Genomic DNA, 57,671 nt, shown 5'->3' on the forward strand with positions numbered 1-57,671 from the left:
TAAACCTGCGGCAACCAAAACGATTGGCATAATCGCCAAACCATCCAAACCATCGGTTAAGTTCACAGCATTGGATGCGCCGTTAATCACCAAATAAGTAAAGACAATAAAGCCGATACCAAGTGGGATAATAGACAACGGAATGCTAATTTCTTTAAAGAATGGAATCAGCAGATCCAACATATTTGAAGTATGTACTGGGTTTGCTTGCTGTGTCGCAATCACATAGAGTGCAATACCAGCACCTAAAGATGCCACAGAAGTCCAAAAGAATTTCTTCTTCGCAGGCAGACCTGCATTGTCTTTATAACGGATTTTAATCCAGTCATCTGCCCAACCCACAGCACCAAAAATCACCATCACCCCAAGTACAATCCATACATAAGGGTTTGAAAGATCGGCCCAAAGTAAGGTTGAAATACCAATAGACAGTAAAATCAACACACCACCCATAGTTGGTGTGCCCATTTTTTTGGCATGATTTTCAGGTGCAAATGAACTGACTGCCTGACCATATTTGAGAGCTTGCAATTTGCGAATCATCACAGGTCCAAGCAACAGACCAATGGCCAATGCCGTTAAGACACTGAGTAGCGAACGAAGCGTTAAATAACGAACAACCTGAAACGAGCTGTGATAACCCGCAAGCTGCTCAAATAACCATAACAGCATTAAAGTTTCTCCATCAATTCAGCCATCAAAGTTTCCATGTGGGTATAACGAGAACCTTTAAACAGGAAACTCATGGACTGAGGCTGATGTGTTTTGACTAGACTAATTAATAACGGTAAAGCCTGTTCTTGAGTAAGAAAGGCCTGTAATTTTTTACCATATTGTGTACTGCGCGCGCCTTCTTGCACAGCAGGTGAAAACTCACCGACAGCAACGACAAATTGAAGACCAGAGTGTGAGACAAGATCACGTCCCAACATGTAGTGCTGCTGTGCAGCAGATGAACCTAACTCACCAATATCCCCAATGACCATCACTTTGATGCCATCTTGCTGCGCAAGTACATCAGCAGCAGCACGCATTGAGGTTGGATTTGCATTGTAAGTATCATCAATAAACAAATAATCTTTATGCTGAATAAAGTTTAGACGGCCTTTGGCACCTGTCGCATGTTCAAGCCCCACAACGATATCATCTAAACTCACACCAATCGATAATGCGAAAGCTGCGGCTGCAGTGGCATTTTGCACATTATGTTCACCAGCAAATGGCAGTTGAACAGGGCGTGCACCTTGTGGCGTATTTAAGATAAAACGTGAAGATTGAGCCTGAAGCTCCGTCTCAGTCGCAAAGACATCCCCACCCTGACCAAAACTCATTACTTGCTCAGTTTGCACCGCTTGACGAATGGCATCTGTAAAATCATCTGCCGCAGGCACAATCGAAGTTCCTGTTTTCGCTATATGTGCATAAATTTCAGACTTGGCACGACAAATGCCATCACGCCCACCAAACTCCCCCATATGAGCAGTACCAATATTTAAAATACCGGCAACCTGAGGCTGTACCAAATTTGAGGTGTAATCAATTTCACCCTTATGACTGGCACCAAGCTCCATCACGGCATACTGATGTTCTGGACGCAACTCAAGTAACATCATCGGTACGCCAAGGTCATTATTTAAATTACCGCGCGTAATTAATGTTGGTGCAAGACGAGAAAGGATACTCCCGAGCATCTCTTTGGTCGTAGTTTTACCACTGCTTCCTGTCAAGGCAATCACTTTTAAAGCTGGGTTTTGGGCACGACGAAATGCACCCAAATGTCCAAGCGCCAAACGTGTATCTGCAACCACCAACTGACAAATATCCACATCGACCGGATGACTCACAATGGCAATTTCACAACCCTTTTCAGCCACTTGAGCAAGGAAGTCATGCGCATCAAAGCGTTCACCTTTCAGGGCAAGAAAAGCGTCACCTTGCTCTGCATGACGTGAGTCGGTCAAAATTCGTTTTACAGAACCTGTCGGCGCTTGATTGTTATGCCAGTGACCTTGTGTCGCTTGAACCAACTGTTCGGCAGTCCATGGTTCTAACGGAACCGTACTGGTCGTTGAAGTATGCATATCTGTTTCCTATTGCGCTGGATAAGCCGAGTCAGTGTTGTGATGCTGGGAATCAATCGCTGATTTCACTTCCACCACATCATCAAACCAATGTCGAACACCATCAATTTCTTGATAGTTTTCATGGCCTTTACCAGCAATCACCACAATATCACCCGCTTGCGCATGGTTGACTGCGAATTTAATCGCTTCACGGCGGTCATGGATTTCATGGACAGTTTTTCCAGTAAAATCAATACCAGCCTTCATATCTGCAAAAATTTGTTCTGGGTTTTCAGTACGTGGATTATCCGAGGTAATCAACGCAATATCTGCATGGTTTAATGCCGCTTGTGTCATCAATGGACGCTTACCACGGTCACGATCACCACCACAGCCAAACACCGCCCATAGCTGTTGCGATACATGACGTTTTAAAGTCTGTAGCACTTGAACTAAAGCATCTGGTGTATGTGCATAATCCACCACAAACAGGCGTTCATCATCACGGATCACTTGCATACGACCCGGTGCACCTTTTAACTTGGGCGCAGTTGCGATCAAGGCAGATAAGTCAAAACCCGCTTGCTCCGCTGAAATTAAGCTCGCCACAATATTTTCAATATTGAAGTGTCCCAATAATGGACTTTGCACCACAAATTCAGCTTGAGCAGTACGCAATTTAAATTGTGCGCCCGTTAAGCTGTATTGAATATCCGTCACTTGATAATCCGCAGCCTGACGCGTTGAATAAGTCAAAATTTTAGGCTGAGCCGGGTTTTGGCGTGCGGCATTCAGCATCACTTCTGCATGTTCATCATCGAGATTGATGACTGCAACTTTGAGCGATGGAAACTGAAACAAACGTGATTTCGCTTCAGCATAGGCTTCAAGGGTTTTATGATAATCCAAATGGTCACGACTTAAATTGCTATAAGCGGCAATTTCAATTGCACAGCCATTTAATCGACCTTGTTCTAAGCCATGCGAACTTGCCTCAATGGCAGCAAACTCTGCACCCTCAAGCGCATAGGCATGCAATGCATTTTGCATATGTAACGCATCTAAAGTGGTGTGAGAAGAGGCTTCTAAATTCGGTAAAATTCCGTTACCAGTGGTTCCCATCACTGCACATTTTTTGCCTTGCAACATGAGTAATTCAGCGATTAAACGAGAGATCGTGGTTTTACCATTGGTACCCGTCACTGCCAAAATTCGTGCAGCTTGAACCGGTTGAGTCGTCTGTAAATATTGCTTTTGCCACTGCCCCATCAATTGACGCACATCCGCAATCACAACACTTTGATCCAAGCCCAAATCAGTTTCTGAAATGACAGCCAACGCGCCATTCTCTAACGCTGTACGTGCAAATTGTGCTGTTTTTTCAGGTTGCGAAAACGAAGTCAGGGCAATAAATATTTGCCCTGCTGTAACTTTGCGACTATCCAGATTGAAGCCCTGAAAGGATTGCGACATCCATTCAGCGGGCTGTTCAACGGTGTATAGATCTTGAAACGTAATTTTCATTCATCACCTATTACTGGATCTTAGGAGTGTCTAAAGGTTTATCTAATGGTACGTTCATTAAACGTAAAGACTCTTGCATTACACGAGCGAAAACTGGTGCAGCCACCAGACCACCGTAATACTGACCTGTCGGGTTTTCCACTACAACAATCATGGCCAAACGTGGATCACTCACTGGTGCAACACCGGCAAAGAGTGCTCGATATTCTGAAGTCGAATAGCCTTTACGGTCTGCACGTAATTTATGTGCTGTACCAGTTTTACCCGCCACGCGATAACCCGGAATATTGGCTTGACGTGCCGTACCACCCGGCAAGGTCACTGCTTCCATCATTAAAAGTACTTGATCAGCAATTTTAGGGTCAACCATCTGCTCACCTTTCGGCTTTTCCTCAAGCTTGTACAAGCTCAGTGGCATTTTGACGCCCTTATTGGCAATCATGGCATAAGCATCAGCCAGTTGGAGTACTGTAGCGTTCAAACCATAACCATAAGCCATGGTCGCTACTTCAGACACATTCCATTTACTCTTCGGCAAAATCAGACCAGCACTTTCACCGGGGAATTTCACCGCTGAACGTTGACCAAAGCCAAGACGTTGATAGAACGTTGGTAATGTTTCATAAGGGAGAGATAAAGCGATTTTTGCCACACCGACGTTAGACGATTTTTGAATAATGCCGCCCAAAGTCAGAGGGCCGTAGTTATGCGTATCTCGGATAGTATGATTCCCTACACGCATAGAACCCGGTGTAGTATTTACCACCGTATTTGCCGTGTATTTACCGCTTTCCAATGCCATTGCCACGGTCATTGGCTTCATGGTTGAACCTGGCTCAAAGGAGTCAATCGCACCACGGTTACGCATGGCATCTTTATTTAAGACACCTTTTTTATCATTCGGGTTGTACGACGGCCAAGAGGTCATCGCTAAAATTTCACCCGTTTTGACATCGACAGCAATCGCTGTGGCAGAACGTGCGTTATTGGCTACGCCAGCTGCAGTCAACTCACGATACATAATGTATTGCAAACGTGAATCAATACTCAGCGTGATATTTTCACCCGACTCAACCTCTTTCACGATCTCAGGGTCTTTAACGCGGTTGCCTTTTTTATCTCGGACAATTTGCTGCGCACCATCTACGCCTGCAAGACGTTCATTCAATTGCATCTCTAAACCTTCGATGCCCATACCCTCACTATTGGTTAAACCAATAATTTGTGAGTTTGGCTGAGGCTGTGGATAGTAGCGCTTATAGTTTTTCTCGGTATATACCCCCTGAAAGTCACGTTTCATGATCAATTCAGCTTGTTGTGGTGGCACTTCTTTCTTTAAAACTAAATAACGTGAACGTGGACGCTCATTCATTTTGCGTCTCAGTTCAGCACGATCCATCCCTACAGCATCAGCGAGTTCATCTAAATTCAGATTTTTATCTGGTAATTGACGTTTTAACTTACGGTTGTTTGGATCTTTAGCCAATTCCACCGTAATTTCTTCAAAGAGTTTTTTATTGTCAAAATAATCACGTGGATCGATCACGATTTTCATGATCGGAGTACTAATGGCTAAAGGAACGCCGTGACGGTCATAGATTACACCGCGCATGGCTTTTAAGGTTTCAGTTCTTAAAATTTTGGCATTGGCTTTATTTTGTAAAAAGTCTTTATTGATGATTTGTACATAAAAAGCCCGCCCGACCAATGCAATAAAGCACAGTAAAACCACCGCCCACATCAAGTGATAGCGCCACATCTCCACCGAAATGGCTGTACGACCAGTAACAGACTGCTGTTTTTTACGCGGAGTTTGTTTGTTTCTCTTTTCAACCATGTGACCGGCAGCCTATTTTTTCTGTTCTGGAGTTTGTGGCAATGAAATAACAACGGTTTGTGCAATAGGAGGCGAATACATCCGTAATTGGGTAACTGCACGTGTCCCAATTTGGGCTGTTGCACCAAAAGTTTGTTGTTCGATCAGCAAACGTCCCCATTCTGCGTTGAGGTCATCCCTTTCACGCATATAGGTACTCAATTGACGATAATCTTGTCGATATTCAAAGACTTGAAACACCACCATAATCGCACTCACAAAAACCAAGAGCAATAAAATGCCGTATGTAATGATTTTCTTTGACTGCGATTGATCAGAGTTTTTTTCGATTGCTTCGGTTTTCATTCTTTGCCTTTTAAGCTAAACGCTCTGCCACACGAAGCCAAGCACTACGAGATCGTGGATTGGCTTTAACTTCTTCTTCACTTGCTTTAATTCGTGACACTTTTTTTAAGCGGCGGGTATCTTCGCGTTTTTGTGGTAAACCCCAGCCTGTGTCTTCTGCAAGTGTAGATTCTTTTTGAATAAATTGTTTAATTAAACGATCCTCTAAAGAGTGGAAACTGATCACTGCCAGAGTGCCTTCAGGTTTCAGCATCTCCACCGCTTGAGGTAAGAAGATATCAATATCGTCGAGTTCTTTGTTAATAGCAATACGAATTGCTTGGAAAGTTCGTGTCGCTGCATGTTTATTTTTTTCCCATTTCGGGTGGGCAACTTTCACGATTTCAGCCAATTGAGCTGTGGTTTCAATATACCCTGCCGCTTTAATCGCTTTAGCAATACGGCGGCTATAACGCTCTTCACCATATTTAAAAATAATATTGGCCAAATCTTCTTCTTCAATATCAACCAACCACTCTGCGGCTGTTGGACCTTGTGAATTGTCCATACGCATATCGAGTGGGCCATCTTTCATAAAGCTAAAGCCACGCTCTGCTTGGTCTAGCTGCGGAGATGACACCCCTAAATCCGCCATAATACCGTCGACCAAATCGATACCACGACTACGCAGTTCCTCTTTTAAATCGGCAAAACTAGCGTGAATGATTTTAAAACGCGCATCTTCTTGTTCTAATTCTGCTGCAACAGCCAACGCTTGCGGGTCTTTATCAAAGGCATAAACACGTGCGTTTTCATCTAATTTAGACAGTAATAAACGCGTATGACCACCACGCCCAAATGTGCCATCTACGAAAATTCCTGTATTGCGATCTGCCAGTAAAGCATCAACAGTTTCATGAAGTAATACAGAAATATGCGACATAAGGGTTCGTTCAACACAGCTAAAAATGTAACTGCACATTATTACCTTGTTTTAGCAAAGCTCCAAACGTCTTTTTGTACAGAAATATTACTTTCCATAGAGAAAACCGTTTTTATTTTTTGGCATCCATTAAAAAACCTCCCGAAGGAGGTCTTTGTACATCGCAAATCATAGATTTCGATGTATTAACGCTTGTTATTGTAGATCTGATCGAAGATCGCACCATTCACAAAATGTGTTTGTTGTGCTTTTGCCCAGCCACCAAAGACTTCATCAATAGTAAAAGTTTTTAAAGGTGGGAACTGAGTTTTATATTTTGCTAAAACTGCTGCATTACGTGGACGATAGAAATGACGAGCAGCCATCTCTTGACCTAATGGAGAATAAAGATAATTGATATAGCCTTGAGCTAACCATTTATTACCATTTTTTTCGACAGTTTTGTCCACGATCGCCACTGAAGGCTCAGTCAAAATCGACATCGATGGATACACGATATCAAATTTATTTTTACCCAAAGTTTTTTGAGTAACTAAAGCTTCGTTTTCCCAAGTCAATAACACATCACCAATACCACGTTCTGCAAATGTAGTCATCGATGCACGTGCCGCAGAGTCCATCACTTTTACGTTATGGTACATTTTACCCACGAAATCTTTGGCTTTCGCTTCATTACCACCCGGCTGTTTCAAAGCATAACCCCAAGCTGACAAGTAAACCCAACGTGGGAGACCGCCTGTTTTCGGGTTCGGGGTAATAATTTGTACGCCCGGTTTGGTTAAATCAGACCAATCTTTAATATGTTTCGGGTTGCCCTTACGCACCATGAAGACAATCGTTGACGTATATGGCGCTGAGTTATGTGGAAACTCTTTTTGCCAGCCCGGCTGAATCTGTCCAGACTTCACAATTTCTTCGATGTCATTGGCCAATGCCAAAGTCACGACATCACCTTTTAAACCGTCAACCACAGAACGGGCTTGTTTACCTGAACCACCGTGTGATTGTTTAAATGCGACCGTTTTACCCGTACGCTCTTTCCAATATGCGCCAAATGACTTATTAAATTCGTCATAAAATTCACGCGTTGCATCATAAGAAACGTTTAAAAATTCACGATCAGCGGCCTGAGCAGACGCTGAGAAAGCAACACCTGTGGCAAGCAACGCAGCACTGAGCCACGCCTTAAATTGAGTTTTCATAACAGCCAGCATAAAGTTATATTCAATACTGCTAAATATATGAAATAAAGTCATAAATCGCAATTGCAGCAAGTTTAGACCCTTTGCTGGATACAGCTAACGCAGCGAATTTAATTGTTTGTTTTTCATATTAAAATACACAAATACAATCTACTTATTCCCTATATATAGATTTTTATGCATTACATATGCGAAAAACGGATAATCCAGATTATCCGTTTTTACAACGCCCATTATGGTGGATCGTTTTACTCTTTATTCTTTTCACTATAAATTTGATCGAAAATCGCACCATTCACAAAATGTGTTTTTTGCGCTTTAGCCCAACCGCCAAACACTTTATCAATGGTAAAAGTTTGAACTTTCGGGAATTGAGCAGCGTACTTTGCAGTGGCTTTTGCATCGCGAGGGCGGAAGAAATATTTGCCTGCTAGCTCTTGGCCCTTAGGTGAATATAGATAGTTCAAATAACCCTTCGCCAAATTTCGATTACCATTTTTATCGACGGTTTTATCCACTACTGCCACTGAAGGTTCGGCTAAAATCGAAATAGACGGATAAATAATGTCATATTTATCTTTGCCTAGGCCCTGAGTCGCCAACAGTGCCTCATTTTCCCAAGACAGTAAGACATCTCCAATGCCACGCTCAGCAAAGGTCGTGAGTGAACCACGCGCGCCTGAATCTAAAACTTTGACATTGCTATAGAGTTTTTTTACCAATTCTTTGGCTTTGGCCTCATTTCCACCCGGCTGTTTTAATGCATATCCCCAAGCTGATAAATAGATCCAACGCGGTGCGCCGCCTGTTTTTGGATTTGGTGTAATAATTTCAACGCCCGGTTTGGTCAGGTCATTCCAATCTTTAATTTTTTTCGGGTTACCTTTGCGCACCAAAAATACGATGGTTGAGGTATACGGTGCAGAATTATGTGGAAATTGTTTTTGCCAGTTTTTATTGATTTGCCCAGTCGCCACAATTTCATCAATATCATTGGCCAATGCCAAAGTGACTACATCCGCTTGTAAACCCGTTGCTACTGCACGAGCTTGTTTGCCAGAACCACCATGTGATTGTTTAAAATTAATCTCTTGTCCTGTACGTTTTTTCCAATATTGTCCAAATTCTTGGTTATATTCCTGATAAAACTCACGTGTTGGATCATATGAGACATTTAAGAAATCTTTTGCGGCATATACCTGTACTGCTACCCCACCCAATAAAGCGAAAATACCCGACGCTATTATTTTTTTCATCTGCTCAAACTCAAATTGATCTTGAGAGCACTATATAAATCAAAAATAACTTTAACAATCAGCTATCTATAATATAAATTCAAATCTATTTCTGTTTTAAAGATATCTAAAAATAACGTATTTAAAGCTTTAATTCTGCTAATACAGCAACAATCAGAAGCGATCTCCATGCTATCTTCATAGTTGTTTGCTAAAACATCCGAAAATCTGGAGAAAACAGTCTATTTAGGTAATCCTAGTACAGACTTTTTTAGTTTTTTTGTAAAAATTGTGACGTAGTTCTACTTTTTAATTACGAAAGATGGTTAAATCGTAGTCTAAATATTAAAACTATTTTGCAAATAAAAAGTTCCATCACCAAAACTAGGGGGAGATTTGGACATGAAATTTTCATACGCATTATGCCTAGGCTTAAGTTTAAGCGTGACTGCACAGACTGGTTTTTGTGCTGCAACCAGCACCGCATCGAATAATAAACTTACGATGCCTGCTGAACGTACCTCATTGATCGAAAAAGCGATTAATCAGCAAAAATCTGAAGGTAAAGGCCGTACAGACGATAATTTAAAAGTACTTACGTCTATTAAAGCTGCACCGACTCAAAGTTTCTTTGCATCACAAAACCAAAGTTTTTCTCGTTTTGTTCAAGCCATTTTTTCTGGTAGCAACTCATAACGACATCAGCATACTGATGCTGTCCAAGCTATTGTTTTAGACGAGTTCCCCTACTGTCGTCTAAAAAATACTAAAAAAAGCCTGATCATTCAATGTTGAATTAAGCATTAAGTGATCAGGCTTTTTCGTTATAATAGATCCCAATTTACATTCTGATTAAAAGCTGATTATGACTGTTCGTACTCGTATCGCACCTTCTCCTACTGGTTTCCCGCATGTTGGGACTGCTTATATTGCATTGTTTAACTTATGTTTTGCGAAGCAACATGGCGGTGAATTTATTCTTCGCATTGAAGATACAGACCAACTGCGCTCTACGCCAGAATCTGAAAAAATGATTTTAGATTCATTGCGTTGGTTAGGTTTGAACTGGTCAGAAGGTCCAGATGTGGGTGGTCCTCATGCACCATACCGCCAATCTGAGCGTATGGACATTTATAAACAATATGCTTTGGAACTGGTTGAAAAAGGCCATGCATTCTACTGCTTTGCAACAGCAGAAGAACTCGATCAAATGCGTGCGGAACAACAAGCACGTGGTGAATCACCGCGTTATGACGGTCGTGGCTTAAAACACACTGCAGAAGAAGTGGCACAGCGTTTGGCCGCTGGTGAACCGCATGTCATTCGTATGAAAGTACCTGAAGAAGGGATTTGTAAATTTAACGACTTACTACGTGGTGAAGTCGAAATTCCTTGGGCGCAAGTCGATATGCAAATTCTTCTGAAAACCGATGGTTTACCGACGTATCACTTGGCAAATGTGGTTGATGACCATTTAATGGAAATCACTCACGTGATTCGTGGTGAAGAATGGATTCCATCTGCGCCTAAACACCAATTATTGTACAAATATTTTGGTTGGGACATGCCGGTGCTTTGCCACATGCCGCTGTTACGTAACCCAGATAAATCAAAACTGTCTAAACGTAAAAACCCAACATCAATTAACTACTACAAAGACATCGGCGTTTTACCAGAAGCATTATTGAACTACTTAGGCCGTATGGGCTGGTCAATGCCAGATGAAAGTGAAAAATTCACTTTGGCTGAGATGATTGAACACTTTGACATTCAACGTGTATCACTTGGTGGTCCGATCTTTGATGTTGAAAAGCTGAACTGGTTAAATGGTCAATGGATTAAAGGTTTAACACCGAGTCAATTGCTCGACACCCTACTGGCTTGGAAATCTGATCGTAACACTTTGGAAGAAATTGCGGCTGCGATTCAACCGCGTATTAATTTATTGTCTGAAGCAGTGAATTGGGCAGGTTTTTATTTCAACCAATTCCCAACACTCAGCAAAGAACAGTTTGAAAGCAAAAAATTGACTGAAGAACAAGTTCGTCAAAGCCTTCAATTTGCCATTTGGCGTCTAGAAAGCATGTTCACTTGGAACAATGACACTGTCAGCCAAACGCTTATGGATTTGGCGAACCAAATGGATATTAAACTTCGTGACTTCATGCCAACCTTCTTTATTGCTATTGCAGGTTCAACATCTTCGACACCGGTTATGCAATCGATGGTAACCATTGGTCCTGATTTAACCTTTGCTCGCTTACGTCATGCGCTTGAAATTGTGGGCGGTCCGAGTAAAAAAGAAACAAAAGCATGGGAAAAACTCAATGAAAGCCTAAAACTGCCGAAAAATGATGCAGTTGATGAAGCTTAATTGATTTTTTAGTTGACGGATGGGCGTTATCCCCCTAATATAGCGCCCATACCGAGAGATGGTGTCAACCAACTCTAAGTTGCCTCAAATTGTCCCTATCGTCTAGAGGCCTAGGACATCGCCCTTTCACGGCGGTAACCGGGGTTCGAATCCCCGTAGGGACGCCATATTCAAGGTGATGCAAATCATCTTATAAAAAACCCAAGCATTATGACTTGGGTTTTTTATTGCCTAAATTTTATCTGATTTAAATTTACGGTATTTTTGCTTTCTGCGTCATTCTGATTAAAATAAACCATAGATTAAAATTATGGAGTTGCAATGCAATACCGTTGCCCTAAATGTCAAAGCCCTAAAATTATGCCTCTTGCGCAAGCAGGCCAGCCTGTTGCTCGTCCTGTCGTGCCTAAAAGCCTGATTATCCTCATCCCTGCGGTATTTATTCTTTTACTGTTGGTGATTATCAGCATCGCAATGTGGATTTTTGGTGACGGTGCAGGTACTACATTACAAACTGCGACTGTTGTTGTATTTATTGCCTGCTTGATTGCTGGCTTCATGTTCTATCGCGACCTGCCAGATTTTAAAATCTCAATGCAAGGTTTTATGCAATCACAGAAAAAATGGAAATGCCGCGAATGTAATCATGAGTGGGAAATCTAAACAGGCCATTTAAATCACATCAGCACTAGTGCTGATGTGGTTCATCATGAGAATGCGCGTGATCATCTTGAAGGTGCTCATGTGCATGATCAGACTTTTGGGTGTGTTGGTGTACCACACATTCATCCTCTTCGATCTGCAAAGTCATCTCCGTGATTCCGTGTTCATGTTGCAACATTTCAATCGCCTCAAAATACAAGGCATTACGATCGGCTTCAGGTGCAAAGAGATGAACCGTCAAATGCACATTCTTTGACGTAATTGCCCAGACCTTTAACTGGTGAATACTCTCCACCCCTTTGAGTGCCAATAAATCATTGCGTAATTTTTCAATGTCAATTTCTTCAGGCACACCTTCCAATAAAATATTGATACTTTGTTTGAGTAAAATCCAAGTCCTTGGTAAGACCCAAAAGCCAATGAGCACCGCAATAAGCGTATCGACCCACATCCAGCCGGTAAAATAAATAATCGCTGCGCCAATAATCACACCGACCGAACCTAAGGCATCACTTAACACCTCTAGATACGCCCCTTTCACATTCAAGCTTTCTTGTGAACTGGAAAATAAAATACGCATCGAGATTAAGTTAATGATTAGACCGATGACGGCCACAATCATCATGCCCATACTTTGAATTTCCGGCGGCGTTGAAAAGCGCTGATAGGCCTCATACAAAATATAAATCGCAACCACAAATAGCATCAAGGCATTAAACAAGGCTGCCAAAATTTCAAAACGCTGATAGCCAAAGGTACGTTTGTTATCAGCAGGAAGCTTGCCAATTTTGATCGCGACCAATGCTATGGCAAGGGCTGCAGCATCGGTGAACATATGTGCCGCATCTGACAATAGCGCCAAACTTTGCGTCATAAATCCAGCAATGACTTCAATAATCAAAAACGTCGTGGTCAGTGCTAAGGCAAAACTTAATTTTTTGACATTCCCTTCTGTGACAACGGCATGGCTGTGGTCATGCCCATGATGCTCACTCATTATTTTCTGACCTTATAAATTATATGTTCTTCAGTCTTGAGCTTAACAGGTGCAGTAAACGTAATAAAATTACATCATTCAACCTTCAGTATTACGTTTTACCTTCAAACTTTAAAACTGCTTTTTCAGCATCTACTTTCAATTTATTAAAAATAATTTTTCGCGATCTACATGACTGAAATTACTTATAAATATTTTTTTAATACCTATTCACATATCATGACAAGCATGCTAATTTTCATCTTAAGTGTGATCTGTTTAAAACAATTAAATCATTCATCGCAGCGCACGAATGACTGCAATTAATATTTTTATTAATCAAGTGGTTATATTTAGCAACAAGGAGTTTAACAATGATGATACAAGCTCTGAAAAAAATCTATGCACTGTTGTCACAACAGATGAATCCAAAGTTGCAAGGAATGCACCTTTCGATTACAGAAGCCGAGGGTGATTACGCCCAAGGGACTTATTTTGAAATTCTTGCGGCTCAACACCATCAAGACTTTCTCAGTCACCATACTATGGATTCAGCAGACCAATCCCCTACTGACTATCGCAATGCCATGTGGAATTTCTTAAGTGCCGCATTAAAAGGTCATAAAGATGCCCAATATCGCTTAGGTCTCGGTTATTTACATGGAGAACTCGGCTTAGACCGCAATTATGAACTTGCAGAGCTTTGGCTCAGTAAAGCGGCTGCACAAGGCCATGAACAAGCAGACTACGTCTTACATCATGCCTATGAAGACATTGTTGTATAGTCATTGCTTCTCACGCAATAAAAAACCAGCCCGCAGGCTGGTTTTTTATTTTAAAACTGGAACTTAGTTACCAATTTTGCGGTATTTTTGACGCTTTGCAACAAGGTCATCACCATCACGTTTACGACGGTATTCTTCAAATTCATGGTAGTTACCCGTGAAGAATTCAGGGGTTTCACCTTCAAATGACAAGATGTGCGTTGCAATACGGTCGAGGAACCAACGGTCATGCGAGATCACCATGACAGTACCTGGGAATACCAGAATAGCATCTTCAAGCGCACGTAAAGTTTCAATATCCAAGTCGTTTGACGGTTCATCGAGTAAGATGACGTTTGCACCCATTTGCAGGATTTTCGCAAGTTGTAAACGGTTACGTTCACCACCTGACAATTGACCTACACGTTTTTGCTGATCTTGACCTTTGAAGTTAAAGCGACCGATATACGCACGAGATGCGATTTCGTATTCACCAATTTTCAAGATATCTAAACCGCCAGAAACTTCTTCCCAAACAGTTTTGTTGTCATCTAAGGTGTCACGAATCTGACCAACATAAGCCACTTTAACAGACTCACCCAGTGTAACTGTACCTGTATCTGGTTGTTGTTCGCCTGTCATCATACGGAATAATGTGGTTTTACCCGCACCGTTTTCGCCCACGATACCTACAATTGCAGCAGGTGGTACAACGAATGATAAATCTTTATAAAGCGTGCGATCACCAAATGACTTGCTGATACCTTCAACTTCTACAACTTTGTTACCTAGACGTGGACCAGGTGGAATATAGATTTCAGACGTTTCGTTACGCTGTTGGAATTCGCGTGAGTTAAGCTCTTCAAAACGCTCCATACGCGCTTTGTTTTTCTTTTGCTGACCTTTAGCATTTGAACGAACCCATTCAAGTTCTTTTTTCAATGCTTTAGCAAAAGATTCTTCTTGCTTCTGTTCTTGCTCTAAACGGGCATTTTTCTGCTCTAACCAAGAAGAGTAGTTGCCTTGGTATGGAATACCCATGCCGCGGTCAAGCTCAAGAATCCACTCTGCCACGTTATCCAAGAAGTAACGGTCATGGGTAATCGCAACGATCGTACCTGGGAAGTCTTTCAAGAAACGTTCCAACCATGATACTGATGAAGCATCCAAATGGTTCGTTGGCTCATCTAGAAGCAACATGTCTGGTTTAGACAATAACAAACGGCAAAGTGCAACACGACGGCGCTCACCACCAGACAACTTAGATACATCTGCATCCCAAGCTGGAAGGTTCAACGCTGCAGCAGCCTGATCCATTTGGTTCACAATATTATGTGCATCCCATGAATGGATAATGGCTTCTAACTTCTCTTGTTCTTTTGCAAGTGCATCAAAGTCAGCATCTTCTGCTGCATATTCTGCAAACACTTCATCAAGACGCGCCAAAGCATCTAACGGCTCACGTAAACCGTCTTCAACGTTACCACGAACGTCTTTGCTTTCATCCAATGGCGGCTCTTGTTCAAGGTAACCAATTTTGATACCCGGTTGAGCACGTGCTTCACCTGAGAAATCTTTATCTACGCCCGCCATAATACGAAGCAAGGTAGATTTACCTGCACCGTTTAGACCAAGCACACCAATTTTTGCGCCTGGGAAAAATGATAAAGAGATGTCTTTCAGGATTTCGCGCTTAGGCGGAACCATCTTCGACACACGGTTCATCGTGTAAATATATTGGGCCACTTAGGACTCCTCAATAGTCAAAACATATACGGAACAACACAAAGTTGCCCCTGCTCAATTGAGCGAAAAAATAATCGGCTATTATACGCATAAAGTCGTGAAAAAATAAGGTTTCGCACACGCCTTCAATGCATTGTTACAAGTTTAATGGCGAACAAAATTTAAACATGCGTTTTTAAGCATAATTTCGCTCATCTTTAGCTGAAAATTTTTCAATAATATGAATAATTATGATATTAGTTTTATAAATAAAGCACTTTTATTCATATATATAAGTGATAGACTGTTTAAAAAATTAGCTCACTTAGATGATGTAATCATGACCTATAAAGACGAAACTTTAGCAATTCACGCGGGGTATACCCCGGAGCCAACCACCAAAGCGGTTGCGGTGCCGATTTATCAAACCACCTCATATTCCTTTGATAACACACAGCATGGTGCTGATTTATTTGACTTAAAAGTTCAGGGTAATATTTATACCCGCATTATGAATCCAACCACGGCGGTACTTGAACAGCGTGTTGCAGCACTCGAAGGCGGTATAGGCGCACTGGCGTTGGCATCAGGTATGGCGGCCATTACATATGCGATTCAAACCATTGCTGAAGCAGGCGACAATATCGCTTCAGTTTCGACCCTGTACGGCGGCACATATAACCTGTTTGCCCACACTCTGCCGAAACAAGGCATTGAAGTTCGCTTCTTTGATTATCAGAACCCTGAAGCGCTGCGTAGCCTCATCGATGACAAAACCAAGCTGGTCTTTGTCGAATCTATTGGTAACCCATTGGGCAATATTATTGACCTCGAAGCAATTTCGAAAATTGCGCATGAATATGGCATACCTGTGGTGGTGGACAATACTGTGGCCACCCCTGTCCTGCAAAAATCTTTTGAATTTGGTGCCGACATTGTGGTGCATTCACTCACAAAATATATTGGCGGTCATGGTAATTCGATAGGCGGCATCATCGTCGACAGCGGCAAGTTCCCATGGGGCAAATACCCTGAACGCTTTAAATCACTCAACACCCCTGATCCAAGCTACCACGGGGTGAATTATGTCGAAGCTTTAGGTGAAGCCGCCTACATTGCCCGTGCGCGCGTGGTACCACTACGTAATACAGGCGCTGCGATCAGCCCACACAATGTGTTTTTGATCTTACAAGGTTTGGAAACCTTAAGCCTGCGCATGGAACGTCATACCGAAAATGCGCAAAAAGTGGCTGAATATTTACAAGCGCATCCAAAAGTAAAATGGGTCAACTACGCTGGCTTAAAAGACCATCCACAGCATGCTTTGGCGCAAAAATATGTCAAAGGAAAACCGTCGGCAATTCTTTCCTTTGGGGTTCAAGACGGCCTTGCAGGTGGCACACGTTTCATCGATGCCTTGCAGTTGTTTACTCGCCTGGTGAATATTGGTGATGCCAAAAGTTTAGCCTGCCATCCCGCGACCACGACACATCGTCAGCTCAATGAAGATGAACTCAAAGCCGCCGGTGTCAGCATTGATATGGTTCGTTTATCGATTGGGATCGAACATGCAGATGACTTGATTGCCGACTTAGATCAAGCCTTAGCTGCTGTTTAAACCACAAGTGCACAATCCACAGGTCTTATTTTTAAGGCCTGTTTTTATTTCCATTTCATTTAAATAACCACTCCCACATAATCCGCCTTCCAAATTTGGGCATCTATGGCCCTGCTTCTATATTTATTTACAATTTTATTTATCTTGAAAATCGACTTTTTTTGCGTTGCAACGATGTTGCTAAAAGCACTTCTCTTTCACATATTTATGTGTTAAAAATTGAGTAAATAGGGATTTTAATTTAGAGTAAAAACTCTAAATATTATTTTATTATCAATTACTTATCATATGGCTTTTTTTAAATAAAACGCTATCATACCGCTGACTTAAAACAGCCCTGCAAATAACGTTGTCGGGCCGATAAATGAATACAATAAAACTGATTTAACAGGGAACCTCATCGTGAATTCAAGACTTGAGAAACGTTTCGTTGACCGTGTCAACGGTAAGACTATTTTAATCACCGGTGCATCGAGTGGTATCGGTTTAACCACAGCGCATCGCCTTGCCAACGCTGGCGCACATGTTCTACTGGTTGCACGTACCAAAGAAACCCTCGATGCCGTAAAAGCTGAAATTGAAGCCAATGGCGGTAAAGCTGATGTTTTCCCATGTGACCTCAATGACATGGACTCCATTGATGCTGTGGCACAACAAATCCTCGCTTCCGTCGATCATATCGATATCTTAATTAATAACGCTGGCCGTTCTATTCGTCGTGCCGTACATGAATCAACCGATCGTTTCCATGATTTTGAACGTACTATGCAGTTGAACTATTTTGGCGCGGTACGTTTGGTGATGAACCTGTTGCCTAAAATGATGATTCGTCGTGAAGGTCATATCATCAACATCAGTTCGATTGGTGTATTGGCCAATGCAACGCGCTTCTCTGCATATGTTGCGTCTAAAGCCGCATTAGATGCTTTTAGCCGTTGCCTGAGCGCTGAAGTTCACTCGCATAATATTGCCATCACGTCGGTCTACATGCCATTGGTGCGCACGCCAATGATCGCCCCAACCAAAATATATAAATACGTTCCAACCCTTTCTCCAGAACAAGCAACTGACTTGATTGCCTATGCCATCGTGAAACGTCCGAAGAAAGTGGCGACCAATTTGGGCCGTCTGGCTTCAATCACCTACTCCATTGCACCTGACATTAATAACAAACTCATGTCGATTGGTTATAACTTGTTCCCAAGCTCTTCAGCGTCTATTGGTAAGCAAGAAAAACTCAATTGGGTACAAAAGGCATATGCTCGCCTATTCCCAGGTGAACACTGGTAAGACTTGACTCACCTCTAAAAAAGCCCTTATGAGGGCTTTTTTATTGGGTTTTATACGACAACTTTGCTACATTGGGCTGAGATAAAATCAACTTTTATAACAATGAAAACTCAAAACATTGCCATCATCGGTGCAGGTACGGCAGGATTAGCTGCTGCAGCAATGCTTGCTGCTCAAGGCCATCAGATCTGCTTATATGAAAAAGTCTCACAACTTGAACCTGTGGGCGCAGGATTATTATTACAACCCGCCGGGCTGGCGGTTTTCGAACATTTAGGCATTTTGGAACACGCCTTAAGCCTAGGTGCTGTGGTAACCGGTCTTGAAGGTCAACTGGCTGGCGGCGACTTGCTGATAAACAGTCAATATCGACAAGCCGATGAACGTTCATATGGACTCGGCATTCACCGTGCCACACTCTGTCATGTCCTTGCATCCAAAGTCCGAGAATATCCTCAACACGTTGAGTGGTGCATGGCGCATGAGGTACATGAACTTCAAGAATCCTGTGACGGTATCAACGTGATTGGGCAGTCCGCAGATCAATCCTTTCAACGTCAGTTTGATCTCGTGCTGATCGCCAATGGCGCACGCAGCCATTTACGCCCTAAAGCATGGGAAAAGCTCAACCAAGCCTATCCTTGGGGGGCAAAGTGGATCATCGTGCCTGAATGCGAAGTGCTGAATCCACAGATCTTGCATCAGTTCTATGACTGCTCCAACATCATGATGGGTGTAATGCCTACGGGAGCAATTCCAACGCAGCCTGAACAGCGTCTTTCGAGCATTTTCTGGAGTCTACCTACAGCAGATTTAGAAGGATTCTTAAAAACCAAAAGCGCACAGCAGCAATGGTTGCTTGAAGTTTCGAAACGCTGGCCGAGTGTTGCAGAATGGTTAGCGCATGTGATTCCACATCCAGATGATCCGCAGCAATGGCTGTCTGCCAACTATCGTGATGTGGTGCTGAGCAAACTCGGTGAAGGTCGTATCGGTATCTTAGGAGATGCGGCTCATGCCATGAGTCCACAACTTGGACAAGGTGCCAATATGGCGCTGCTCGATGCATGGGCCATCAGTCATGCCCTGCTCCAATATCAACAGGATTCCTCACTGCAAAACCTCTGGCAGCAGTATCATCAACTGCGGTTGCCGTCCGTGCGGTTTTACCAATTTTTTAGCCGCCTACTGACACCGTTTTATCAATCACATCATCGCTGGACAGCACCGCTGCGTGATATTTCATTTCGTGCCATGTATCAGCTGCCGTTTTTCCGCAAAGAAATGGCCATCACGATTTCTGGCTTAAAAACAGGTGCATTTGGACAAATGAATTATGCCGACATTGCCCGTAAGCCTGCAGATGATTCTGCTGCTGAACTGCGCAATTTAAAATTTGATTAAGAATTAACTCCCCATCATTCTCTTGATGGCTTACACTATGGTGCTGCTCAAATGCTGCAGCATTTTATTTTTTGATTTTTGAATTGGTGAAATCCTCATGAACAACCTGCAATGGCTCGATGAAGTAAAATTTAACGAACAAGGCTTAGTGCCTGCTATTGCACAGCATCATCAAAGCGGACGCGTTTTGATGGTGGCATGGATGAACCGTGAAGCGTTGGCGCAAACTGCAGAAAAAAATCAAGCGGTGTACTTTTCACGTTCACGCAATAAGTTATGGCATAAAGGTGAAGAATCTGGCCATTTCCAAACTGTGCATGAAATCCGTTTGGACTGTGATGCTGACGTGATTGTGCTGCAGATTGAACAGCATGGCGGCATTGCCTGCCATACCGGCCGTGAGTCATGCTTCTACCGCAAGCTTACTGCCAATGGCTGGGAAATTGTCGATGCGCAATTAAAAGATCCTGCTGCAATTTATGGCGCAAAATCAGCAAATCCACATACCCTTGCGATGAATGCATCCAATGCACAATCTGAGCAAGTCGAAGTACTCGACTACTTAGGTAAAATGATGGCTGAACGCAAACAAGCCGATCCTGAGTCCTCTTATGTGGCAAAGCTTTACCATAAAGGCCTCAACAAAATTTTAGAAAAAATCGGTGAAGAAAGTGTTGAAACCATCATTGCCGCTAAAGATTTCAAAATTGAAGCCAATGAAGACAACAAAAACGATTTGATTTACGAAGTAGCAGACCTTTGGTTCCATACCATTGTGATGTTGGGTTATTTCGATATTGATCCTCAATTGGTACTTAACGAACTCGCTCGTCGTCAAGGCCTTTCCGGTTTGGTTGAAAAAGCCAACCGTCAGCACTAAGACGCAACCGTGCCAGATCTTAAAAAACCGACCGCGACCTATGAGCAGGCCACCGCCATAGATAACGCACGTCTTGGTAAATCATTTAAAGTGATTGCCTATGCTGGCACAGGTAAAACAACCACACTGCAAATGATCAGTGATGCCATGCCTCAGCGGCGTGGCATGTACTTGGCCTTTAACAAAGCCATTGCCACCGAAGCACAGAATCGTTTTCATCAAAATGTCGACTGTCGAACCTTCCACTCATTGGCTTATCGTAGTGTTCCACGTGGAGTGACTGACAAACTGCGTCTACCACGTTTAAGTCCGAGCTTTATTGCCAAAGAATATCGACTAGAACCGATCACCTTACGTCGTATGATGGGCGGTCGTTATGAAAAATATGTACTCATGCCTTCGCGTTTGGCAAGTCTGGTGGCAAACGCTGTCAGTTATTTCTGTTCGACCAGTTCACAGTACCCTGCCCCACGACATCTACAAGCACCGAGTTGGCTGCATCCGGACGATATCGAAAGCTTACAAAAGCATTTGTATCCTGCCATTGAACGTCGTTGGTTAGAGTCGATTGATCCGAACCATGCAGCAGGGATTGGACACGATATTTATTTAAAACTTTGGGCTTTGTCTGAACCGAATATTCCTGCGGATTATGTGCTGTTCGATGAAGCTCAAGATGCTGACCCGCTAATGCTAGGGATTTTACTGAAACAGCGGAATACTCAAGTCATCTATGTAGGCGATGCGCATCAACAAATTTATGCATGGCGTGGCGCAGTCAATGCCATGCAGCAACTCCCTTTACCTGAATCCCGTTTAACCACGTCTTTCCGTTTTGGTGAAGAAATTGCCTTGAACGCCAATGCTCTACTGGGCGCATTGAACGAAACCGTGCCTTTAATGGGTAATCCGCAGCTCAACTCTAAAGTGGTCAATAAACCACATACCAAGATGCGCGATGCCATTTTATGTCGTACCAATGCACGTGCGATGGAACTGTTATTGGCGGGTTTGGTTAAGGGCGAAAAAGTTAGCCTACAAGCAGATCATGCGCGACTCAATCGTTTTGTCGATGCAGCAACCATGCTCAAGCAAGGCAAACGCGTAGTCGATGTCCCAGAGCTTGCATGGTTTAACTCATGGCATGATGTGCATGAATATTGTGAAACCAATGACGGCAGCGATATTAAACCGCTAGTGAAGTTGGTCGATGACCACGGTACTGACCCACTGAAAAAGGCGCTGGCGAAAATCACCCCAATTGATCAAGCCGACTACATCATCTCGACCGCCCATAAAGCCAAAGGTTTAGAATGGGATCGGGTACATATTGAAGATGACTACCAATTTAAGCTCAACGATAAAGATTATAAAATTAGTGACGAAGAGTTACGGTTACTTTACGTGGCTTGCACACGTGCTAAAGTAAGTTTAAATATCCATCATATTTATGACTTGATGCAGCACTTAAAACGTCAAATGCCCAAATCTTTGGCACAAGCGGTCAGCTAGTATGGTGAAAAAGGTGAATAAACAATAAATCAGTAAAAGGTGCACCATGAAAATACAATCTATTCAACTCAAGCACACCCTTCATTTTACTGATATCACCCTCAATTTTAATTATCACGATCTACCGATTACCTTAATTTTGGGTGATCAAAGCTCCGGAAAAACCTCCCTACTGCGCTTTAGTTATCAGGCCCTCACTTGGTTTGCTGCACGCTATAAAGATTTACGCACCGCAGGCGTGGTAATGCTCGATCAAGACATCATGTTAAATCGCTTGCAATCGAAACTTGATATTCAAGTCAGTTTTCCCGAAGACATTGGCTCATTTCAGCTTTCAAGTGATCAACAAGACCAAGACCCACAATGTTGTTCATGGCAATTGTACAAAACCTTAAACACTCAAGGCGTCGGCCTCAGTAAGGCCGAAACACAGCAATTAGAATCGATGGTTGCGCTGTATCAAAAAGCCCTCAAAGCCGATCCGTTACAAGGGTTGCCACTCATTGCCTATTACCCTGCTGAACGTTTCGTCAACGATGTGAATATTCTCAATAAAAACAATCCTGCTATTTTTCAGCCTTCGCATGCTTATGAAATATCGGCCATTCCCTTTACCACGTTTATTCGTTTTTTTGAGTGGTTTCGTGAAATATCCGACATCGAAAATGCGCAAAGTGCCGAATTAATTCAAAATTTATTACATCCTAAAACCCAAGCCGATATACCCAACGCATCAGACACGCCAATTTTTAGGCAAAAACTAGCACAAGCTCAGGCCGATTTACACACACCATCTCTCAGATCATTAAAACAAGCTTTACAGACCGTGTTGCCCGATGTGAGCAATATTTATCTGCAATATCACCCCAAATTACAGTTAATGGTCTGCTATCAAGGCAAAGACATGTTATTTCAACAGCTGTCGAATAGTGTGCGCAACCTTGTGGCCTTAATTGGTGATATTGTACGTCGCCTCTGTCTACTCAATCCTCATAGCTTATATCCTTGCCAAGAAGGTGACGGTATTTTATTGATCGACGCCATAGACCACCAACTCGATCAAAACATGACTCAAGTGATTTTGACCCGTTTAAATCAAGCGTTTCCACGACTCCAAATCATTGCCAGCGGCAACCGTCCCGAACTGCTGGAACAGGCTTCTCGCTTTCAGTGCTTAAAACTACAGAATAAAAAGCTCAGTGAGATTCAGCCTGAAAAACTACAAGAAACCTATGATCAAATTTATCAGCAGTTGCAACTCGGATCTAAACCATCGCTTCCACCTAAAACTGAAGAGACTGAATTAAATGAGCCGCTGAACCATCCGGATACCATCCAGCACATGTTGCAATTAATTCAGACACAACTGACCGAGCAACAGCAACAAGAATTGGTTAGGGCTTTATCACAGCGAGGTGATCAGGACGTTACAATCCAACCACTGAGTTAAAAATACTGAGGCTGATTGGCTGAGTATAATACACCGACTCGATGTTTAAATATTCAGCAACAAGGCCGCGATAAATGTCGAGTCAGTTGCGTCAGGCGTATAATGTGTAAGTGGTTCATAAAAAAGATTGATGTTGTTTTACGCATGTAATATGATCGGTTTTATTTGCAATTTTCATAGTAACATCGGAAATTGCTATCGCTTCACGAGTTGCGCAACACAGCTTGTTTTTAATTTTTTTGACACACATGGCTTTCAAGATTGAATTTTTGGACTGCTCTTTGCTGTCCTGTAATCCTTGAAAGATGAAATACACCTAGGTTTCACCGCCTAATCATGACAATGGATACGAGTGTGCTACCGATTATTATATTGTTACCGTTAATACTAGGCACAACACTTGTCTCGTGGTTGAAGCAATTCTCTCGCGGGGTAACAGCTTTAGGGGCGATTGGCGTCAGCCTCAGCAGTTTAGTTTTATTATTGAGTCAGGCTCAAGATGTCTTTAATGGCAAAACCATCATTCAAACTTGGCCGTGGCTCACTCAAGTTGGCATTGATTTCAGTTTTCGTCTCGATGCATTGGGCTTATTGTTTTCCCTGCTCATTACCGGGATCGGCACCTTAATTTATATCTATGCCTACTATTATTTAAGTCCAAAGAATTCGCTCAGTAAACTGTATGTTTTATTGATGCTATTCATGGCTGCCATGCTCGGCATTTCATTGTCCAATAATTTAATTTTATTGCTTATTTTCTGGGAACTTACCAGCATTTCATCTTTCCTTTTGGTTGGTTATTGGAGCAATTACGACGCAGCTCAGCGTGGCTCTCGAATGGCTTTGACCATTACAGGCATGGGTGGTCTATGTATGTTGGGTGGTTTTGTTCTGTTGGCGCAAATCACGGGCACCTATCAGATTGATCAAATCCTAACGATGAGTAGTCAAATTCAGCAGCACTCGCTTTTTGTACCCACACTGCTATTAATATTAATGGGGGCTTTTACTAAAAGTGCGCAGTTCCCTTTCCATTTTTGGTTGCCAAATGCTATGGCGGCACCGACCCCCGTCTCGGCCTATTTACACTCTGCCACGATGGTGAAAGCCGGAATTTTCCTGCTTGCACGCTTATTACCGATTTTTGCAGGCGCTAAGTTGTATCACAACTTGGTCACCTTTATTGGCTTATTTACCTTATGTATGGCGGCCTTTTTTGCCATTTTCAAAGAAGATTTAAAAGGGCTGTTGGCCTATTCCACCATCAGCCATTTAGGTCTGATTGTTTGCTTACTCGGGATCGGTTCTCCCCTTGCAGTTGCGGCTGCCATTTTCCATATCATTAATCATGCGACCTTCAAAGCAGCCCTATTTATGATCGCAGGGATTATTGACCACGAATCAGGCACACGTGATTTACGAAAACTCTCTGGTTTATGGCAATTACTTCCGTTTACCGCAACGCTGACCATGATCACTGCGGCCTCTATGGCAGGTGTCCCATTAACCAATGGTTTCCTTTCTAAAGAGATGTTCTTTACTGAACTGTTAGCCAACCTGACTGGGCCAGTGATGATCGTGTCAGCCATCATTGCCACCTTTGCCGGTATCTTTGCTGTCGCGTATTCGGTACGTTTGGTTCATGGGGTATTTTTTGATGGTCCACTAGGGAAAGATGTTCCCAATAAAGAAGCGCATGAACCACCGTTTGGCATGCGCGCACCAGCAACCTTACTGGCTGCTTTATGTATTTTAGTTGGACTCTTCCCTGCGTTATTGGTTGAGCATATTGTCAATAGTACCGCGCGTGCGAGTATTCAAAATACTGCGTTTGAAGGTACACATTTAGCGATTTGGCATGGTTTAAATGCACCCCTTTTGATGAGTGTAATAGCACTATTGGGTGGTTTAGTTTTCTATTTCGCATTGGCAAAGGGCGGCAAATTACGCCGTATCGATTTGGATCCTCTTTTGGGCCGTTTGCAAGGCAAAATCCTGTTCGACTTATTTTTAAAGCATCTTTTACTCAGCTCAAGAAAGTTCCGTCGCTTTACTGAAAATGGCAAATTACAAAGCTATTTATTGTGGATTTTAATCTTTAGTGTAGCCATCGTCATTGTTCCATTTTGGCTGCAAGGTATCGGCACAGGCAGCCGTGAACTGATACATGCACCAATCATCGCAATCGTTCTGTGGCTATTATTATTCTCTGCATGTTGGATGATGCTTTGGTTCCACCATGAACGGATTAAAGCCGTCCTCATCAGTGGTGCAGTCGGTCTGGTTGTGACTATGGTGTTTATCTGTTTCTCCGCTCCAGATTTGGCGCTCACGCAGATTACTGTTGACGTGGTGACCACCGTGCTCTTACTCATGAGCTTATCATTATTACCACAGCTCACCCCTTATGAGTCGAGTGTGTCTCGTCGTTGGCGAGATGCAATAATTGCGATTATTGCAGGTTTAGGGATCGCATGGATTTCATGGCTGATCATGACCCGCGATCATAATTCCATCTCATGGTTCTTTATGCAGCAATCAATCCCACTTGGTGGTGGTACCAATGTGGTCAACGTGATCTTGGTCGACTTCCGTGGCTTCGATACCTTTGGTGAAATTACCGTACTGGGAATTGCCGCAATTGGTACGCTGTGCATGATGGATGGTATGCGTGCTCATGGTACCACCATTACGCAAGGTCTGACCTATCGTTTTAATCCGTCACCACTGATGTTCCGTATTACATCATCATGGATTTTGCCTTTAGCACTCGTCATCAGCTTATATATTTTCCTACGGGGTCATAATTTACCAGGCGGTGGCTTTATTGCAGGCTTAATTACCTCTTTAGCCTTAGTGATTCAATATATTGCGCTCGGCCAAGACCGTGCTGAACAACTGATTGGTGCAAAATCAGGTCGCTTATATGAAGTTTGGATTGGTATTGGTTTAACCATTGCGGGGCTGACAGGTATCGCGGCTTGGCTATGGGGGCGTCCATTCCTGACCAGTGCTCATATCTATGTATCGCCACCCATTTTAGGTGAAATGCACCTTGCCTCCGCTGCCCTCTTCGACACAGGTGTCTACATCACCGTGGTGGGCGCGACGATGTTAATGATTTCCGTCTTAGGCGACTCGCGTCACTCGAGTATGTCTGGTCCAGTTCCAAGAGGCGAATAAGATGATTAGTTTAGAATTTTTACTCGCTTCAGCCATTGGCTTACTGACTGCAACAGGGGTCTACCTGATTTTGCGGGCACGTACCTTTCCTGTCGTACTGGGTTTAGCCATGATTGGCTATGCCGTGAACTTATTTTTATTTGTCATGGGGCGTATTCATGTCAACGCACCTGCCGTGTTAACTGAAACCACCAAAGCGACCGATCCTTTACCACAAGCCTTGGTCCTGACCGCCATTGTGATTGGCTTTGCGACCACTGCCTTTATCGTACAATTGGCTCTGCGTAGCCGCTATGAAACTGGAACAGATCATGTGGACTCCAAAGAAGAAATACCGCAAATTGACCCGCGGGAGGATGAGCCATAATGCATGATTTCATCCAATTTTGGACTACGCATAGCCCGATTTTCAGTATTTTAATTCCTGCAATTACTGCATTTATTTTAGTCCTGTTGGGCAACCCCGGCTCTGGCTCGCTGGCACATGACTGGCGACAACCTTGGCGTCGTGGAATCAGCTATGTTTCTGGCATCCTTGGGCTGATCACATCTATCAGTTATTTGATGATCGCCAGCTCTGGCCAAGTCTTGGTTTATAACCTGAGTGAATGGGCCGCACCGTTTGGTATTGTCTTAGTTCTAGATCGACTCTCAGCATTCATGTTGGTGCTGACTTATGGTCTTGCTGTGCCAGTGATGTGGTTTGCCAGCAAAGAATGGGATGAGCGTGGTCGTTATTTCCATGCCATGTGCCATTTCTTACTAATGGGTTTATGTGGTGCATTCCTGACAGGCGATTTATTTAACCTATTTGTGTTCTTTGAAATCCTGTTGATGGCATCATATGTTTTGCTCTTACATGGTCAAGGCAAAGCACGTTTTCAGCTTGGTATTCATTACGTCACCATTAACCTATTTGCCTCTGCCCTCTTCCTGATTGGACTCGGGATGATTTACGGCAGTGTAGGTAGCTTAAATATGGCTGATGTTGCACGACTTATGCCTTTGCTTGAAGCGGATCAACATCGTATCGCAGTGGCTGGTGCATTGTTACTGTTTACCGTCTTTGGCATCAAAGCTGCAATGCTGCCTGTAGGGTTCTGGTTACCGAAGACCTATGCTGTGGCAACCACGCCTGTCGCAGCCTTATTCACTATCATGACCAAGGTCGGCATCTATGCCATTCTCCGTGTCAATGGTACTGTTTTTGACGATGGGATTAGCCGTGAAATCTTACAACAGTGGCTGTTACCAATTGGCTTAGTAACCTCGCTCTATGGTGCTTATGGCGCAATCGGAACGGATCGCTTACGTCGTTTTGTCGGTTTTATGATTTTGTCTTCTATCGGGACAATATTGGTTGCAATTTCATTCTTTAATACGGATGCATGGGCTGCGGGGCTTTATTACCTGATTCACAGTACCATCATTGGTGCAGCATTTTATATTCTCTCAGGTTGGATTACCTCACAACGCGGCGAATTTAAAGATCATTTTAAAATTGCACCTCGCATGAAACAACATAATACCGTTGCTGTCTGCTATTTCATCATTGCGTTGATGATGGCTGGTCTACCGCCATTTAGCGGATTTTTGGGTAAAGTATTTCTCTTGCAAGCCACGGCAAACTCACCTTACCAAATCATGATTATTTTGATTGTATTGTTGGTGAGTTTACTCAGTATTATCGCATTCACCCGAGTTGGTTTTGTACTTTTCTGGCGTTCATCTCGCCCAGAAGATGATATTGATACTGAAGAATATCAGCGTTATCAGGCTTTGCCGAATAAGGCACCGCTTCGTAATGACAAAACTATTTATTTGCTGTTAACAGCGCTTGTGGGATATATGGTTTTTGCTGCGCCGATCTATGACTACACCTACAAAACTGCGCAGCAAATTCAAGACAATCCATTATATGAATCCTTGCTGCTGAAAAAGGATGAAGAAGGTAAAATCATCAGTGTTCAACCTTATGACCCTGAAAATTTACCTGAAACCAAATATGGTGGTGAATCAGCCGATCCAAATGCACACCTCATTCCTGCATTGATCGCGCCTGAAACTCTACATGGCGAGCATATTTCTGAGTATAAGCAACGCCAAATTCAGGGACAGCAGCAAGAAGAAAAACTGCCTGAAGAAACCCAACTAAAACCGATGGAGGCACCTTAACATGGCGAAAACATCTGTATTAAATCGCTGGTTTCCACATCCATTAGTTTCAGTCATGGTTGGTCTGAGCTGGGTTATGTTGGCGCACAGTCTAGATGCGGCCACACTCTGCATGGCCTTGTTTTTAGCCATTGTTATTCCACGATTGGTTCGCCCTTTTATTGACCGAACGCCGAATATCAACTGGCTGGCAGCATGTAAATTATTCTTTGTGGTGCTGTGGGATATTATTGTCAGTAATATCCATGTTGCAAAATTAGTCCTTGGGCCAACACATAAACTGCACCCGAAATGGTTCCGTGTTCCTCTCGATACACAGCATGAGGAAGTCAATTCTTTACTTGCGATGATCATCACCACCACGCCTGGTACGGTGTCTGCGGGGATTGACCAAGACCGTGGTGATATTTTGGTCCATGCGCTGAGCACGGATGATCCCGAAGCGGAAATTCAAACCATTAAAGAGCGCTATGAACGCCCTCTCATCCTCATTTTTGGCGCTGATACAGGAGAATCTGCATGACAATTTTACCGTATGCGCTTGGCATCTGTTTAGTTGCTGTGACGATCTCGATGTTATTGTGTCTCATTCGCTTGGTGATGGGACCCTCAATCGTAGACCGGCTACTTGCTTTAGATACCTTATTCTTAAATGCCACCTGTTTAATTGTCATTTTAGGTATTTATTGGGCAAGTACATCGATGTTTGAAGGGGCTTTATTGGTTGCCATGCTTGGGTTTGTGTCTACAGCCGCTTTAGCACGCTATTTCACCACTGGCCACGTCATCGACTAGGAGTACATTAATATGCAATTAGTCATGGAAATTTTGGTCTCGATTTTTTTGGTGATTGGCGCTTTTTTCATGTTGGTCGGGGGTATTGGTATGGTTCGCCTACCCGACTTATTTATGCGTCTACACGCACCGACTAAATCAAGCACCTTAGGTTTAGGAAGTTTTCTAATTGCTGCAATTATTTATGCAGCATTTCAAGGGCGTTTTGGATTTGCAGAAATCCTGATCACGCTTTTTGCTTTTATCACTGCACCGGTTTCTGCAAACCTCATGGCACAAGCCGCATTACATTTACGACTGCGCTCGATGAGTGGTGATGCACCAGAAGCGCTTAATCGCCCTCTTCCTTGGCAGCGAACTCGCCGCCGTGCATTTCACTCTAAAGTCCATTCAAAACCGGAAGATCTGGATTAAATCCAGATCTAGTTTTGATTATGCCTTCGAGCTAAAAAAATCTTTGATTCGCATCCACATTTTTTCAAATACGCTGCTTTGAGCCATATATTGCAAACGCTTTTGGTTATATGGCGTCGTCTTTAATCCATATTTTTCTGCTAAATCAATCAGTATATTTGTTTCATAACTACTTTGAAAATGATCAGACCAATTAGGCTGATATTGACTCATCTCAAGATTCGCCAATTCATAAAACAGCTGTGCCATCACGGCATCCTGTCTTGAAACAAAATTTTTCCGCTCATTAATCTGTAAACTGGCCTGCTCTCGTATGGCATCGTATTCCGCTGTTGTGAGTTTTCGTTGATTCTTCCAGTGCGCATCAGGTACATAACCTATTCCATAATGTACATTCAACAATGGATATTCATGAAAATATTTTGCTGTCGCACGTTTTTCTTTGGCTGTTAAAATATTCAGATGAATCCATTCACTGCCAAGATGTATCGATGGATCACGCTTCATGCCTTCAGCAATCCATTTTTTGGCCTGTGGAATATTGCCAATCAACTCATATGCAGTACCTAAATTCACTGCAGTCTTTGGTAAACCTGGATGCTCTTTTTCAATTGCACGCAAAACCTTAATGGCTAAATCGTAACGGCCTGCGTAGATCTGATGTACGGCATAATCATTTTCTGCCTGATAGTCTATTGGGCTAGGATGCCTTGAGACAAAGTTATTCAATTTTTCATCATGATCTTCTTCGTGTTGATTTTCTTTTTCTGAATCAGATGTATAAAAATCTTCTACATAGGTATTTAAACATGCCCAACTTGGCATAGTGATGAGTAATATGCTGCTCAATAGCATGATTTTTTTATTATATTGTGTGTATAGACTGGACTATCCAATGTCATTTTCAAGCTTAGTTTTATCATCTAGTTATAATTCTGTGTGTTATTGGGGATTTTTAAAGAATGACCATTCAAACATAAAAAAGCCACCCGAAGGTGGCTTTTTTCATTCAGCGAACTGAATTATTCATCATCTTTTTTTGCTTCGTCAGTAGGAGGTAAGTCCTTGACCGCTTCCGCAATTAGACCAAACATATAGTTGCCATAAGCATTTGTTTTGTCGTAATGGAAACGCAAACGTGGCGTAATACGTGTTTTGATACGATGGCTTAGTTCATGACGCAAGAAACCAGATGCTTTATTCAAGACATCTAAAGTCTCTTTATTTGCGGCTTCACTTTGCTCATCGCCTAGCTCACGACCCATTACAGTCACATAAACTTCGGCATATCCTAAGTCTGGGCTCACCTTCACGGCAGAGATGGTCACTAGACCACCTAAGCGTGGATCTTTCAGCTCCTGACGGATCAGTTCTGACAACTCACGTTGTACTGTATCCGCCATACGCTTCAGACGTTGACTACCCGCCATTAAAGACTCCGTTTAATTAATTGAACATCGTACACTTCAATCTTATCTTGTGCTTTGATGTCTTTATAGCCTTTCACCGCAAGACCACATTCCATACCGGCACGAACTTCTTCAACCACATCTTTGTAGCGACGAAGAGATTCAAGCTCACCTTGGAATACCACCACGTCATCACGTAATACGCGAATCGGTTTATTACGGTGTAATGTACCTTCAAGTACCATACAACCTGCAGCAGCACCGAATTTACTTGAGTGGAACACTTCACGTACTTCAGCAACACCCAGAATTGTTTCACGGTGTTCAGGCGCCAATTTACCGCTCATCGCATCTTTCACATCATCAATTAATTGATAGATGATTGAGTAGTAACGAATGTCGATACCATCAGCATCAGCTTTTTGACGTGCAGTATTATCAGCACGTACGTTAAAGCCGAGAAGAACCGCTTCTGATGATTCAGCAAGTGTTACGTCAGACTCAGTGATCGCACCAACACCTGAACCAATAATACGTACTTTCACTTCATCAGTTGCAAGTTCAGCAAGTGCAACGTGTAATGCTTCCAAAGTACCACGTACGTCTGTTTTCAATACCACGTTGACAATAGGCACATCTTTCTTGCCCATAGACGCCATGATATTTTCAAGACGCATCGCAGATTGACGCTCAAGACGTTTTTGACGTTCACGATCCATACGTGCATCAGCAACTTCACGTGCTTTCTTCTCGTCATTTACAACAAGAACTTCGTCACCCGCCATTGGCGCTTCAGGAAGACCCAAGATTTCCACAGGAATCGAAGGACCAGCAGATTTAATACGTTGACCATTTTCATCTGTCATTGCACGTACACGACCGTATGACGAACCTGCAAGAACAAGGTCACCCACTTTCAATGTACCGTTTTGAACAAGAATCGATGTTACCGCACCACGCCCTTTGTCTACACGTGCTTCAATTACAACACCTTGTGCCGCACCCTCTTCAGATGCTTTAAGCTCAAGAAGTTCGGCTTGAATTGAGATCAAGTCAAGAAGTTCGTCGATACCTGCACCGCTGTGCGCAGAAACCATTGCCACTGGAACGTCACCGCCCCATTGCTCAGGTACGATTTCTTTCGTCGTCAACTCATTCAATACGCGATCTGGATCAGCAGACTCTTTATCCATTTTGTTGATAGCAACAATAATTGGCGTACCTGCTGCACGTGCATGGTCAATCGCTTCCGCAGTTTGTGGCATAACACCATCATCTGCTGCAACAACCAACACTACGATATCTGTAGATTTCGCACCACGTGAACGCATTGCAGTAAATGCTGCGTGTCCCGGTGTATCTAAGAAAGTAATAATACCTTTTTCAGTTTTCACATGGTAAGCACCAATATGCTGTGTGATACCACCTGCTTCACCTGCAGCCACTTTAGAGCGACGAATACGGTCAAGAAGTGATGTTTTACCATGGTCAACGTGACCCATAATTGTCACAACTGGCGGACGAGTGGTTTGGACACCACGCGCTTCTTCAGCTGCTTCAAGTAAGTTGTCTTCTGCTTGTGTATCCGAAACAAGTACTGGATTGTGACCCATTTCTTCAACAACAAGTGCTGCAATTTCTTGATCAATCGCTTGGTTTTGAGTAACCAATTCGCCCATTTTCATGAGTGATTTGATAACTTCGCGAACTTTAACCGCCATTTTCGCAGCCAAGTCAGCAACAACAATTGTTTCACCAATTTCAACATCATAAACTTGTTTTTTAACTGGTTTTTCAAAGCCATGCTTGTTCGCTTGACTTGTTTTTAAACCACGTTTATGTGAGTTATCACGGAAAGATTGCTCTTCGCCACGACGACCACCTTTTTTAGGTGAACGTGAATTGTTGGTATTGGTACCACGTTTAATTTCACGGTCTTCTTTCGCAAATGAATCTTCATATGCCTGACCTACAAGGCCGGCAGCAAGCGGAGAATCATCTACAACACGAATGGTCGCAGTAGTGTCTTCGTTAGAATACTTAGACGCCATTTGACGCATTTGCTCAAGCGTACGTTGTTGCGCTTCTTCAGCGGCTTTACGACGCGCCGCTTCTTCTACAGCTTTCAATTGTGCTGCTTGAGCTTCACGTGCTTTTTTCTGTTCTAGAGTTTCAACAGGTTTTGTAATTGGCTTGTTGTTTGACTTACGTTTTACAACAACCGCAGCTTTCGGTGTTTCTTGCTTCGCATGTTCTTGCTTCGCAGCAGCACGCATTGCTTCTAAAGCTTGTTTCGCTTTAGATACTGGTTGTTGCTTCGGTTCTTCAGCTTTCGCTTCAACCTTAGGTTCCTGTTTACGTGCTTGTTGGTCAGCTTGTGCTTTCGCTAATGCTTCAGCTTTAATTTGCTCAGGATCCGGTTTAACAAATGTATGTTTCTTACGAACTTCTACATTAATCGTTTTTGCCTTGCCCGATGTACTCGCCACTTTAGCAGTACTGGTAGTTTTACGTTTCAACGTGATTTGTCCTGCATTGCCCGCATCCTGACCATGAACTTTTTTCAAATGGTTAACGAGGGCATTTTGTTGTTCAGTGGAGATAATATCGTCAGGTTTAGTTTGTGGTAAACCCGCATCACGAACCTGTTCCAGTAGCTTCTCAACTGGACGACCCACGCTGAGAGCTAACTCCTTAATCGACTTGTCCGTCATATATTACCTCCTAGTTAAACCATGATTCGCGCGCTTTCATAATAAGTTGACCTGCTTTTTCAGCACCTAAACCTTCGATATCAGAGATATCGTCAGTGGCTTGATCTGCAAGATCATCTACAGTTACCACACCGCGAGCGGCAAGCGCATATGCGATTTCTTTAGTCACGCCTTCCATTGCAGCAAGCTCTTCGCTTGGCTCTTGGATGTTTTCTTGTTGCTTCAATGCATCAGCCAATGCAATTTCTTTTGCACGACCTTGCAGCATTTCAACAGTTTCAGCATCAAGTTCGATCTCATCGAATGTTTCCGCAGGAACATACGCGATTTCTTCTAATGATGTGAAACCCATTTCAACTAACGCCATCGCTAAGTCTTCATCAATATCTAGACGTGTAACAAACATATCTAAATATTGTTGCGCTTCGTTTTGTTGGCGTGCGTGATATTCTTCTTCAAGCATCATATTGAGCTTGTAACCAGTCAATTCAGATGCTAAGCGTACGTTTTGACCTTGAGAGCCAATTGCACGTGCTAACTGATCACTCGTTGCAAAAATAATATCTGCAGTACGTTCTTCTTCATCAATCACGATACCTGATACATCAGCAGGCTCTAGAGCACTTGCAATGTACTGTGCCGCATCATCAGACCAAACGACTACATCAATACGCTCACCATTTAACTCTGATTGAACTGCTTGGATACGTGTACCACGCATACCAATACATGCACCTACAGGATCAATACGGTGATCGTTTGTTTTCACAGCGATTTTAGCACGAACGCCAGGTTGGCGTGCAGCAGCCTTAATCTCAATGATTTCTTCAGCAATTTCAGGAATTTCTTTCTTCATCAATGCAATAAGCATTTCTGGTTTAGAACGAGAAAGTAATAACTGAGCACCACGACCTTCACGGTTTACGTTAAACAAAATCGCGTTTACACGTTGTTTAGGACGTAGAATTTCTTTAGCGATCATTTCTTCACGCGCAAGATATGCTTCTGCATTGTCACCTAAATCAATGATAAAGCCATCTTTGGTTTGTTTTTTCACTTCACCGTAGATGAGTTCACCAACTTTAGATTCGTAAGCATCTGCAATTAGCGCACGCTCTGCTTCACGAATTTTTTGAACAATCACTTGTTTCGCAATTTGTGCCGCAATACGACCGAAATCAATCGATTCAACTTCAAGTTCACGGATATCCCCAATTGCCCATTTTGCAGGATCTACATCAGAGATCGCATCTTGGCATGCTGGCATTTCGTGATCTTCGTCGGCAACCACTTCCCATTGACGGAAAGTACGGTAATCACCAGTACGACGGTCGATTTCTACACGTAGACGAGCTTCTTCCGAGTGAGTTCCCTCGTAGAATTTCTTCTTAGTCGCTGCAACTAAAGCTTGTTCAAGCGCTTCAAAAATTGCATCACGACTTACACCTTTTTCGTTACTAACCGTTTCTACTACGGTAAGAATTTCACGAGCCATAAGTCACCTATTCGTTCAGATTCTTATTTATTAAATTAATCTTGGAAAACCAGATTTGCTTTATCAATATTGTGGCTGTCAATATCCAACACTTGTTGCTTTTCAACTTCAACCTGAATCATTTCGCTTTCAAGGTCTACGCTTACAAGTTTGGCTTGGAATTTACGACGATTATCCACAGCACTGATCAAACGCAAAGCGACTTGCTGACCAATGTATGCCGTCATTTGTTCCAATTTAAAGAACTGACGATCCCAACCTGGAGATGACACTTCCAATGCATATTCGCCTGAAATTGGATCATGTACATCCAACATCGCACCCACTTGCTGAGTGACACGAACACAGTCCTGCACGCCGATACCACGGCCTTGCTCAACTTCGCCATCTTCATTGATGACAGGTTCTGCATTTTCATCAACTTCACGGTCGATATAAATACGTAACAGTGAACGCTTACCTTGAGGTTGGAAATCAATCCCCCAAAGTTCTACATCACATGCTTGCACCGCTGGGGCAATTAAGTCCTGAAGTGCTTGAGTTTTATTTGATAGCTTCATTTACTCTCGTCAAATTTGTGCGATTCGATGGTCGAAATGACCACTACAGACCAATGCAAAACTATAGTAGTAGTGAAACATGACGGTTTGACCAAAATACTGTCGACACTACACGATAGCCAATAAAAAAGGGCGTAAATCGCCCCATTATTACACAGAAAACCATAGTCCACTGTGCAAAAAGGCCCACCTAGTTGTGAGCCTCTTTTAGAAACTTGGTAGCGGGAGCTGGATTTGAACCAACGACCTTCGGGTTATGAGCCCGACGAGCTACCAGACTGCTCCATCCCGCATCAACATGCAAAAATTATATACAATTTCTTGGTCATTTTCAATCTAAAACAACCTGAAGAATTGCCCTACTGAGTTGCATCTCAGAGGATTGGTAGCGGGAGCTGGATTTGAACCAACGACCTTCGGGTTATGAGCCCGACGAGCTACCAGACTGCTCCATCCCGCATCAACATCACAATGACTTTCAGATAAGCTGCTTATATAGATTGTGTGCTATATAAGATTGGTAGCGGGGGCTGGATTTGAACCAACGACCTTCGGGTTATGAGCCCGACGAGCTACCAGACTGCTCCACCCCGCATCAATATGCAAATAGTTTTCTCAGCTTTAAAAGCTGTCCATTTAAAAGTTTGCATCTTAAAAATAGAATTGATTGGTAGCGGGAGCTGGATTTGAACCAACGACCTTCGGGTTATGAGCCCGACGAGCTACCAGACTGCTCCATCCCGCATCAACAGAGTTTTGCTGCATACACCAACTTATGTTCTGGATTATAAGTTGGTGCGGAAGGGGGGACTTGAACCCCCACGCCCGAAAGCACTACCACCTCAAGGTAGCGTGTCTACCAATTCCACCACCACCGCAGCTGTGACGCATTCTAGTCGCAACACGTCAAAAAAGAAAGCGCTAAATAAATTATTCAGCGCTTTTTGGTGCAGTTGGCGAAGTTTCAGCCGATTTTGCAGGCGCAGTCGGTACTGAAGAAATCGCATTCAGACTATAAGCATCTGTCGTTTGTTTCTTTGCAAACACAGCAAGTGTCAAGCTCGTAACAAAGAACAAAGCCGTTAAAATCGCAGTCAAACGGGTCATAAAGTTACCCGAACCAGATGCACCAAATACAGTTGCAGCACCGCCGCCACCAAAAGATGCACCCGCATCTGCGCCTTTACCATGCTGAACTAAAATCAACACGATCATTAAAATCGCTAAGATAATATGTACCACCAGCACAAACGTATGCATGCTGAACTCCTAATTATTTTGTATTTGCAAATGCTCGAGCAATTTTATAAAACGACTCTGCATTTAATGATGCACCACCGACCAGCGCACCATTGATATCTGGACAGGCTGCCAACTCTACTGCATTTTCTGGTTTTACACTACCACCATAAAGAATTGCAGTATGAAGTCCCATCGGGGTGATTTGGCTTAAACCTTCACGAATTTTAGCATGCATCGCTTGCGCATCTTCAGGTGACGCTGTTTTACCTGTGCCAATGGCCCAAATTGGCTCATAAGCCACCACAATTTGTTTCCACTGCTCTGCTTGTACGACAGCAGCAATATCACATATTTGTTGTAACACAACCTGTTCTGCTTGGCCGCTTTCACGTTGTTCTAAGCTTTCACCCACGCAATAAATCACAGTCAAACCTGCGTTTAATGCATTTTTTACTTTTTCATTAATGATATGCGGTTGATCAGCAAAAATTTCACGGCGTTCTGAATGACCAATCAGTACAAATTCAATACCATAATCTTTTAATAGCTCAGCACTAAGCTCACCCGTGTATGCACCTGTACCTGCGACGCGAGAAACGTCTTGTGCAACAGTCATGATGTAACGGCTTGCTTGTGCTAATTCATTTTGCACCGAGGTCAGAGCAATAGCTGTTGGTGCAACCCCAATATGGCATGCCGCTTCAGCAATATTTTGTTCATTTAATAATTGCTTAAAATTCTTAAGAAGTGCGCCAGCATCGGCTTGCAATGGGTTCATTTTCCAGTTACCCACTACCCAAGGCGTAATCGTCGAACCCGACATATTTATCCCACATGACAAAGATGAAATCGGGCACATTCTACACGTAATTCATAATTTTGAAGATAAATTTCAACACATTTGCATCTTCGAACCACACCAGTCATTCCAAGATCTTCACTTTTCTGTAAAAAAATTAAGCAGATTTAAGGACTGGTTCATGCTTTTTACCAATTCTTAGCTAGTGACAACACTTTAAGATATGGTATTTTTGTGCAACAAAAGTATAATTTTGCTATACCAATTATAAACAGACTGAAGCATAGGCAAGTAAAAGCATGACAGCAGTTCAAGGTTCTTCAAGATTTACGGGGTTTATTCGTCGCTTAGTTGACGAAGGGCATCTGTCTGCCGAAAAAATGCAAGCAGCGCTGCAAAATTCAAAAAAGGCTCATCAAGATATCGTGCCGCATTTGATTCAGGAATATCACCTTTCAGCACGCCTGATCGCAGAAACCATCTCGATAGAGTTCGGTGAACCGGTTTTTGATATTTCAACTTATGATACGTCTTTAATTATACGTGATGAATTTGAAGATAAACTCATTACTAAGCATCGTATTTTGCCTATTTTTAAACATGGCAATTTATTATTCGTTGCGATCAGTAATCCCACCAATATTGAAGCAGTGGATGCCATTCGATTTGGTAGTAAGCTGAATACTGAAACAATTATTGTTGAACATGACAAACTTGAAAAGTTAATTGAACAGAACTTCGCTGAAGAAAGTACTTTCGACTTTGACGATGACTTTGATCTTGATTTAGATAATGAAACACCCGATCCATCTCAAGAAGATGAAGATGAGGCAACGGGTGATGAAGCTCCGATTGTTAAATACATCAATAAACTACTAGTCGACGCAATTCGCATGGGTGCATCTGACTTACATTTCGAACCCTATGAAAAGTCTTACCGCGTCCGCTACCGTGTCGATGGCGTGTTAAGAACAATTACTAATCCGCCCTTGCAGCTCGCTACAAGACTTGCTTCACGTTTAAAAGTCATGTCACAAATGGACATCTCGGAAAAACGTATACCTCAAGACGGTCGTATCAAGTTAAAGCTGTCAAAGAACAAAGCTATCGACTTCCGTGTGAACTCTTTACCGACATTGTTTGGTGAAAAACTTGTTCTACGTATCCTTGATCCATCTAGTGCGATGCTAGGGATTGATGCGTTGGGTTATGAACCTGATCAAAAAGAACTGTTCATGCAGGCTTTAGAAAAACCACAAGGCATGCTGCTCATTACCGGTCCAACGGGTTCCGGTAAAACCGTATCTCTATATACAGGTTTAAATATTCTCAACCGTGAAGATACCAATATTTCAACGGCCGAAGACCCTGTGGAAATTAACTTAGAAGGGATCAATCAGGTAAACGTAAATAATAAAGTCGGCCTCACCTTCTCTGCAGCCTTAAAATCATTCTTACGTCAAGACCCTGATATTGTGATGGTCGGTGAGATTCGAGATTTAGAAACGGCTGAAATTGCAATTAAAGCGGCTCAAACAGGTCACATGGTAATGTCTACACTGCATACCAATAGTGCACCTGAAACACTGACACGCTTACGCAATATGGGCGTGCCTTCATTTAACATCGCGACATCCGTGAACCTTGTCATTGCGCAGCGACTTGCACGTCGCCTATGTTCACAATGTAAAGAAACAGTAGACGTACCAAAACAAAGTCTATTGGAGCTTGGTTTTACTGAAGACGATTTAAATACACCAGAATTTCAAATATACCAACCTGTGGGTTGTGCCGAATGCCGTGAAGGCTATAAAGGCCGTGTCGGTATATATGAAGTCATGAAAGTGACACCTGAAATTTCAAGAATTATTATGGAAGATGGCAATGCCTTACAAATTGCCGAAGCTTCAAATCAAGCAGGTTTTAACAATTTACGCCGTTCAGGCTTAATTAAGGTCATGCAGGGGGTGACTTCACTTCAAGAAGTCAATCGTGTGACCAGTGAGTAAGTGAATTAGTATTTAAAAATAAGGATAAATTCATGGCTGTAAAAAAAGCGCAGATGATGCCAACCTTCAGTTATGAAGGCGTGGATCGCAAAGGGGCGAAAATCAAAGGGGAAATGCCTTCGCGTAATATGGCTTTAGCCAAAGTCACTTTACGTAAGCAAGGCATCACCATTAAAACCATTCGAGAAAAACGCAAAAATATTCTCGAAGGCTTGATGAAAAAGAAAGTATCCACTTTGGATATCACGGTATTCACGCGCCAACTTGCAACCATGATGAAAGCCGGTGTACCGCTCGTTCAGGGTTTTGAAATCGTGGCGGAAGGCCTAGAAAACCCAGCCATGCGTGAAGTGGTTTTGGGGATTAAAGGTGAAGTTGAAGGCGGCAATACCTTTGCAGGTGCACTGCGTAAATATCCGCAGTATTTCGACAACCTATTTTGCTCTTTGGTTGAATCAGGCGAACAATCGGGTGCACTTGAAACCATGCTGGATCGTGTTGCCATTTATAAAGAAAAAAGTGAATTGCTTAAGCAAAAAATCAAAAAGGCCATGAAATACCCAGCCACAGTTATTGTGGTCGCGATAATTGTGACCATTATTTTGATGGTGAAAGTTGTACCCGTATTTGAAGGCCTTTTCAGTTCATTTGGTGCAGAACTGCCAGCTTTTACTAAGATGGTTGTCAATATGTCAAATTGGACTAAAGATTATTGGTTTATCATGCTCGTGGTTATTGCAATATTAATTGGTGGGTTTCTAGAAGCAAAAAAACGTAGCAAAGCTTTCCGAGACTTCTTAGACAAAGCTGCACTAAAAGCACCAATTTTTGGTGATTTGGTTTATAAAGCGATTATTGCCCGCTATAGCCGTACCTTGGCAACCACCTTTGCCGCAGGTGTACCTTTAATCGATGCACTAGAATCGACTGCAGGTGCAACCAACAACGTGGTCTATGAAACAGCGGTCATGAAAATTCGTGAAGATGTCGCGACTGGTCAGCAATTGCAATTTGCCATGCGTGTTACCGATAAATTTCCACCTATGGCAGTCCAAATGGTCGCTATTGGTGAAGAGTCTGGTGCTTTAGATGCCATGCTAGATAAAGTGGCGACACATTATGAGAATGAAGTAGATAATGCTGTAGATGGTTTAACCTCTATGATGGAACCCTTAATTATGGCTATTCTCGGGATTTTAGTAGGGGGTCTTGTTGTCGCAATGTACCTTCCAATCTTCCAAATGGGTTCAGTGGTTGGTTAAAACCAAGAAAAGGAAATATTTTGTTTACTGATTATTTTAGCTACTTAATCAACAACCCAACTGCGATGTATATCGCAGTTGGGATTTTTAGTCTTTGCATCGGTAGTTTTTTGAATGTGGTGATTTACCGCACGCCGAAGATGATGGAACAAGAATGGCGCACAGATTGCCAACTATTTTTGCATCCAGACCAACCGATTATTGATGAAACCAAGATTACCCTGAGTACCCCTGCTTCAACCTGTCCAAAATGTAAAACGCCCATTCGTTGGTATCAAAACATTCCTGTCATCAGTTGGATTGTGTTACGTGGAAAATGTGGAAGTTGCCAAAACCCGATCAGTAGCCGTTATCCACTGATCGAGCTACTCACCATGGTCTGTGCGCTGATTGTTGTTGCAGTTTTTGGTCCAACCATCCAGATGCTGTTTGGTTTGGTGCTGACTTATGTCTTGATTGCCTTAACATTTATTGACTTTGACACCCAACTTTTACCTGACCGTTATACCCTTCCTTTGGCTGCACTCGGACTTGGCGTGAATAGCTATGCCATTTATACCTCTGCAACCTCAGCCATTTGGGGATATATCATCGGCTTCTTATGCCTATGGATCGTTTACTATTTATTTAAAATTATCACTGGCAAAGAAGGCATGGGCTATGGTGACTTTAAGCTTTTAGCTGCCTTGGGTGCATGGATGGGCCCTTTCCTGCTTCCACTGATTGTATTACTCTCTTCACTAGTGGGTGCAATCATTGGGATTATTTTGCTCAAAGTTCGTAAAGATAACCAACCTTTTGCATTTGGTCCCTATATTGCCATCGCCGGATGGATCGCCTTTTTATGGGGTGATCAAATTATGAAAATTTATTTGGGTCAGTAAGGTCGTTGTATGACATTTGTCTTGGGTTTAACAGGTGGTATTGGTAGCGGTAAATCTGCTGCAAGCAATTGGTTTGAACTCCAAGGCATTCAAGTCGTTGATGCTGATCTCGTTGCACGTGAGATAGTCGAACCTGGTCAACCCGCACTGAATCAAATTCAGCAACATTTTGGTGATTGGGTTTTACAGGAAAATGGTGAGTTAAATCGGCGCGCTTTACGTGAACATATCTTTAAAGATCCTACAGCACGTCAAGCACTTGAAGCCATTACCCATCCTGCAATACGCCAGTCCATTATCCAACAATTAAACGAAGCCACTAGCCCCTATGTCATCTTGGTTTCACCACTATTATTTGAAACCAATCAACATGAATTGACCAATCACACCTTGCTGATTGATGCCACAGAACAATTGCAAATTCAGCGTGCATCACAGCGCGATGGTCAAAATATCGAGCAAATCCAAAAAATTATTCAAGTTCAAATGTCACGTCAGGAAAAGCAAAAAATCGCCGATGATATCGTGCTGAATGATGGTCATTTAGATCATCTTTATGCGCAGCTTCGGCCCTTGCATCTCAAGTACTTAGCGCACGCTGAAAAAAACTAAATAAAAAAGCAGTCTTACTCAGACTGCTTTTTTTGTTGTTCGAGTTGCTGCTCTAGACTGTCCTTTCGCCCCAACCATTTCCACGGTTGAATCGCTCCAATCCCCATCCCGACCAATCCGCACACGATTGCAAAACTTAAAGGTTCATTTAGCAGCGGCACCGCTAAAATCGCAGCAATAAAAGGTGCCAAAGTTACGATGCTTCCGGCTTTAAATGCACCCAAGCGCTTGATCGCCTCTACATACGTTAAAGTCGCAATAATCACCACAAAAATACCGTGAAAGATGACTTGCCCAATGAGCTGCAGCGGCTCAGGATCGGACCAATGTTTAGGGAAAAATAGTAGGTAAATTGGCACAAATACCACGGCAGACCAAATCGCAACCCCCGCCATGGCATGCCAAGCAGAGAGCTTCCATTGTTTAAGCAATACCGTAAATATCCCCCACCAAATGGCACTGATAAAAAACAGCAAATCACCGAGACCAAACGCTACACCGGTTTCCACATACATCAAATAGCTCATTAAGCTAATGGCAGAGACCATAATCACTACACTGATCCAGGTATGCTTATCGAGTGGCTGCTTGAAGATCAGAAACGCGGCTATGGCCGTACATAAGGGAATACAACCATTGAGGAAGATTGCAGCATGGGCCGCAGGAGCATAATGAAATGCGCTATAGGCCGTTAAGCAATAGGTCACCCCACCGAGCATAGCGAGGATAAAAGGCTCTTTCTTCCATAAAAAAGCCGTATCTTTTTTATAAATCAAAATTGGCATTAAGATGCAAAATGCCAAAGCGAACCGGAGTGCTGTGATATCCCAAGCACTGATTCCCCAATTAGCACTTAAACGCGCCGTTAAGGTGAATCCTCCCCAAATACACATGGTAATGAACACATATAAATAACCTTGCTTTTGAGGAGACATCATCACTGCTATTTCAATTCATTATTACGTTGACGACATGCTTCATACAATGCCATACCTGTCGCGACACTGACATTTAGGCTTTGCAAATTTCCAGCCATTGGAATGTAAACAGTTTGATCACATTGCGCCTGAGTAATGGGACGCAAACCTGTATCTTCAGCACCCATCACCACACATACACCCGTACCTGTGAAGTCAAAATTTTGTATCGGCAAAGCTTTTTCATCTAGCATGGTGCCGACCACACGTACATTAAAGTCTTCTTTGATTTGAGCCAAGGTACGTGCCAAGTTCGTCACCTGAATAAACTTCACTTTTTCAGCACCACCTGCAGCCACTTTACGGGCTGTTGGGGTAAGTGTCGCTGAACGATCACGCGGTGCAATCACCGCTTCAACACCCATGGCTGCCGCTGTACGAATGCATGCACCAAGGTTATGTGGATCTGTAATATGATCTAATGCCAATAGCAACGCATTTGGATTGGCTTGTAATAAAGCCTCTAAATCTTTTTCGTTCAAAACTGGATGGGGGCGTACAGCAGCAACCACACCCTGATGGAACGGTTGTCCCGCAAGTTTTTCCAAACTATCACGACTAGCTTTTTGAATGCTGACACCAAACGGTTCTGCAAGCTCAAAAATACGTTTTAAACGCTGATCATCACGTCCTTTTAACGCAAATAAAGTTAAAACGCGTTCTGGCTCAAGTTCCAGTAATGACTCCACTGAATGAACGCCATAATAATATTCCGGTTTCGCCATGAACGACCTCTAAATTGCAAACTTCGATAAACTTTTGAACAGGGTATGATATCCCTAGAGCACAGCATAGGCTGCCAAAAACAAAAATCCTGCAAAGCAAGCTTTACAGGATTTATGCTATGACACATAGTTTAACCGATTTGAGGTTAAAAAACTTTGCCTAAATTGATTGAATCATTAGCCTTCTAAGTGGCACACATAATCCAACACTTCGTCTGTTTCAATTTTAAATCGGCTATTACCTGGCACGTAGAATGATTGACCCGCACGGAATAATTCGCTTTCTTCGCTATCTGCAATTTGAACACGACATTCTCCTGAAATAATTTCCATACGTTCAGGTACATGAGTTTCAAAAGTCAGCGCTTGTTCAGTTGGAAGCAACACACCCAGTGTTTTCTTTGTTCCATCTTCAAATTGCACAGTATGGCTGATGCATAGACCGCCAAAATAAACATTTGATTTTTTGATGACTGATACATGATCAAACTGTGCTGACATGCGTTTTCTCCAGATAAAGCATATTTATAATATTTTGATCGATGTAGTTTAATTGTGCTGCAAAAACTAATCAATCTGTGTTGAAAACTGTGCGATAGATAATTACAAAAATCTGAGTACCGGATGTGCCCCAATTTCATCCCACCACCTCAACATTTAGAGTCTAAAACAAGCTGTGCTGTTGTACAAAATACTTTTTTGTTTCATCCACTAAAGTCCTAGTTAGGGTTGATCGAAACGCTGCAAAATCATTTCAATAAAATATCAGCGTGGTGAATCATATTGGTAGATTTGAGTGACCAAATCATGACGTTTTATGGCAATAACACGCTAGATTAAATACAAGAATACATACACTAACGTGTTTTGTGAGGACTTGGCAGGATGTTGGATGGTTTCAGGTCAAGTTATGCAAGATCACCTACTCTTTGCATCACAACACTACGTGCATACAGCGGATACGAAACTAATTTCTTGTTAAACTGAAATTTAAGATAGAATTACGAGGTTTTTCGTCATCTTAAAATAAAACTTGTCTTGTGACCAAAACAAAACTTAATTATCTTTAACTAGAACTTTTCGCAGCTCGGATGCGTTTATGCTGACACATTTAACTCTGATCAATTTTGCATTAGCCGACCATTTAGCCATCGACATTGAACAAGGCTTTAATGTCCTGACGGGTGAAACGGGTGCAGGTAAATCTTTACTGCTAGACGCATTATCAGCTTGCTTAGGTGAACGTACAGACACCAACTATGTGCGCTATGGATCAGACAAAGCCGATGTAACAGCGACCTTTAGCTATCAAGAGCACAGTCCTGAAGCGCTTTGGCTCAAAGAACACGAATTGGATGATGAGTCTGGCGAAATCCATTTACGTCGCGTAATTTTTGCAACAGGTCGTAGTAAGGCATGGATAAATGGACGTCCGAGCAGCTTGTCCGAGTTAAAAGAAATTGGCCGCTTATTGGTACAACTTTATAGCCAACACAGCCAACAACAACTCTTAGAACCACCCTATCCAAAGCATTGGTTGGATCGTTATTATAATTTTTATCAGCCTGCTCAAGCCGTGCGTGATGCCTATAGCAAGTGGCAAAAGGACATTCGACAGCACCAAGCAGCTCTCGATGCCCAAGCCACACGTAAGCAACGGATAGAAACGCTTGAACTTCAATTAGAAGAACTTGAAGACCTTGTGCAAACGGAATACAAGGAAATCGAGCAAGAATTTGACCGTCTCAGTCATCATGAACATATCATGCAAGACTGTAGCTATGGTCTAAATGCCCTCGATGATGCCGAGCAAAATATCAATCAAGAAATGGGCGCGATCATTCGTCGAATTGAATCGCATGCAGGACGTAGTGAACAACTTTCTGAAATTTATACGTCGCTACTGAACGCTCAAAGTGAAATTGAAGATGCCACCGCAAATTTACGTCAGTTTATTGATCGTCAAAGTTTTGATCCTGAACGTATGGACGAATTAAATACCAAACTGGAAGTTTTTCATCGCTTAGCGCGTAAATATCGTACTCAGCCTGAAGATTTAAAACAAGAATACGAAGCGTGGCAACTTGAGTTAGAGCAACTGCATCAGCTGGAAGATCCTGAAACCTTAGCTGAACAAGTGGAAGTGTCTCATCAAGACTTTTTAGCCAAAGCACAGCATTTGGATGATATTCGTCGTGAAGCGTCTACCCCATTGGCGAAGCAGTTGACTGAACAAGTGAAGCAGCTCGCGCTCCCAGAGGCTCATTTTGAATTTAAATTTGAGCCTCTAGAACAAGCTTCAAGTGAAGGTTTAAGCTTTATTCAACTTCTGTTCACCGCAAACAAAGGGATTCCTGCTCAGCCTTTAGCACGCGTGGCATCGGGGGGTGAATTGTCACGTATTGCATTAGTCATGCAAGTGATGAATGCTGAAAAAACCGAATCCGAAGTGTTAGTCTTTGATGAAATTGATGTCGGGATCAGTGGCGGAACGGCAGAAATTGTCGGACGTTTGTTGGCTGATTTGGCACAGCATGTTCAAATTTTATGTATTACTCACCAAGCCCAAGTCGCTGCTCAATCTGACCAACATCTCCTGGTGAAAAAACGTCAAACGGATCCTGCAAGCAGTACCATTATCGAATTAGAAGAAGATGATCGGATTCAAGAGCTGGCTCGAATGACTGGTGGTGTGGAGATTAGTCAAACGACCTTACAACACGCAAAACAGTTGCGACAATTAAAATTTCAACATAGTTAATTTTTGATGCTTTCAAAAAAGCCTGTGTATTCAAAGTACACAGGCTTTTTTCTTAAATACACTATTTGAAAATCCCCTGATACACAAAGCCTTTTGAGCCCAAGCTATAGCGTAAATATTTATACTGCGGCTGATGTTGTTGATTGAGTAACATAACATCCACGTGTTTCGGACTGATTTTGAGATATTCATTACCGCTACGACGATCGGTTTCATAATGGCAGTCATAATCTACCGAGATTTGATCTAGTTTCTTTTGCTTAGTTTGAAATACATAAGATTTAAGTAACTGTTTTGGTCCAACTTCAACAGCTCTTAGATGATGTAGTCCACTGCAATTATCACCTTTATAATAACTCTTCACCAAATATACGGTTTTATTTTGGATGTTGACCGGCAAAATTTGATTGATATAGCCTGAGTCAAATTGATCTAAATGTTGCGTTTTTCCCGTTGCATATTGCACATAGCTGCTCCACTCCCCCATCGTGCCTCCGCCAGACACATCAAAACTATAAAATTTAAGTTTTTTATCTGGTGAATATTGCACATGAACAAAACCTTGCTTTTCGAGTTGCGTAAATCCGTAGTGAAAACTGCTCGGATCTGCCGCAATGACATCCACAATTTCACGTTCTATCGCTTCATTGACCTCATAAAAATTTAAGTTTTTATATTTTTTAATCACCTGAGATTCATGTTTTTGTAAGTCAGCGCTTCCTGCAAAGCCTGAAATAGGTAGGCTTGCACAGAGTGCCATCCCTATTATTTTTGAATAATGTGTCATTGTTTTACCCTCAGTTTATCCTGCTATTTTAAGCAATCTCAGTCATCCATCACGTATATCTTCTCCTCACTTTTGTACTGCTGTTGTTCAAATTACCAATCATCTCTTCACAATTCACCACATTGCAGACCTGCCTGCACGATGACGATTTTGATCATGCCCCTCACCGGTCGAGCATGACAAATATTGAATTTGCAGAAAAACTCATTGTTGAAAACTTGTGAGTCTAGTATGTTGATAAATACAACGTTATTCGAATGCAATTCACCCCAAAAATTAAACTTACCCCAATAAGGAGAAGCCATTAGGTGACTAAACAATACCTCACACACCGCTGCCTGATTGCTCCACCCGAAATGAACGATGAATTCTTTGCCAATACGGTGATTTATTTGGCTCGACATGATGAAGATGGCGCTCAAGGCATCATTATTAATCGTCCATCAGGTTTACAGATCAAAGAACTCTTGAATGATTTGGAAATTGAGGCAGATAATGTGCATCCTCATGAAGTGTTGCAAGGTGGACCTTTGCGCCCAGAGGCAGGTTTTGTTCTTCATACCGGTCAACCGACATGGCATTCGTCTATTGCTGTAGGTGAAAATGTTTGTATTACCACCTCTAAAGATATTTTAGATGCGATCGCACACAATGAAGGTGTGGGTCGCTATCAGGTGGCCCTAGGCTATGCCAGTTGGGGTAAAAGCCAATTAGAAGAAGAAATTGCTCGGGGTGATTGGCTCATTTGTGACTCAGACATGGATTTAATATTTAACTTACCTTATGACGACCGCTGGGACGCTGCCTATAAAAAAATGGGGGTAGACCGCATGTGGTTATCATCTGAGATTGGACATGCCTGATTTACCACAATATCAAATGATTATGGCTTTTGACTTTGGCACACAAAAAACAGGAATGGCTGTGGGACAAGCCCTGATTGAAAGTGCAAATCCCCTGCCACTCTTTCCCATGAAAGATGGCATTCCCAATTGGGATAATCTACTCAAGATTGTGAAACAGTATCAGCCGGATTTGTTCATCGTGGGTCTACCGCTCAATATGGATGATAGCGAATCTGAACTCTCCACACGTGCGCGTAAATTTGCACGACGCCTTCGCCACCAAACCAATATTGAAACCTTGATGGTCGATGAACGCTTAACGACACGTGAAGCGCGTGATGAATTAGATCATTATCAAGCCCAAGGCCGTGCGAAGAATCTTTCTGCCGACAGCCTTGCTGCAGCATTGTTTATTGAAAGTTGGTATCGAAATCCAGTTGGACTAAAACCTTAAGCGCTTTCAACAAATAGGCAAATAAAAAAGCATCCAAAAGAGGATGCTTTTTTATGCGCAAGATTGATCACTCAATGCTGCGCAAATGAAATGATTGGGGATAACTTAGTTTTTATCCACAATATGAATCGTGGTGGTTCGACCCGCGACAAAAGCCAACTGATCATGCGGCACTTCATCCAGTACAATTTTCACTGGTACACGCTGTGCCAAACGAACCCAACTAAAGGTTGGATTGACATTGGCCAGTAAACTATCAGTCGATGTACGTTCACGGTCTTCAATCCCTGTTGCAACGCCTTGTACATGGCCTTTATAAACTTCAGAACTTCCCATCAGTTGGACTGTTGCAGGTGCGCCAACATAGATTTTATCCAGTTTGGTTTCTTCAAAATATCCCACAACATACAATTGTTGACGGTCAATTAAGGCCGCTACGGCTTGGCCAACTTTGACGTAATTCCCTGCTTTGAGTTCAAAGTTAGACAATGTTCCATCAGTCGGTGCAACTACTTCCGAACGGTTTAAATTCAATTCAGCCAAATGCAAACTGCTATTCGCCGCTTCAATTAGGGCTTTTTGCTGCACCACACTGGCTTTGGCTTGCTCAATCGCTGCCTGAGTTTGCTCATGCTCTGCATGGGATTGATCACGTACTGCAAACATTTGATCTTGTTCTTGCTTTGAAATCGCACCGTCCATCAAACTTGCATAACGATTTGCATTTTTATCTGCAAGATTAATATTGGCTTGTGACTTCACTAGATTGGCTTTGGCTTCAGCAAGCTGCGCTTCAGCCCCTGCCAGTCCTGCGTTGGCTTTCGCCAGGTCAGATTTGGCTTGCTCAACATCCAAAGCTTGACGTGCCACATCTATACGAAACAGCACTTGGCCTTTTTTCACTTGTTGGTTGTCTTGAACTAAAACGTCTGTGACCAAACCTGAAACATCCGATGACACTTGAATCACATCACCACGTACCCGTCCATCACGCGTCCATGGTTCCGAATTGTAATATTCCCAAATATGTTTCAGCGCAAGTAATGCGCCACATAGCACGATTATCAACAATACAGGCCGAACATATTTTCGGACATTCAAATTGGTCATACGATTACCTCAATCATTTCATTTTTTAGGGGCTTAGAACTGGCAGAAAATAAAGATTTCATGCACCAGCCAAAGCAACATCACAAATACACCCAAATAAAAAATATTGGGCATCGGCACCCAATCTGGCGTCATCCATCGGTCAAGCAAACGCATGATGACCCGTAATAACAGATAGGCCAATACCGCTTGAATCAATAGAATGGGCACATAGACGCCATATACATTTAGCTCACCCATGTTGTGCCTCGACCTGTAAATGATTTGGAGTCTGCTGTGTTAGAACATGACAAAAACTGCTTTGAATATTGTTCAGTAAATACTGAATTCGATGCATAACATCGTCGTTTTCAATACCCTGAACGGCCTGATTCAATCGTTGAATTCGCTCTACAATTTGCTGTTTCAAGCTCATATACACATTCTTTTGCCCTTGTTCCATGGCCCGAAAATAGTCATCTAAATCCTGTTGTAACTCTTCGAGTTCGCTGACCAATGCATCATTCGGATCGAGTTTATTCATGAGTTCTTGTAAGCGGGTCAAATCAATCACCGCACTGGCTTCCACCAAAGCCCACTCGATCTGTTGTTTCAAATTTCCTGATTGCACCATTTTGCTGTTTAGGATGCCAATTCGGTCCAACATACTGCGTAAATGCACCCGAAACGGTAAGCCGTACGGCAGATATAAAGCCTGACGCAGTGCCTTATAATGCTGAGAAAGGATGCGTTGGGCCGTCATATCTGGTGACATTGCACGCACTAAATGAATAATAAACACCGAAATAATGGGTCCCAAAACCGTCCCAATCGATGCATCAAAGAAAAACACCTGATCGAGGCTAAAGCGGTTTTGAATATTCAGTCCCATAATCGCCCCCATCAGTAATGGCAAGCTAATTCCAATTAAAGGTGGATGTAAAAACAGCATCAGACAGAACATCACAAACGGTGCTAACACCACGATCAACTGCCAAAAGGCGGTCACATGCGGGAAAATGCCATAGGCGTAGATAAACACCATGAAAGCCGCATACATATTGGCTCGAATAAACATTTTCAATGCAGGAACAGGGTTATCCATTGCCGTTAAAATACAGGCACTGATCGCAGCCATTTCAGCCATCATAAATCCAGCTTTCCAACCACTAACGATCCAAAAACCCGTAGAAATTAAAATAATCAGACACGCAGACACTCCGCCACGAATAGCAACCCCCGCATCACGGTGCAAAGTCGGATAATGACTATTGCTCAAGGCGGTCAGTGTGGTTGGTAAAGTGGAGTCGCCTTGCTGTACCCGCTGCCAAAGCAAGCGAATCGCACGGATATTCTGAATAAAATGCCGAATATCCATTTTTAGACTACCCAAAATCACCTGCTGTGATGGCAATGCCTGTGTCTGAATGTGTTGAAAATCTTGCTCAAATTGTTCAGGTAATTGATTAAGTTCACTTTCCTCAATCTGATGTTGATCTAATAAAAACGCGGCAATATGTTCATGGGCTTGCTTGAGTGCCGTCCGATAATGTGTGTCTAAACCGTCTAATTGTTTCATCCGCTCAGACATGGCCACCAGGTTACTGACCAACAAACTCAACTGATGCAAGATTTCCTGCAACGGACGTGTCATGCCTTTTAAGGTTGATTTTTCATAAGACAAATGCACCGCCATGACATGTATATCCGCGATATCTCGTGCAATATTGCCGAGATTTTTTGAATAATTTTCTAGTTCGGCAGGCTCTAATAAAATCTGATCAAAAATTTCTTTGGTATCGGCAAAGGTTTTGCTCACCCGTGTTTCGACTGCAGGACCAATATGCATTGGAAATAATGTCGTAGTCACGATGGCACTACAGACCACACCCACCGTAATTTCGAGAAAACGCCCCAAGGCCATATCGAAGATCGAAGCGGTATCAATAAAATACACGACGTTAAAACAGATAATGACCGTGGTATAACCCGCCAACATGGAAACATAACTACGAGGCGTACGGTCTAGCAGTGACAAATACAAGCAAAACCCAACCCAAACAGCCAAAAACACTGTAAACAGTACTGGCATATGGATGAGATGTGGCAGTGCCACCACCGACACGGCCGCCCCTAAGAATGTTCCTAATACACGATACAAACTTTTTGAAGACATCATCCCTGAATATGGATTCGCGATCACGAAAACGGTGCCAATCGCCCAAATCGGATATGCCAAATTCAGTACAAAGGCCACATACAATGCAAGCATGCCCGCGATGAACGTTTTGGTCGCAAAAATCCAGTCCATTTTATTGGGCCGAAAAGCGAGCATTTGTTTCGTCAGCAGCATGATGGATCTCGGTGGTTTGCTTCTTTTTAGTGAAAACGGCCTCGTATCGAATGCTTAAACATTCGACAGCACAACCTGTATCACGGCACAGGAATGACTAGAAATTTCAATAAGTAAAGAAGCGATTCAAATCGTGTTTCAAACCATTTGAATACAAAAAGTAGTATGCAACATTGCCTGCGCATCGAACAGATGGGCAATATTTATTCAATATAGGATATTTTCATAGTAATTTTGCTAAAAAAACAAACCAAAGTCAATAAAAATATCTTATTTTGATAATTGACCTATATTTTAAATGCGTATTTCAATTTTTTATTATGCTTTTATCAGAATAACCCAAGAAACCCTGTGATATTTCAGATTTGTTTCATTTCCAGTGTAGAAAAGCGCAACATCAGGCCAAGCAATTTGTTATAAAGTAGCTTAACGATTCATTTTTATTGTGACCAAGCAGGTTCTTATGGCGCTTTCCAGTTTTGGTAAAATTCTCACCGTACTCGACTTATTTTCAGTTGCTCGTCCCATCATCAATGTCGACATTATTAGTGAAGAATTAGGCTTATCTAAACCAACGAGCTATCGCTATTTAAAAGAACTGGTTTCTGCTGAATTATTGCAGCGCCTCAGTGGGACTTCTGGCGATTACACACTGGGTTCAAAAATTGCTGTGCTTGATTTTATTTCTCGCACCACCGATCCATTGGTGCAAATTAGCATTCCCTTCATGAAAGAAATTGTGGAACGCACAGAGTCTTGTTGCTTATTGACGCATCTGAATATCGACTCATGTATTGATGTACATCATGAACTGTATAAGGACTATACTGCCTTGGCATATGGTCGAGGTAGCCCACGTCCAATGTACAAAGGCTCATCGTCTAAAGTGATTTTGTCGCAGTTACCTAAGCAACGGATTTTAGATTATTACCACCGTTTTGCGGACGAGTTATCTCAAGTTGGTTTTGCGCATAATGAAGAAGAATTTATGCTGCAAATGAAAAAGATTAAAAAGCAGGGTTATTATTTTTCCAATGGTGAAGTTGACCCGAATATGTCGAGCTTATCGATTCCGATTAAATTTTCCAGTAAAGAACCCCCGCTTGCTTTGACCCTATTGGCGTCTAAAAATCGTTTTGAATTTATGAACTTTCAAAAAGTCGTAGAAATGATGCAAGACTGTACAGCGCGTATTGAGAAAAAATACAGCAGTATGATGGAAGAATCGGACGCCATTTAAATCTGATCAGTTTGCGCACAACTGATGCGATGTTGTAAAGATGATATTTAATTAATCTGATAAATTCATATTATTAATTGAATTTATTAATTATAAATTCCAGAAAGATTATCATAATATGATTATTGTTCTTTAGCAGTCATCTCAATCATGTGTTCCATGATTTCAGTTGATTGTCGCTATACTCTTCCTCAGAGAAAGAAAAAAGCTCATCTAGATATGGGCTTTTTTTACGGCTGTTGATCATAGAAATAACGAAAGGTTAAATTCACCCTCGGCTCGGTCACTTTCATCGACTTCATTAGGGCATGTTTCCAATACCGTTGGGTTTTCCCACGCATCACAATCAACTGTCCACTTTGCAGTAAAAGCTGTACTTTCTCTTGAGTGCTTTTATGTTTAAAGCAAAACTTTCGGCTTGCACCAAAACTCAAAGATGCGATCACCACCTGCTGTGTGGGTGAAAGCAAAGATGGCTCATCATCACTATGCCACCCCACCGCTTGCGTACCATTTTCGTATAAATTGGCCAAACAGGAATTAAACGTCTGACCCACCCGTTGCTCAATATATTTCTTTAAGCGCAGTAAAGCCGGATTCCAGATCAATGCCTGCTTTTGCATGCCTGAATAGTGATACTCATAATGAGCATCTCCATACCAAACCACTTTTCGTTCCGTTTGAAAATACTGTCCATGCAAAATGACTTCATCATGCTGCCAAGCCAACTGCGTGAGGAAATAGCGTAAATATTTTTCACTGTCTTCAGCATTGAAGATCAATCCATAATCTTCAACTTCACCATCATAGGGCAACAGATTTGCATGCGGTTCAGGCGTAAATAATTCAAAATTCATCGGTTCAACTCAACACTGTTTGGCACAGCAGCGTGATGCTGATGTCGTGAGCACATTTAAAAAATATCTTAGCCGAAAAACTCTCGTCACAAATCAAAACATTGTCATTACTTGTCGCATAGAATTTTCAGTCTTAGACTAAAGCTCATATTCACAATAAAAATAATTGCTTATGAATCTGTGGCAACTTTTCCAAAAATTACGCCCATTCGTACAGCCATACCGCTGGCTGGTGGTCGTGACGCTGATCTTGACCTTAATTGGCTCACTCACGGCACAGGTGAATGCCCTGACACTCAAATATGCCGTAGACAGCATCAATCAGCTTTTACAACAAGGCCTCGGTCTAGCCAATGGTTGGCACATATTAATCACAATCACCGTAGTTTTACTGGGAAAAGAAGTCATCAATGCCATCGTGCAATTTGGACAAAAATCGTTTGGTGAAAAATTACGTATTTTAATTTCTCAGGATTTGTCCCAAGGCATTATTGAAAAATTTATCACCTATCGATTGGCATTCTTCGATCAACAAGACAACCAAGCAGGTAAGCTCCAAACTCGAATTGATCGGGGTGTCAGCTCGCTCACACGACTGGTTCAAATCTTTTTTATTGATATTTTACCGCTTTTTACCAGTGCGATTATTGCACTGGGCTTAATGTATTATGCCAATGTTTGGGTTGGCGTGGTGGCCACAATTATTGTGCCGATTTATTTTTGGCTGACCTTTAAACAATCACAAAAACTGGCAGGCAAACGCCGTGCCCTACGCGATAATTTTGAAAAGAAAAATCAGGGTATTCTGAGTATTATCAACTCGATAACGGTCATTAAATCTTTTAACAAAGAAGCCGTCGAATCGAAAAAGCAATTAAATCTGCAAAAGTCGCTGACTGAAAACCAGATGCAGACACGGCAAACCAGTTATATCTTTGACGGACTCAAAACCTTTATTGAACAGGTCGGTGTGGTACTGATCATCATTCTGACAGCCTATTTTGTTTTGGATGGGCAAATGAGTATCGGGATGATTATGTATCACGTGTTGTTATTTAATAATGTCTCTGCCCCGATTCGCTCGCTGCATCGTATCTATGATGAAATTAACTCTGCGATGATTTATTCGGAAAGCTTCTTTAATATCTTAGAAGCGGATCATGAAATTGAAACCAGTGGCACTGCTCAACCTCCGATTCAAGGTCAATTTGAATTGAGCAATGTCGACTTTAGCTATCCCAATGGCTTTCAGGCATTGCACCGCATCAACATGACCATCCAACCGAACAAAATCACCGCGTTGGTTGGTTTATCTGGCGCTGGTAAATCGACATTAATTAGCTTACTGGATAAGTTTTATCATCCTCAAGCGGGCAATATCAAACTCGATGGCATCGATTTAGAACAGATTGATACACAGTATTTACGTGAAAATATTGGTTTGGTATTGCAAAAAAATCATATTTTCCCAGGTTCAATTTTTGAAAATATTCGCTATGGCAAAAGTACAGCTACAGAGCAAGAAGTCTTTGATGCGGCAAGGAAAGCCTCGATCCATGATCAGATCTTAAAACTGCCACATGCCTATGAAGCCGATGCTTTACTGCTCTCAGGTGGACAGCAACAACGTATTGCCTTGGCACGCATGTTCCTGAAAAATCCGCCGATTATTTTCTTGGATGAGCCGACTGCGAGTTTAGATGCGATCGCGGCTGAACAAATTAAAAATAGTCTGGATCAAATTAAGCAAGGGCGTACCGTTATCATGATTTCGCATAGTTTGTCGCAAATTATCGATGCCGATTACACCTATGTGATGAAAGACGGACAAATCGTAGAACACGGGGAGCATCATGATTTGTACCATCAAGAAGGTGCCTATAAGCAAATCTTCGATGCGATGGCGAAAAGTTTAAATATTGACAAAATCGCCCGGACTTTTGAAGAAGATGAAGAAACACATAGTTAATTTAGACCGAAAAAAGCCCATCATTTGATGGGCTTCGTTCATCTTGATGTTAATCAATTAACGCTGAACTTTTTGCTCAATTTCTTCAACACTGGTGTGACGGACATCTAGACCTTTCACCATATAAATCACTTGTTCAGAGATATTTCGAGCATGGTCACCAATACGTTCAAGTGAACGCAGCACCCAAAGTACATTCATGACCCGAGTAATGTGGCGTGGATCTTCTATCATATACGTCATGAGGGTACGGGTTGCCGATTGGTACTCGCGGTCA

Annotated in this window: 51 protein-coding genes and 6 tRNA genes (2 of these 57 cut by a window edge); 26 read left to right on the forward strand and 31 right to left on the reverse strand. The window is 42.5% G+C overall.

Annotated elements, in window-relative coordinates; genetic code table 11:
• From mraY to FTU06_RS05830, 8 genes are all read right to left on the reverse strand, one after another.
• Positions 1 to 672, reverse strand: partial view of a phospho-N-acetylmuramoyl-pentapeptide-transferase gene (gene mraY, locus FTU06_RS05795; RefSeq protein WP_078189386.1) — the 5' portion only. Its footprint begins 447 nt before the window's first position; the window shows 672 of its 1,119 coding nt (coding positions 1–672); it begins with the start codon at positions 670 to 672; its stop codon lies off the left edge, out of view.
• Entirely contained in the window at positions 672 to 2,081 is a 1,410-nt protein-coding gene (gene murF / locus FTU06_RS05800) for a UDP-N-acetylmuramoyl-tripeptide--D-alanyl-D-alanine ligase (RefSeq protein WP_078192536.1), read from the reverse strand. The genes mraY and murF overlap by 1 nt, the downstream gene beginning before the upstream one ends.
• A gap of 9 nt (positions 2,082 to 2,090) precedes the next feature.
• On the reverse strand, positions 2,091 to 3,587 hold the full coding sequence (locus FTU06_RS05805) for a UDP-N-acetylmuramoyl-L-alanyl-D-glutamate--2,6-diaminopimelate ligase (protein WP_180026112.1): 1,497 nt from the start codon (positions 3,585 to 3,587) through the stop codon (positions 2,091 to 2,093).
• A gap of 10 nt (positions 3,588 to 3,597) precedes the next feature.
• The gene (gene ftsI / locus FTU06_RS05810; protein WP_180026113.1) at positions 3,598 to 5,424 is read right to left on the reverse strand and encodes a penicillin-binding protein PBP3; all 1,827 of its coding nucleotides are present in this window, start codon (positions 5,422 to 5,424) and stop codon (positions 3,598 to 3,600) included.
• Positions 5,425 to 5,436: 12 nt separating this feature from the next.
• Complete coding sequence (gene ftsL, locus FTU06_RS05815) at positions 5,437 to 5,769, reverse strand: cell division protein FtsL (RefSeq protein WP_078189390.1); 333 nt, start codon at positions 5,767 to 5,769, stop codon at positions 5,437 to 5,439.
• A gap of 10 nt (positions 5,770 to 5,779) precedes the next feature.
• Positions 5,780 to 6,691, reverse strand: a complete 912-nt coding sequence (gene rsmH / locus FTU06_RS05820) for a 16S rRNA (cytosine(1402)-N(4))-methyltransferase RsmH (RefSeq protein WP_180011304.1) — start codon at positions 6,689 to 6,691, stop codon at positions 5,780 to 5,782.
• Positions 6,692 to 6,876: 185 nt separating this feature from the next.
• Positions 6,877 to 7,893, reverse strand: a complete 1,017-nt coding sequence (locus FTU06_RS05825) for a sulfate ABC transporter substrate-binding protein (RefSeq protein WP_180077121.1) — start codon at positions 7,891 to 7,893, stop codon at positions 6,877 to 6,879.
• A gap of 248 nt (positions 7,894 to 8,141) precedes the next feature.
• On the reverse strand, positions 8,142 to 9,149 hold the full coding sequence (locus FTU06_RS05830) for a sulfate ABC transporter substrate-binding protein (protein ID WP_180049163.1): 1,008 nt from the start codon (positions 9,147 to 9,149) through the stop codon (positions 8,142 to 8,144).
• A 381-nt stretch (positions 9,150 to 9,530) separates the two neighbouring features.
• Here FTU06_RS05830 and FTU06_RS05835 point away from each other — a divergent pair, with 381 nt between their 5' ends.
• The 4 genes from FTU06_RS05835 (at position 9,531) to FTU06_RS05850 (ending at position 12,165) form a co-directional block, all read left to right on the forward strand.
• Entirely contained in the window at positions 9,531 to 9,824 is a 294-nt protein-coding gene (locus tag FTU06_RS05835; RefSeq protein WP_078192541.1) for a hypothetical protein, read from the forward strand.
• 169 nt (positions 9,825 to 9,993) lie between these two features.
• Entirely contained in the window at positions 9,994 to 11,502 is a 1,509-nt protein-coding gene (gene gltX / locus FTU06_RS05840; RefSeq protein ID WP_180145491.1) for a glutamate--tRNA ligase, read from the forward strand.
• 91 nt (positions 11,503 to 11,593) lie between these two features.
• Positions 11,594 to 11,669: transfer RNA gene (locus FTU06_RS05845), tRNA-Glu, on the forward strand.
• Positions 11,670 to 11,823: 154 nt separating this feature from the next.
• Positions 11,824 to 12,165: a hypothetical protein gene (locus FTU06_RS05850; protein ID WP_078189395.1), complete on the forward strand. Its 342-nt coding sequence runs from the start codon at positions 11,824 to 11,826 to the stop codon at positions 12,163 to 12,165.
• 25 nt (positions 12,166 to 12,190) lie between these two features.
• On the opposite strand, the gene FTU06_RS05855 is transcribed toward FTU06_RS05850, so the two are convergent.
• Entirely contained in the window at positions 12,191 to 13,162 is a 972-nt protein-coding gene (locus FTU06_RS05855; RefSeq protein WP_180021493.1) for a cation diffusion facilitator family transporter, read from the reverse strand.
• Positions 13,163 to 13,515: 353 nt separating this feature from the next.
• Between FTU06_RS05855 and FTU06_RS05860 the strand changes: the two genes are divergently transcribed.
• Positions 13,516 to 13,926, forward strand: a complete 411-nt coding sequence (locus FTU06_RS05860; RefSeq protein WP_180088901.1) for a tetratricopeptide repeat protein — start codon at positions 13,516 to 13,518, stop codon at positions 13,924 to 13,926.
• Positions 13,927 to 13,989: 63 nt separating this feature from the next.
• Here the strand turns inward: FTU06_RS05860 and ettA are convergent, their stop codons facing one another.
• A complete protein-coding gene (gene ettA / locus FTU06_RS05865; RefSeq protein ID WP_180042172.1) occupies positions 13,990 to 15,651 on the reverse strand; it encodes an energy-dependent translational throttle protein EttA in 1,662 nt (553 codons plus the stop codon).
• A 319-nt stretch (positions 15,652 to 15,970) separates the two neighbouring features.
• Between ettA and FTU06_RS05870 the strand changes: the two genes are divergently transcribed.
• The 12 genes from FTU06_RS05870 (at position 15,971) to FTU06_RS05925 (ending at position 30,351) form a co-directional block, all read left to right on the forward strand.
• Complete coding sequence (locus tag FTU06_RS05870) at positions 15,971 to 17,248, forward strand: O-acetylhomoserine aminocarboxypropyltransferase/cysteine synthase family protein (protein WP_180055444.1); 1,278 nt, start codon at positions 15,971 to 15,973, stop codon at positions 17,246 to 17,248.
• A 402-nt stretch (positions 17,249 to 17,650) separates the two neighbouring features.
• Complete coding sequence (locus FTU06_RS05875) at positions 17,651 to 18,538, forward strand: SDR family NAD(P)-dependent oxidoreductase (RefSeq protein ID WP_180088899.1); 888 nt, start codon at positions 17,651 to 17,653, stop codon at positions 18,536 to 18,538.
• Between the two features lie 102 nt (positions 18,539 to 18,640).
• Complete coding sequence (locus tag FTU06_RS05880) at positions 18,641 to 19,942, forward strand: NAD(P)/FAD-dependent oxidoreductase (RefSeq protein ID WP_180088897.1); 1,302 nt, start codon at positions 18,641 to 18,643, stop codon at positions 19,940 to 19,942.
• A 97-nt stretch (positions 19,943 to 20,039) separates the two neighbouring features.
• Complete coding sequence (gene hisIE, locus FTU06_RS05885; RefSeq protein ID WP_078189402.1) at positions 20,040 to 20,822, forward strand: bifunctional phosphoribosyl-AMP cyclohydrolase/phosphoribosyl-ATP diphosphatase HisIE; 783 nt, start codon at positions 20,040 to 20,042, stop codon at positions 20,820 to 20,822.
• Between the two features lie 9 nt (positions 20,823 to 20,831).
• Complete coding sequence (locus tag FTU06_RS05890; protein ID WP_180145494.1) at positions 20,832 to 22,334, forward strand: UvrD-helicase domain-containing protein; 1,503 nt, start codon at positions 20,832 to 20,834, stop codon at positions 22,332 to 22,334.
• A 46-nt stretch (positions 22,335 to 22,380) separates the two neighbouring features.
• Complete coding sequence (locus FTU06_RS05895) at positions 22,381 to 23,784, forward strand: AAA family ATPase (protein WP_180145497.1); 1,404 nt, start codon at positions 22,381 to 22,383, stop codon at positions 23,782 to 23,784.
• 342 nt (positions 23,785 to 24,126) lie between these two features.
• On the forward strand, positions 24,127 to 26,967 hold the full coding sequence (locus FTU06_RS05900) for a monovalent cation/H+ antiporter subunit A (RefSeq protein ID WP_180145582.1): 2,841 nt from the start codon (positions 24,127 to 24,129) through the stop codon (positions 26,965 to 26,967).
• A 1-nt stretch (position 26,968) separates the two neighbouring features.
• Positions 26,969 to 27,334 carry a Na+/H+ antiporter subunit C gene (locus FTU06_RS05905; protein WP_078189407.1) on the forward strand — a complete coding sequence of 122 codons (366 nt, stop codon included), beginning with the start codon at positions 26,969 to 26,971 and terminating at the stop codon, positions 27,332 to 27,334.
• Positions 27,334 to 29,142, forward strand: a complete 1,809-nt coding sequence (locus tag FTU06_RS05910; protein WP_180145500.1) for a monovalent cation/H+ antiporter subunit D — start codon at positions 27,334 to 27,336, stop codon at positions 29,140 to 29,142. The genes FTU06_RS05905 and FTU06_RS05910 overlap by 1 nt, the downstream gene beginning before the upstream one ends.
• Before the next feature lies 1 nt (position 29,143).
• Positions 29,144 to 29,665: a Na+/H+ antiporter subunit E gene (locus tag FTU06_RS05915; protein WP_180088891.1), complete on the forward strand. Its 522-nt coding sequence runs from the start codon at positions 29,144 to 29,146 to the stop codon at positions 29,663 to 29,665.
• The gene (locus tag FTU06_RS05920; protein WP_078189410.1) at positions 29,662 to 29,937 is read left to right on the forward strand and encodes a monovalent cation/H+ antiporter subunit F; all 276 of its coding nucleotides are present in this window, start codon (positions 29,662 to 29,664) and stop codon (positions 29,935 to 29,937) included. The genes FTU06_RS05915 and FTU06_RS05920 overlap by 4 nt, the downstream gene beginning before the upstream one ends.
• A 12-nt stretch (positions 29,938 to 29,949) precedes the next feature.
• Entirely contained in the window at positions 29,950 to 30,351 is a 402-nt protein-coding gene (locus FTU06_RS05925; RefSeq protein ID WP_168378199.1) for a Na+/H+ antiporter subunit G, read from the forward strand.
• A gap of 18 nt (positions 30,352 to 30,369) precedes the next feature.
• Here the strand turns inward: FTU06_RS05925 and FTU06_RS05930 are convergent, their stop codons facing one another.
• The 12 genes from FTU06_RS05930 to tpiA all read right to left on the reverse strand — a co-directional run bounded on the left by FTU06_RS05930 (position 30,370) and on the right by tpiA (position 38,594).
• A complete protein-coding gene (locus FTU06_RS05930; RefSeq protein ID WP_180088889.1) occupies positions 30,370 to 31,206 on the reverse strand; it encodes a tetratricopeptide repeat protein in 837 nt (278 codons plus the stop codon).
• 167 nt (positions 31,207 to 31,373) lie between these two features.
• Positions 31,374 to 31,781: a ribosome-binding factor A gene (locus tag FTU06_RS05935; protein WP_180088887.1), complete on the reverse strand. Its 408-nt coding sequence runs from the start codon at positions 31,779 to 31,781 to the stop codon at positions 31,374 to 31,376.
• A complete protein-coding gene (gene infB / locus FTU06_RS05940; RefSeq protein ID WP_111884116.1) occupies positions 31,781 to 34,474 on the reverse strand; it encodes a translation initiation factor IF-2 in 2,694 nt (897 codons plus the stop codon). The genes FTU06_RS05935 and infB overlap by 1 nt, the downstream gene beginning before the upstream one ends.
• Positions 34,475 to 34,484: 10 nt before the next feature.
• A complete protein-coding gene (gene nusA, locus FTU06_RS05945; protein ID WP_078192558.1) occupies positions 34,485 to 35,969 on the reverse strand; it encodes a transcription termination factor NusA in 1,485 nt (494 codons plus the stop codon).
• Between the two features lie 35 nt (positions 35,970 to 36,004).
• Positions 36,005 to 36,529, reverse strand: a complete 525-nt coding sequence (gene rimP, locus FTU06_RS05950) for a ribosome maturation factor RimP (protein ID WP_078189416.1) — start codon at positions 36,527 to 36,529, stop codon at positions 36,005 to 36,007.
• A gap of 216 nt (positions 36,530 to 36,745) precedes the next feature.
• Positions 36,746 to 36,822: transfer RNA gene (locus tag FTU06_RS05955), tRNA-Met, on the reverse strand.
• A gap of 90 nt (positions 36,823 to 36,912) precedes the next feature.
• Positions 36,913 to 36,989, reverse strand: a tRNA-Met gene (locus FTU06_RS05960).
• A 58-nt stretch (positions 36,990 to 37,047) separates the two neighbouring features.
• Positions 37,048 to 37,124, reverse strand: a tRNA-Met gene (locus tag FTU06_RS05965).
• Between the two features lie 73 nt (positions 37,125 to 37,197).
• A tRNA-Met gene (locus FTU06_RS05970) sits at positions 37,198 to 37,274 on the reverse strand.
• A 48-nt stretch (positions 37,275 to 37,322) separates the two neighbouring features.
• A tRNA-Leu gene (locus FTU06_RS05975) sits at positions 37,323 to 37,407 on the reverse strand.
• Between the two features lie 52 nt (positions 37,408 to 37,459).
• On the reverse strand, positions 37,460 to 37,789 hold the full coding sequence (secG, locus tag FTU06_RS05980) for a preprotein translocase subunit SecG (protein WP_078192560.1): 330 nt from the start codon (positions 37,787 to 37,789) through the stop codon (positions 37,460 to 37,462).
• A gap of 13 nt (positions 37,790 to 37,802) precedes the next feature.
• Positions 37,803 to 38,594, reverse strand: coding sequence for a triose-phosphate isomerase (gene tpiA, locus FTU06_RS05985; RefSeq protein ID WP_180145503.1), 792 nt, complete (start codon positions 38,592 to 38,594; stop codon positions 37,803 to 37,805).
• A 275-nt stretch (positions 38,595 to 38,869) separates the two neighbouring features.
• Between tpiA and pilB the strand changes: the two genes are divergently transcribed.
• The 4 genes from pilB to coaE all read left to right on the forward strand — a co-directional run bounded on the left by pilB (position 38,870) and on the right by coaE (position 43,337).
• Entirely contained in the window at positions 38,870 to 40,579 is a 1,710-nt protein-coding gene (gene pilB, locus FTU06_RS05990) for a type IV-A pilus assembly ATPase PilB (protein ID WP_180088881.1), read from the forward strand.
• Positions 40,580 to 40,611: 32 nt separating this feature from the next.
• Positions 40,612 to 41,841, forward strand: a complete 1,230-nt coding sequence (locus FTU06_RS05995; RefSeq protein WP_180059132.1) for a type II secretion system F family protein — start codon at positions 40,612 to 40,614, stop codon at positions 41,839 to 41,841.
• Between the two features lie 65 nt (positions 41,842 to 41,906).
• A complete protein-coding gene (locus FTU06_RS06000; RefSeq protein ID WP_180055490.1) occupies positions 41,907 to 42,725 on the forward strand; it encodes an A24 family peptidase in 819 nt (272 codons plus the stop codon).
• Between the two features lie 9 nt (positions 42,726 to 42,734).
• Positions 42,735 to 43,337 carry a dephospho-CoA kinase gene (gene coaE / locus FTU06_RS06005; RefSeq protein WP_180145506.1) on the forward strand — a complete coding sequence of 201 codons (603 nt, stop codon included), beginning with the start codon at positions 42,735 to 42,737 and terminating at the stop codon, positions 43,335 to 43,337.
• Between the two features lie 14 nt (positions 43,338 to 43,351).
• Here the strand turns inward: coaE and FTU06_RS06010 are convergent, their stop codons facing one another.
• From FTU06_RS06010 to FTU06_RS06020, 3 genes are all read right to left on the reverse strand, one after another.
• Positions 43,352 to 44,272: a DMT family transporter gene (locus FTU06_RS06010; RefSeq protein WP_168378261.1), complete on the reverse strand. Its 921-nt coding sequence runs from the start codon at positions 44,270 to 44,272 to the stop codon at positions 43,352 to 43,354.
• An 8-nt stretch (positions 44,273 to 44,280) separates the two neighbouring features.
• Complete coding sequence (gene rlmB, locus FTU06_RS06015; RefSeq protein WP_168378207.1) at positions 44,281 to 45,039, reverse strand: 23S rRNA (guanosine(2251)-2'-O)-methyltransferase RlmB; 759 nt, start codon at positions 45,037 to 45,039, stop codon at positions 44,281 to 44,283.
• A 177-nt stretch (positions 45,040 to 45,216) separates the two neighbouring features.
• Positions 45,217 to 45,540 carry a pyrimidine/purine nucleoside phosphorylase gene (locus tag FTU06_RS06020; protein WP_067763086.1) on the reverse strand — a complete coding sequence of 108 codons (324 nt, stop codon included), beginning with the start codon at positions 45,538 to 45,540 and terminating at the stop codon, positions 45,217 to 45,219.
• Between the two features lie 598 nt (positions 45,541 to 46,138).
• Between FTU06_RS06020 and recN the strand changes: the two genes are divergently transcribed.
• Positions 46,139 to 47,800, forward strand: coding sequence for a DNA repair protein RecN (recN, locus tag FTU06_RS06025; protein ID WP_180145509.1), 1,662 nt, complete (start codon positions 46,139 to 46,141; stop codon positions 47,798 to 47,800).
• A gap of 61 nt (positions 47,801 to 47,861) precedes the next feature.
• Here recN and FTU06_RS06030 read toward each other — a convergent pair whose 3' ends face one another.
• Positions 47,862 to 48,587 carry a hypothetical protein gene (locus FTU06_RS06030; RefSeq protein WP_180110460.1) on the reverse strand — a complete coding sequence of 242 codons (726 nt, stop codon included), beginning with the start codon at positions 48,585 to 48,587 and terminating at the stop codon, positions 47,862 to 47,864.
• Between the two features lie 308 nt (positions 48,588 to 48,895).
• Here FTU06_RS06030 and FTU06_RS06035 point away from each other — a divergent pair, with 308 nt between their 5' ends.
• The gene (locus tag FTU06_RS06035) at positions 48,896 to 49,450 is read left to right on the forward strand and encodes a YqgE/AlgH family protein (RefSeq protein WP_078189425.1); all 555 of its coding nucleotides are present in this window, start codon (positions 48,896 to 48,898) and stop codon (positions 49,448 to 49,450) included.
• On the forward strand, positions 49,443 to 49,886 hold the full coding sequence (gene ruvX / locus FTU06_RS06040) for a Holliday junction resolvase RuvX (protein WP_078192570.1): 444 nt from the start codon (positions 49,443 to 49,445) through the stop codon (positions 49,884 to 49,886). Before FTU06_RS06035 ends, ruvX begins: the two co-directional genes overlap by 8 nt.
• A gap of 105 nt (positions 49,887 to 49,991) precedes the next feature.
• Here ruvX and FTU06_RS06045 read toward each other — a convergent pair whose 3' ends face one another.
• Genes FTU06_RS06045 through FTU06_RS06055 form a run of 3 tightly spaced genes read right to left on the reverse strand, consistent with a single transcriptional unit; the run spans position 49,992 to position 53,328 of the window.
• The gene (locus FTU06_RS06045) at positions 49,992 to 50,996 is read right to left on the reverse strand and encodes an HlyD family secretion protein (protein WP_180062787.1); all 1,005 of its coding nucleotides are present in this window, start codon (positions 50,994 to 50,996) and stop codon (positions 49,992 to 49,994) included.
• A gap of 33 nt (positions 50,997 to 51,029) precedes the next feature.
• Positions 51,030 to 51,236, reverse strand: coding sequence for a DUF1656 domain-containing protein (locus FTU06_RS06050; protein ID WP_180036125.1), 207 nt, complete (start codon positions 51,234 to 51,236; stop codon positions 51,030 to 51,032).
• Positions 51,229 to 53,328, reverse strand: coding sequence for an FUSC family protein (locus tag FTU06_RS06055; RefSeq protein WP_180145512.1), 2,100 nt, complete (start codon positions 53,326 to 53,328; stop codon positions 51,229 to 51,231). Before FTU06_RS06055 ends, FTU06_RS06050 begins: the two co-directional genes overlap by 8 nt.
• A 463-nt stretch (positions 53,329 to 53,791) precedes the next feature.
• Between FTU06_RS06055 and FTU06_RS06060 the strand changes: the two genes are divergently transcribed.
• Positions 53,792 to 54,568, forward strand: a complete 777-nt coding sequence (locus FTU06_RS06060) for an IclR family transcriptional regulator (protein WP_180062785.1) — start codon at positions 53,792 to 53,794, stop codon at positions 54,566 to 54,568.
• A gap of 230 nt (positions 54,569 to 54,798) precedes the next feature.
• On the opposite strand, the gene FTU06_RS06065 is transcribed toward FTU06_RS06060, so the two are convergent.
• The gene (locus FTU06_RS06065) at positions 54,799 to 55,425 is read right to left on the reverse strand and encodes an alpha-ketoglutarate-dependent dioxygenase AlkB (RefSeq protein WP_078192573.1); all 627 of its coding nucleotides are present in this window, start codon (positions 55,423 to 55,425) and stop codon (positions 54,799 to 54,801) included.
• Between the two features lie 172 nt (positions 55,426 to 55,597).
• On the opposite strand from FTU06_RS06065, the gene FTU06_RS06070 reads away from it, so the two are divergent.
• On the forward strand, positions 55,598 to 57,394 hold the full coding sequence (locus tag FTU06_RS06070) for an ABC transporter ATP-binding protein (RefSeq protein ID WP_078189432.1): 1,797 nt from the start codon (positions 55,598 to 55,600) through the stop codon (positions 57,392 to 57,394).
• 57 nt (positions 57,395 to 57,451) lie between these two features.
• On the opposite strand, the gene phoU is transcribed toward FTU06_RS06070, so the two are convergent.
• Positions 57,452 to 57,671, reverse strand: partial view of a phosphate signaling complex protein PhoU gene (gene phoU / locus FTU06_RS06075; RefSeq protein WP_078189433.1) — the 3' portion only. 497 nt of this gene lie beyond the right edge of the window; the window shows 220 of its 717 coding nt (coding positions 498–717); its start codon lies beyond the right edge, outside the window; the stop codon is at positions 57,452 to 57,454.

Source organism: Acinetobacter sp. YH12052 (assembly GCF_013419835.1).
In the GTDB taxonomy this organism is placed as follows: Bacteria; Pseudomonadota; Gammaproteobacteria; order Pseudomonadales; family Moraxellaceae; genus Acinetobacter; species Acinetobacter amyesii.

Excerpts from the sequence above, each read along its gene's own strand:
- murF (WP_078192536.1), bottom strand. The coding sequence starts at position 2,081 with ATGCATACTTCAACGACCAGTACGGTTCCGTTAGAACCATGGACTGCC.
- FTU06_RS05805 (WP_180026112.1), bottom strand. The coding sequence starts at position 3,587 with ATGAAAATTACGTTTCAAGATCTATACACCGTTGAACAGCCCGCTGAA.
- ftsI (WP_180026113.1), bottom strand. The coding sequence starts at position 5,424 with ATGGTTGAAAAGAGAAACAAACAAACTCCGCGTAAAAAACAGCAGTCT.
- ftsL (WP_078189390.1), bottom strand. The coding sequence starts at position 5,769 with ATGAAAACCGAAGCAATCGAAAAAAACTCTGATCAATCGCAGTCAAAG.
- rsmH (WP_180011304.1), bottom strand. The coding sequence starts at position 6,691 with ATGTCGCATATTTCTGTATTACTTCATGAAACTGTTGATGCTTTACTG.
- FTU06_RS05825 (WP_180077121.1), bottom strand. The coding sequence starts at position 7,893 with ATGAAAACTCAATTTAAGGCGTGGCTCAGTGCTGCGTTGCTTGCCACA.
- FTU06_RS05830 (WP_180049163.1), bottom strand. The coding sequence starts at position 9,149 with ATGAAAAAAATAATAGCGTCGGGTATTTTCGCTTTATTGGGTGGGGTA.
- FTU06_RS05835 (WP_078192541.1), top strand. The coding sequence starts at position 9,531 with ATGAAATTTTCATACGCATTATGCCTAGGCTTAAGTTTAAGCGTGACT.
- gltX (WP_180145491.1), top strand. The coding sequence starts at position 9,994 with ATGACTGTTCGTACTCGTATCGCACCTTCTCCTACTGGTTTCCCGCAT.
- FTU06_RS05850 (WP_078189395.1), top strand. The coding sequence starts at position 11,824 with ATGCAATACCGTTGCCCTAAATGTCAAAGCCCTAAAATTATGCCTCTT.
- FTU06_RS05855 (WP_180021493.1), bottom strand. The coding sequence starts at position 13,162 with ATGAGTGAGCATCATGGGCATGACCACAGCCATGCCGTTGTCACAGAA.
- FTU06_RS05860 (WP_180088901.1), top strand. The coding sequence starts at position 13,516 with ATGATGATACAAGCTCTGAAAAAAATCTATGCACTGTTGTCACAACAG.
- FTU06_RS05870 (WP_180055444.1), top strand. The coding sequence starts at position 15,971 with ATGACCTATAAAGACGAAACTTTAGCAATTCACGCGGGGTATACCCCG.
- FTU06_RS05880 (WP_180088897.1), top strand. The coding sequence starts at position 18,641 with ATGAAAACTCAAAACATTGCCATCATCGGTGCAGGTACGGCAGGATTA.
- hisIE (WP_078189402.1), top strand. The coding sequence starts at position 20,040 with ATGAACAACCTGCAATGGCTCGATGAAGTAAAATTTAACGAACAAGGC.
- FTU06_RS05895 (WP_180145497.1), top strand. The coding sequence starts at position 22,381 with ATGAAAATACAATCTATTCAACTCAAGCACACCCTTCATTTTACTGAT.
- FTU06_RS05900 (WP_180145582.1), top strand. The coding sequence starts at position 24,127 with ATGGATACGAGTGTGCTACCGATTATTATATTGTTACCGTTAATACTA.
- FTU06_RS05905 (WP_078189407.1), top strand. The coding sequence starts at position 26,969 with ATGATTAGTTTAGAATTTTTACTCGCTTCAGCCATTGGCTTACTGACT.
- FTU06_RS05910 (WP_180145500.1), top strand. The coding sequence starts at position 27,334 with ATGCATGATTTCATCCAATTTTGGACTACGCATAGCCCGATTTTCAGT.
- FTU06_RS05915 (WP_180088891.1), top strand. The coding sequence starts at position 29,144 with ATGGCGAAAACATCTGTATTAAATCGCTGGTTTCCACATCCATTAGTT.
- FTU06_RS05920 (WP_078189410.1), top strand. The coding sequence starts at position 29,662 with ATGACAATTTTACCGTATGCGCTTGGCATCTGTTTAGTTGCTGTGACG.
- FTU06_RS05925 (WP_168378199.1), top strand. The coding sequence starts at position 29,950 with ATGCAATTAGTCATGGAAATTTTGGTCTCGATTTTTTTGGTGATTGGC.
- FTU06_RS05930 (WP_180088889.1), bottom strand. The coding sequence starts at position 31,206 with ATGCTATTGAGCAGCATATTACTCATCACTATGCCAAGTTGGGCATGT.
- FTU06_RS05935 (WP_180088887.1), bottom strand. The coding sequence starts at position 31,781 with ATGGCGGGTAGTCAACGTCTGAAGCGTATGGCGGATACAGTACAACGT.
- infB (WP_111884116.1), bottom strand. The coding sequence starts at position 34,474 with ATGACGGACAAGTCGATTAAGGAGTTAGCTCTCAGCGTGGGTCGTCCA.
- nusA (WP_078192558.1), bottom strand. The coding sequence starts at position 35,969 with ATGGCTCGTGAAATTCTTACCGTAGTAGAAACGGTTAGTAACGAAAAA.
- rimP (WP_078189416.1), bottom strand. The coding sequence starts at position 36,529 with ATGAAGCTATCAAATAAAACTCAAGCACTTCAGGACTTAATTGCCCCA.
- secG (WP_078192560.1), bottom strand. The coding sequence starts at position 37,789 with ATGCATACGTTTGTGCTGGTGGTACATATTATCTTAGCGATTTTAATG.
- tpiA (WP_180145503.1), bottom strand. The coding sequence starts at position 38,594 with ATGTCGGGTTCGACGATTACGCCTTGGGTAGTGGGTAACTGGAAAATG.
- pilB (WP_180088881.1), top strand. The coding sequence starts at position 38,870 with ATGACAGCAGTTCAAGGTTCTTCAAGATTTACGGGGTTTATTCGTCGC.
- FTU06_RS05995 (WP_180059132.1), top strand. The coding sequence starts at position 40,612 with ATGGCTGTAAAAAAAGCGCAGATGATGCCAACCTTCAGTTATGAAGGC.
- FTU06_RS06000 (WP_180055490.1), top strand. The coding sequence starts at position 41,907 with ATGTATATCGCAGTTGGGATTTTTAGTCTTTGCATCGGTAGTTTTTTG.
- coaE (WP_180145506.1), top strand. The coding sequence starts at position 42,735 with ATGACATTTGTCTTGGGTTTAACAGGTGGTATTGGTAGCGGTAAATCT.
- FTU06_RS06010 (WP_168378261.1), bottom strand. The coding sequence starts at position 44,272 with ATGTCTCCTCAAAAGCAAGGTTATTTATATGTGTTCATTACCATGTGT.
- rlmB (WP_168378207.1), bottom strand. The coding sequence starts at position 45,039 with ATGGCGAAACCGGAATATTATTATGGCGTTCATTCAGTGGAGTCATTA.
- FTU06_RS06020 (WP_067763086.1), bottom strand. The coding sequence starts at position 45,540 with ATGTCAGCACAGTTTGATCATGTATCAGTCATCAAAAAATCAAATGTT.
- recN (WP_180145509.1), top strand. The coding sequence starts at position 46,139 with ATGCTGACACATTTAACTCTGATCAATTTTGCATTAGCCGACCATTTA.
- FTU06_RS06030 (WP_180110460.1), bottom strand. The coding sequence starts at position 48,587 with ATGACACATTATTCAAAAATAATAGGGATGGCACTCTGTGCAAGCCTA.
- ruvX (WP_078192570.1), top strand. The coding sequence starts at position 49,443 with ATGCCTGATTTACCACAATATCAAATGATTATGGCTTTTGACTTTGGC.
- FTU06_RS06045 (WP_180062787.1), bottom strand. The coding sequence starts at position 50,996 with ATGACCAATTTGAATGTCCGAAAATATGTTCGGCCTGTATTGTTGATA.
- FTU06_RS06050 (WP_180036125.1), bottom strand. The coding sequence starts at position 51,236 with ATGGGTGAGCTAAATGTATATGGCGTCTATGTGCCCATTCTATTGATT.
- FTU06_RS06055 (WP_180145512.1), bottom strand. The coding sequence starts at position 53,328 with ATGCTGCTGACGAAACAAATGCTCGCTTTTCGGCCCAATAAAATGGAC.
- FTU06_RS06060 (WP_180062785.1), top strand. The coding sequence starts at position 53,792 with ATGGCGCTTTCCAGTTTTGGTAAAATTCTCACCGTACTCGACTTATTT.
- FTU06_RS06065 (WP_078192573.1), bottom strand. The coding sequence starts at position 55,425 with ATGAATTTTGAATTATTTACGCCTGAACCGCATGCAAATCTGTTGCCC.
- FTU06_RS06070 (WP_078189432.1), top strand. The coding sequence starts at position 55,598 with ATGAATCTGTGGCAACTTTTCCAAAAATTACGCCCATTCGTACAGCCA.